The organism is Curtobacterium sp. MCBA15_016 (assembly GCF_001865105.1).
In the GTDB taxonomy this organism is placed as follows: Bacteria; Actinomycetota; Actinomycetes; order Actinomycetales; family Microbacteriaceae; genus Curtobacterium.
Genome location: NZ_MJGR01000032.1, coordinates 22,276 through 62,925, shown reverse-complemented (window position 1 = coordinate 62,925; position 40,650 = coordinate 22,276). Strand labels below are relative to the sequence as shown.

Here is a 40,650-nt window from a genome sequence, read left to right as displayed (position 1 = left end):
GACGACCTCGAGGTCGTCCTCCGCGTCGAGCAGCGCGCGCAGGCCGGCCCGCACGACCGGGTGGTCGTCGGCGATCAGGATCCGGATCACGGCACCTCCAGGACGGCGACGAGGGTGGTGCCGCGTCCGGGCGCCGAGTCGATCTCCAGCCGTCCGCCGAACTGGCCGACGCGGTCCCGGGCCGCGCGCAGGCCGAACGAGTCGGACGCGACCGCCCGCGACAGGGCGGTGACCGGGTCGAAACCGACGCCGTCGTCCGAGACCGTCAGTCGCGCCTCCTGGCCGTCGACCGCGAGCGACAGCGCGACGTGCGTGGCGTGCGCGTGCTGCACCACGTTCGCGACCGCGCCCTGGGCGATGCGCAGCAGCGCCGTCTGGACGTCCATCGGCAGCACCACGTCGGGCACGTCGACGGTCACGGTCAGGCCGTCGCCGGACCACTGCTGCTCGGCGAGCCGCCCGAGCGCCGCCGGGAGCCCCTGGTCGAGCGACGGCGGCGTGAGCTCACGGATGAACCGCCGGGTGTCGGCGAGTCCGTCCGCCGCGGTGTCACGTGCGAGCCGGATGTGCTCCAGCCCGGGGCGCTCGCCGTCCGCGCGTTCCGCAGCGTGCAGGAGCATCTGGATGCTCGACAGGCCCTGCGCGACGGTGTCGTGGATCTCGCGGGCGAGGCGAGCCCGCTCGGCGAGGACGCCCTGTTCACGCTCGGTCGCGGCCAGGCGGTCACGGGTCGCGATGAGTTCGGCGACGAGCGCCTCGCGCTCCGAGGCCTCGCGCGCGAGGGCGCGGTACCCGAGCCCGATGAGCAACGCCACACCGGCGCCGACGAGCGGGCCGACGACCCCGCCGACCGTGAACCCGCCGTGCAGACCGAGCGCGACGACCGCGACGAGGGTGGCGACCACGACGGCAACCGGACCGACCACGCGGGGGAGGACGTGCAGGTACAGGAAGAACAGCGGGAAGACGAGGTACGCGGCCTCGGGCACGAGCACCAGCAGGGCGATCCAGACGAGGCTCAGCGCGACGAGCCAGACCGCGCCGGCGATCGCACGACGGCGCTCGGCGGTGCGGGCGGCGACGGCGCCGAGCAGGTAGACGCCGGCGAAGACGACGCTCAGCCCGAGGGGCACCCATGGCCGCGGGCCGTCGCTCACCAGCACACGGATGACGACGAGGGTCAGGAGCGCGGCGGACAGCACGTGCAGGCCGGTCCGGAGACCGACGAAGACCGGGGTGAGCGTGCTGTGCGCCATGACGGTCCCAGCGTACGGAGCCGGGTGCGGGACCGGATCAACCGAAAGTTCGATCGGGGGACCAGTCCGGTCGACGATGTCCGGTGGGACCGGCACGGCGAGGCTGGAGGCGTGGTCGCGGAGGGTCCGTGACCCGGGAAGGGACCATCGTGTTCGTCGCCTGGCGCGACCTCCGGTTCGCTCGCGGACGCTTCGTGCTCATCGGCTCCGTCGTCGCGCTCATCACCCTGCTCGTGGGGTTCCTCGCGGGCCTCACCGGCGGACTCGCCGCCCAGAACGTCTCGGCCGTGCTCGACCTGCCGGGTGACCGACTGGTCCTGCAGCAACCGTCCGACGGGCAGCCGTCCTTCGGCGAGTCGACCATCGGCCAGGAGGCGCGGGTCGGCTGGCAGACGGCGGCCGGCGTCGACGAGGTGGTCCCGGTCGGGATCGTCCAGGGGCGGGCGACGTCGGGTCACGACGACGGGTCGGCGGTCGGGGTCGCCCTGTTCGGGCTGGCGTCCGCCGGCGGCCACGGCGGCCGCGGCGGCTCGGCCGACGCGCGTGGCTCGGTCGCCTCGCTCGCGCCGACGCGGGACGACGAGGTCGGCCTTTCCGCCGGCGCGGCCGCCGACCTCGGGGTCGACGTCGGCGACCACGTGACGATCACGGGCACCACCTACCGGGTCGCCTCCGTCGGCGGCGACGCCTGGTACAGCCACACGCCGGTCCTCGCGATGACCCCGGACGCCTGGTCCGCGGCCGATCGGCGGCTCGGGGGCGACGGCGACCCCACCGTCCTCGCGGTGAGCGGGTCGCCCGACTGGGACGCCGTCGCCACCGCGACCCACACGTCGGCCTCGTCGCACCTCGGCTCGCTCACCGCCCTCGAGACGTTCCGGTCGGAGGTCGGTTCGCTCGCCCTGATGATCGCGATGCTGTTCGGCGTCTCCGCCCTCGTCGTCGGCGCCTTCTTCACGGTGTGGACCATGCAGCGCGCGGGCGACGTCGCCGTCCTGAAGGCACTCGGTGCGAGCACCCGGTCGCTCGTCCGGGACGCCCTCGGCCAGGCGCTCGTCGTGCTCGTCGTCGGCATCGGCGTCGGGACCGCCGCTGTCGTGGGACTCGGGGCGCTCGCCGGCGGTGCGCTGCCGTTCCTGCTCAGCCCGCTCACCACGCTGGTCCCAGCGATCGCGATGGCGGCCCTCGGGCTCGCCGGAGCCGCGGTCGCCCTCCGCACCGTCACCGCCGCCGACCCCCTCACCGCACTCGGGAGCAACCGATGATCACCCTCGACGACGTCACCCTCACCTTCCCCGACGGCGACCGCCACGTCACCGCGGTCGACCACGTCTCGCTGACGGCACGCACCGGCGAGGTCACCGGGATCACCGGCCCCTCCGGCTCCGGCAAGTCCTCGATCCTGGCCGTCGCGGCGACGCTCATCCGGCCGGACTCCGGCCGCGTGGTCATCACCGGTGCGCGGGGCGACGCGGTCGACGCCGCCGCGCTGTCGCGGGACGAGGCCACCGCGCTCCGACGGGAACGCATCGGCATCGTGTTCCAGCAGTCGAACCTGTTGCCGTCGCTGACCGCCCGCGAGCAGCTCCTCGTCATGGCGCACCTCGGCGGCCCGCGGGCCGGGCGGCGGAGTGCGGCGGTCCGCGATCGGGCCGACGACCTGATCGACGCGGTCGGGCTGTCCGGGCACGCCGACAAGCGACCGGCCCAGCTGTCCGGTGGGCAACGGCAGCGGATCGCGATCGCCCGCGCACTCGTGCACGAGCCGGAGGTCCTGCTCGTCGACGAACCCACGAGCGCACTCGACCAGGAGCGCGGCGCGGCGATCATGTCGCTCATCGCGCAGCTGACCCACGAGCGCGGCACCGCGACGCTGCTCGTGACGCACGACCTCGTGCACCGGGGCGCGCTCGACTCGCTCGTGACCGTCGTCGACGGACGGGTGGTGTCCGACGCGGCGACGGGCGACGGGCGCATCGCGGCCTAGGATCGGGCACATGGCGACCGTCCTCCTCGTCCGGCACGGACGCACCACCGCGAACGCGACCGGCGTCCTCGCCGGACGGACGGCAGGGGTGGCGCTCGACGCCGTCGGCCGCGAACAGGCCGCACGGACGGCCGGACGACTCGCCGCGGTCCCGCTCGCCGCGGTCGTGTCCAGCCCGCTCGAACGGTGTCGGCAGACCGCCCGCGCGCTGCTCGGACGCCAGGCGGGCGAGCCGGAGACCCGCATCGAGCGGGCGATCACGGAGTGCGACTACGGCGACTGGCAGGGCCGGAAGCTCGCAGACCTCGCGAAGGAGCCGCTCTGGCGGACGGTCCAGGCGAACCCGAGCGCCGTCGTGTTCCCCGGCGGGGAGTCCATGCAGGGGATGCAGTCGCGCGCCGTCGCCGCCGTCCGCCGGATCGACGCCGAGGTCGAGGCCGCCCACGGTCCGGGCGCCGTCTGGGTCGCGGTGAGCCACGGCGACGTGATCAAGTCCGTGCTCGCCGACGCGCTCGGCATGCACCTCGACCTGTTCCAGCGCATCGCGGTCGGACCGGCGTCGGTGTCCATCGTGCGCTACGGCGAGCACCGTCCCGAGGTCGTCGCCTCGAACACCGAGTCGGGCGACCTGACGTGGCTCGCGGCCGCACCGGCGCCGAGCGCGGACGCCGCGGTCGGGGGCGGCGCCGGCCACGACGACCCCGCCACCGGGCCGGCTCCTGCCGGAGCCTGAACGACTGTCGCCCGGCGCTCCTACAATGCGGGGTATGCCCACCATCGTGCACGGCTTCGACTGGCCGGACCGTCTCGTCGTCGGGACCGTCGGCCGTCCGGGCGAGCGGTCCTTCTACATCCAGGCGCGTGACGGCCGCCGTGTCACGAGCGTCGCGCTCGAGAAGGAGCAGTCGGCCGTCCTCGCGGACAAGATCGACGAGCTCCTGGACGAGGTCGCGACCGTCGAGGACAACCGGTTCAGCGTCCCGCCGTCCGCGCCCGCAGAACTCCGTGACGGTGAACCGCTCGACCAGCCGGTCGAGGCCGAGTTCCGTGCCGGCGCCCTGAGCCTCGGGTTCGACCCCGCCACCGCCCAGGTGGTGATCGAGGCGTACCCCATCGACGACGAGCTCGAGATCGTCGCCGAGACGACCGAGGACGGCGAGGAGATCGAGGCCGTGGTCGAGATCCCCGAGCCCGCCGAGCTGTTCCAGGTGAAGATCCCGGTCGGCACCGCTCGCGCGTTCGTCGAGCGCACGCGGGAGATCGTGGCCGCCGGCCGTCCCCCAGGGGCCGCATGAGCGACGGGTCGCTGTCCATCCGGGCACGCATCCGGGAAGCCTCGAACGCCACCTTCCTCGCCGACCTCGACGGCGAGGCGGTCGTCTACAAGCCGATCGAGGGGGAGCGACCGCTCTGGGACTTCCCGGACGGCACCCTCGCCGATCGAGAGGTCGCGGCGTACCTCGTGTCCGAGGCGTTCGGCTGGGACGTCGTCCCCCCGACGTGGATGGGCGAGGGGCCGTTCGGCCGCGGCATGGTCCAGCGGTGGCAGGACGTCGATCCCGAGCAGGACGCGGTCGACCTCGTCCCCACCGAGGACGCCGAGGCCGAGCTGTCCGGCGACGGCGCACCCCGATGGCGGCCGGTGCTCGAGGCGATCGACGAAGCGGACCGTCCGGTGACCCTCGTGCACGAGGACACGACCGCACTGCGGCGGATGGCGGTGTTCGACGTCGTGGTGAACAACGCCGACCGCAAGGGCGGGCACGTCCTCGCGATGCCGGACGGTCACCGCTTCGGTGTCGACCACGGGCTGACCTTCCACGTCGAGCACAAGCTGCGCTCGGTGCTGTGGGGGTGGATCGGCGAACCGCTCGACGCGGACGAGCTCGAGGGCATCGACCGGGTGACCGACGCGCTGCACGGCGATCTCGGTGCCGCACTCGACGAGCACCTCACGGTGGCGGAGGTCGACACCCTGCGCGCCCGGTGCGCGGCGCTGCGGGCGGTCGGGCTGTTCCCGCCGCCACCGGGACACGGGCCCGCCGTGCCCTGGCCGCTCTTCTAGCGAACCGCTCGGCCGTCGGTGCAGAGATCGGGTCGGCGGGTTCCGTCGGGTGCGGAACCCACCGACCCGTACCGCGTCCCGCCTGCCGGGGCGCGGTGACCCGTGGCGGTCGGACGGAGCGCGCCGTTGCCCTCCGGGACCCCACGGGGGTCGACCGGCCGAGGACGGATCAGGTGCCATCGGTCGGTCATCACCACCTCACCGACGCTGTCGGTGTCCCGACAGCATCGGTTCACCGACGTGGTCGGTTCACCGACGTGGTCGGTTCACCGACGAGGTCGGTCAGGTGGAGCGGTGATCGCGGCCGGGGTCTGGGGCAGCTGTGGCGTCAGCATACGACCGACATCGCCCGAGGAACAGACCCTGCCTTCAGATTGTCCAGTCGTCCCGGAAGAGCGCTCCACCGCGGCGCGATCCCAGGTACGACCCGACCACCGCGACGCCGAGGTCGTCGTTCTCGGGCGCGACGACCTTGCCGTCCACCCGCTTCGCCATCGCGTCGATGAAACGCGCCAGCCCCGGGTCGTCGCCGAGCCGGAAGAACGTCGTCTGCGCGCCGAGCCGTCCGGCGTTCTCGAGCTCCCGGACGGACAGCGCGATCGTGATCGGGTCCGGCGGGTACCCGAACCACACCTGGCCGTTCGGTTCGAGGTGCGAGGTGGGCTCGCCGTCGGTGACGATGAGCAGCACGGGCTGGGCGGTCGGGTGCTTCCGGAAGTGCCGGTTCGCGAGCAGCAGGGCGTGGTGGAGGTTGGTGCCCTTGTCCCACATCGCGTCGAGGCCGACGAGTTGCTCGATCTCCATCACCTCGGCTTCGCGGCCGAAGGCGATGAGCTGCAGGTCGTCGCCGCGGAACCGTGTGGAAACGAGGGTGTGGAGTGCCAGCGCGGTGCGCTTCATCGGCACCCACCGGTCCTCCATCGCCATCGAGAACGAGGTGTCGACGAGCAGGGCGACACAGGCCTGCGTCCGTGCCTCGGTCTCCTGCACCTCGACGTCGTCGATCTCCAGGCGGACGCCGGGGCCCATCCGTCCCGAGGCAGCCGTGCGTGTGAGCGCGTTCGTGATCGACCGGGTGACGTCCCACGGCTCGGTGTCGCCGTACTGCCACTGCCGGGTCGCACCGGAGGGTTCGCCGGACGCACCGGAGCGGCGGAGGTCTCGGGCACCCTGGCGGCCGGACATGCGCTCGGCGACGTCCCGGAGCAGGCTCTTCCCGAGCTGCCGCATCGCCTTCGGGGTGAGCCGGAGCTGCCCGTCGGCACCGCGGCGCATCGCACCGGAGTTGCGCAGGGCCTTCTCGAGCTGCTGCAGGGTCCTCGCGTCGACGACGGCGTCGTTCCCGAGCTGGCGGCCGAGGGCGTCGAGGTCGAGGTCGTCGAGGTCGGAGCCCGGTCCGGCCTGCGCGATCTGGTCGGCCAGGGCGTCGAGGTCGGCGATGTCCTGGAAGACCCCGGTCCCGTCGCCGAGCCCGAGGCCCTGCTCGCCCTCCATCCGCTCGGAGCCGCCCCAGTCCTCGCCCGGCCGGAGCGAGCGGAGGGTGTCGTCGAGCTGGGCGAGCTGTCCCATCAGGTCGGGGGAGCCGAACGCCTGCTGGGCGAGGGCATCGAGTTCGTCGCGCTGCTCCTGGGTCATCGAGTTGCGCATGCGCTGCGCCGCGGCCGCCCGGGCAGCGAGGTCGTCGAGCAGTTCCTCGACGTTCTGCGGGTCCGACGGGAAGTACTGCCCGTGCTCGGCCATGAACGCGTCGAACTGCTCCTGCGTGTCCGTCCCCGCACGGTGGTCCTCGAGCAGGGTGTTGAGGTCGCGCATCATCGCGGCGACGTCCTCGCGGTCCTGGTCGGTGGCGCCCTCGAGCGCCTGCTTCATGCCGGCGAACCGCTGGTCGAGCACCTCGCGGCCGAGCAGGTCCTTGATCTCCTCGTACTTCTGGCGCGCGGACGGGCTCGTCCAGTCGTAGCCGCTCAGTTCCTGCACCGCGGTGGCGGGCGACGGCGACAGGCTGTCGAGCTGCATCTCGGCGAGGGCTCGGTCGCCGTCGTCGATCTCGGTGTCGCGGGCGAGTTGTCCGCGTTCCGCGAGCACGGCCTCGTCGAGCAGCTGCTTGACCTGCTGCAGGGTGCCGTCGAGGTTGTTCTTCGCCGTCAGCTCGCGACGACGCTCGGCCACGCGGCGGGCCAGGTCGTCGAGGCCGCGCTGGTCCTGACCGCCGCGGCGCAGGTACTCCCGGATGGCGCGCTCGGGCGAGGTGCCGCCCATGACGTCCTCGCCGATGGCGTCGAGCGCCTCGGCCAGGTCGACCGGGGGAGCGAGCGGGTCCGGGCCGTCCTCGTACTTCCCGTAGCGCGCGTCCCGCGCCAGGCGTCGGTTCGCCCTAGCCATAGACGGCTTCGCCCCCGCCGGACTCCTTGCTGATCCGCCGGGCGAGGAAGAGCCCCTCGAGCGCGAGTTCGATGGCGCCGGCACGCTCGCCGTCGTCGGTCGCTCCGAGCCGTTCGCAGATCTGGTCGTACAGGTCGGACTCGCCGATCGACGGCAGGCCCTCGAGGAAGGCGCGGGCGCTGACCTGCTCACCCGTGGTCACCATCGTGCCCCCGTCGAGCGCCTCGACGAGGACCGCGAAGTCGAGCCCGCGGAAGCGCGCCCGGACGGTCTCGGCGGTCGCGGTCCGGAGCAGGTGCTCCAGCACCTCGTCGGCGCGGTCCTCCTCGCCGTTCTCGAACTCGATCTTCCCGCCGAGGACGTCGATCGCGGTCTCGAGGTCGATCGGCCGCGCGACCGCGTGCTCCTCACCCTGCCGCGCAGCGCGGTGCACCGCGGCGGCGGAGATCGTCTCCGCGCCGGCGATCGCGAAGCGGGCGCTGACGCCGCTGCGCTGGTCGACCGCACTCGATCCGCGCAGGGCACGCGTGAACCGGGCGAGGATCTCGACCAGCGCGTCCGGCACGTCGGCGGTGAGCCGCGCCTCCTGGCGGATCACGGCGATCTCGTCCTCGAGCTCGATCGGGTAGTGGGTGCGGATCTCGGCGCCGAAGCGGTCCTTCAACGGGGTGATGATCCGACCGCGGTTCGTGTAGTCCTCGGGGTTCGCGCTGGCGACCACGAGCACGTCGAGCGGCAGCCGCAGGACGTAGCCGCGGATCTGGACGTCGCGCTCCTCCATCACGTTGAGCATCGCGACCTGGATGCGCTCGGCGAGGTCGGGGAGCTCGTTGATGGCGACGATGCCGCGGTGGCCCCGGGGGACGAGGCCGAAGTGGATCGTCTCGGGGTCACCCAGGCTGCGGCCCTCGGCGACCTTCATCGGGTCGACGTCGCCGATGAGGTCCGCGACGCTCGTGTCCGGCGTCGCGAGCTTCTCGACGTAGCGGTCGTCGCGGTGCCGCCAGCTGATGGGCAGGGCGTCGCCGAGGTCCGCGGCCCGGCGGATGCTCGCCGTCGTGATCGGTTCGTACGGGTGCTCGCCGAGTTCGGAGCCGGTGATCACCGGCGTCCACTCGTCGAGCAGGCCCTGCAGGGTGCGGAGGAGTCGGGTCTTGCCCTGTCCGCGTTCGCCGAGCAGGACGACGTCGTGCCCGGCGATCAGGGCGCGTTCGAGCTGCGGGACGACGGTGGTGGCGAAGCCGTGGAGGCCGGGCCAGGGGTCGCGGCCCTCGCGGAGGGCGCTGAGCAGGTTGTCGCGGATCTCGGCGCGGACCGTCTTCTGGAGGTGGCCAGAGGTGCGGAGCTCGCCGACCGTTCGGATGTCGGGTCGGGTCACCTCTTCGACGTTACGCCGTTCGGGCCTGGAGGCGCGGTGCGGGCTGGCACCGCGCCTCCAGGCCACCTGCTTGTGAGTTTTCATAGCAATTGCAATGATTGGTGTTCCGGCATCGGAGCCGGATTCGATTAGGGGGATCCGGCTCCGAGCCCGGAACCCGTTCGTTTCCGGATCTGAACCATCTCGTCGATCTGGGCGTACGTTCCCCTCTCGTGAGCAGCACGACGAACGGGGCGATCAAGAGCCTGGTCCCCGCCAGGATGGACAGACTGCCGTGGACACGGTTCCACTGGAGTGTCGTGGTGGGACTCGGCGTCTCGTGGGTCCTCGACGGCCTCGAGATCCAGATCGTGTCGAACGCCGGGTTCCAGGCCGACCTGGACCTGTCGACGCAGCAGGTGACCTCGCTCGGCACCATCTACCTCGTCGGGCAGGTCGTCGGCGCGATCGTCTTCGGTCGGATGTCCGACCGGCTGGGTCGTCGGAAGCTCTTCATCCTCACGCTGGCCATCTACCTGATCGGCTCCGGCATCGCGGGGCTCGCGCAGGACTTCTGGTTCCTCGCGGCCTTCCGGTTCGTCGCCGGGCTCGGCATCGGCGGCGAGTACGCCGCGATCAACTCGGCGATCGACGAGCTCATCCCCGCGAAGTACCGCGGGCACGTCGACATCGCGATCAACGGCACCTACTGGGGCGGCGCGGCACTCGGCGCGTTCGCGAACATCTACCTGCTCGACACGGCCAACTTCGCCGAGAACATCGGCTGGCGCATCGGCTTCTTCCTCGGCCCGGTGCTCGGCATCGCGATCATCTTCCTGCGGCGGCACATCCCGGAGAGTCCGCGGTGGCTCATGACGCACGGACGTGAGGAGGAAGCCGAGGCGACGGTCACGCAGATCGAGGAGTCGGTCGAGAAGTCCACCGGGCACCGGCTGCCGGAGGTCGACGAGTCCAAGGCGATGACCGTCACGCCGACGGAGAACGTGAAGTTCCGGACGATCGTGAAGGTGCTGTTCCGGCAGTACCCGACCCGGACCCTGGTCGGCGCGACGATGATGATCACGCAGGCGTTCCTCTACAACGCGATCTTCTTCACCTACGCCCTGGTGCTCACGAACTTCTTCGGCCTGAAGACCGCCGAGACGAGCGTGTACTTCTTCCCGTTCGCGATCGGCAACCTGCTCGGACCGATCATCCTCGGTCGGTTCTTCGACACCTGGGGTCGTCGGCAGATGATCTTCTCGACGTACCTGGTGTCCGGGCTCGTGCTCGCCACCTCGGCGTTCCTGTTCCAGGCGGACGCGATCAGCGCCGGCGTGCAGGTCGTCTTCTGGTGCATCTCGTTCTTCTTCGCCTCGGCGGGTGCGTCCAGCGCCTACCTGACCGTGAGCGAGATCTTCCCGCTCGAGCTCCGGTCGCAGGCGATCTCGTACTTCTTCGCGCTGGCGCAGATCTTCGGTGCCGTCGCTCCGCTCATCTACGGCGCGCTCATCGGCGACGGGTCGTCCCGCGAGCCGCTGTTCTGGGGGTACCTGCTCGGGTCCGCGGTGATGATCGCGGGCGGCGTCGTGGCGCTGATCTTCGGCGTCGACGCGGCCCGGAAGGGGCTCGAGGACGTCACACAACCCCTGTCGGTCCTGACCAAGGAGGCGGACGCGGCGCGGAAGTAGTATTCCGTATGCGGAGTGTTTAGCGCCGCGCTCCGGGGTCTGTCATCGTCCTCGCATGGCAGTCCTCCACAGCACGACAGTGTCCTGCACGGTCCACGGGCCGACCACTCGCGAAGCCGGCGGCGTGGGCCGTGCGTGATCCTGGCGGCATGGAGCGAGCACAGCACCGACCGGGTCGCGACGACGACGACCCGCACGGCATCCGACGCAGTCTGCTGCGGGACGCGGTCTTCGCGCGGCTGCTCGACAACGTGCTGCGCGGGGTCTACCGCCGTGGCCAGCGGATCCGGCTCGACACGATCGCGGCGGACATGCGGGTGTCCCGGACGCCGGTGCGCGAAGCGCTCGTGCCGCTCGAGAACCTGCGGCTCGTCTCGGTGCAGCGGTACGTCGGGGTGGTCGTCGCGCACTGGACCGTCGACCACATGATCGAGCGGATCCGGATCGCGCGGACGATGATCACCGAGCCCTCGGCGGGCGCGGTGCGGTGTGCGGATCGCTTCGACGTCGCCTGGCTCCGCGAGTGCGTGACCGAGGGCGGGGTCTTCGTCGAGCTCGGTTCGTGGTGGCTCCGTCGAAGCGGTGCGGCCGTCAGTGCCGACTGGCTCCTGTCGCAGCGTGCCGTGCTCGACGCGTTCTTCACGGACGACGTGGCGCTGGCGAACGGGATCGACGCCGTGGTCGCTCGTCGGGAACGCCGGAAGATCGCCGAACGCGCGACCACCGCGGCCGAGCGGGACGCGCTCGACGAGTGCGCGGTGGCTCTGGTCGAGCTCGCCGATGCCCTGATCGGCCTGCCGGAACGGTTCCGGGCGGCCGCCTGAGCACTCACCGCGGATTCCGGGGCTGCTCGCACTGAATCGACAGGCGGGCGCATGGCAGGGTGGTCCGGTTGCCGTCCCCGCGGCACCGGGACCGACCGGGCCAGCGCGGGACCCCACGGTGCCCGACAGGGAGGGCACTGCCCGCGTGCTCGTCCGCTCGAGCACGCACCGTGTCCGCACACGACAGGAGTGCCCGTGAACGACGTCCGCGACCGATCCCACCGGCTGAACCGAGCGACCGGGATCGCACGGCACGGACGTCTCCGACACCGCAACCCCGTCGGCACCGCGATGAAGGTACTTTCCGGCGTGGCCGCGGTCGCCCTCGTGAGCACGGCGTCGGTCGCCGCGATCGCCGCCAAGCAGGTCACCGACGACTTCGGCGACGGCGTCGCGATCCAGGGGCAGCCAGCGCAGCCGGCGAAGGGACCGGCAGCGCTGAGTTCGTACCAGGGCGGTTTCAACATGCTCGTCGTCGGCACGGACAACGACCCCGAGCAGGGCACGGCGTACGGCGAACGCGACGCCACGTTGAACGACGTCAACATCCTGCTGCACGTCTCGGCCGACCACACCAACGCCACCGCGGTGAGCATCCCGCGCGACCTCGTCACGCCGATCCCCGCGTGCCGCAAGCAGGACGGCTCCGGGACGACACCCGCCATGGCAGCGCAGCCGATCAACAGTGCGTGGGGCGAGGGCGGGCTGAACTGCGTCGTGCAGACCGTGCAGGGGCTGACCGGCCTCGACGTGCAGTACTCGGCGGCGGTGTCGTTCCAGGGCGTCATCGAGATGTCGAACGCGATCGGCGGTGTGCCGGTGTGCGTCGCGCAGCCGATCCACGACCGCTACACGGGGCTCGACCTGCCGCAGGGCACCTCGACGCTGCAGGGTGACCAGGCGCTGGCGTTCCTCCGCTCCCGGCACGGTGTGGGAGACGGCTCGGACCTCGGGCGGATCTCCAGCCAGCAGGCCTTCCTGTCCTCGCTGCTGCGCACGGTGAAGTCGAACGACACCCTCACCTCGCCGCCCACCCTGTACAAGCTGGCCCGGGCAGCGGCCTCGAACATGCAGCTGTCGCAGAGCCTGAACGACGCCGGCACGATGGTGGAGATGGGGCGGGCGCTCCAGGACCTCCCGCTCGCGCAGGTCAACTTCGTGCAGTACCCGGGGACGACCGGTGGCACGGGGGTGTACTCGGGGAAGGTGCAGCCGTCGGCAGAGCTCGCGGCGCAGTTGTTCGCGAAGATCCGGGCGGACCAGTCGTTCTCGCTCGGCGCGGACAGCACCGGGATCGGGGCGGAGCGCGCGGCGGGCGCGGAGTCCGCCGCCGGGACGTCGGCCGCGGGATCCGCTGCGGGGTCCGCTGCGGGAGCCTCTGCGGGCACGGCCGCGGGCGCGGGGTCGGCTTCGGGTGCCGGTGGCTCGGCTGTCGGCGCGGGATCGGGCACGGGTGCGAGCGGCGCGGGCGCGGCTGCCGGTTCGGGTGCGGACCTCGGTACGGATGGTGCGAGCGCAGGTGCAGCCGGTGCCGCTGCCGGCGGAGCCACCGCGCCCGCGAGCAGCCCCGCGGCGACGGCTCCGGCCGAGACCCTCGACGGCTTGCAGGGGCAGTCCGCCGACGAGCAGACCTGCTCGAAGGCGTTCGGCTCCTGACCCCCGTCCCCGAGGTTTCGCGCTCACCGACACTCCACGCGCTCCCCGGCCCGTGAGATGTCGCCCAGCGCGAAGAACCGCCCGCTCACTCGAACCACCGAGAGCGGGGGCGCGGTGGTGGGCCGCGCCCCCTGGTCACTCCTCGGTCTGAGCCTCGCGCGATCGGGCGCGCGTCGGGCTCGCCGCCCAGGAGCGACATCGGTGCTGTGTCGCGGCGACGGGGTGAGACCCCGGAATGTGATGGCCGCGCCTCGACGATGCTATTGACCGGGGTACGGGTGGACAACCCCCGACTGTCCCCACTTCGGGGGACCCTTCCGTGCGCCCGACGCAGGGTCGGTGTCGAGACAGTGCTCGACCTCCTGTATGGTGGTGGGAGCGCTCGCGAGAGTGCTTGGAGACGTCGCATAGTCCGGCCGAGTGCACCACCCTGCTAAGGTGGAGTCCCCTTTGAGGGGACCGAGGGTTCAAATCCCTCCGTCTCCGCGGCACACGAAACCCCGGTCCTCCAGGACCGGGGTTTCGTCGTTCCCGTGGAACACCGAGGCCGGGCGCATCGCGACCGCCGCCGGACGGGAGGCGCGGTGCCAGCCCGCACCGCACCTCCCGTCCGTGCGTGCGCGCCGTGACGTCCACGCACCTCGTGAGCAGAAATGGTCGGGTGCGCGCACATGACCCGACCATTTCTGCTCACGAAACCTCGCGGAGCGCCCCGCGCGCCCCGCGCCCCGCGCCCCCGCCCCGCGCGTCAGACCGTCGCGACGCTGCCCGTCGGCACCGCGCCGCGCGAGCGCGCGCGCCGCGCCGCGCCCGCTGCGACGGACGTCAGCACCACGGCCGCCGCCGTGATCCCGGCCCCCGCCCAGATCGGCGACGTGTACCCGAGCCCCGCCGCGATCGTGAGCCCACCGATCCAGGCGCCGAGCGCGTTCCCGAGGTTGAACGCCGCGATGTTCGCCCCGCTCGCCAGGGTCGGCGCGTGGTCCGCGTACTGCATCACCCGCGTCTGCAGCGCCGGCACGGTGGCGAACCCGAACGCCCCCATGAGCACGAGCGCGATCACGGTGAGCACGGGCGAGGCCGCCACTGCCGCGAACACGGCGAGCACCACCGTGAGGACGACGAGCACCACGAGCAGCGTGCCGTCGATCGACCGGGACGCGAGCTTGCCGCCCGCGAAGTTGCCGACGAACAGCCCGATGCCGAACACGATGAGCAGCCACGGCACGGCGCCCGACGAGAACCCGGACACCGAGGTCAGCGTGTACGCGATGTAGGTGAAGGCGCCGAACATCCCGCCGTAGCCGAGCACGGTGATGCCGAGCGAGAGCCACACCTGGCCGGAGCGGAAGGCGCCGAGCTCCCGGCGGAGGGAGGGGACCGTGGCGTCGGCCGAGCGGACGGTGGGGACGAGCAGGGCGACCCCGACGAGGGCGACGACACCGATCGCCGCGATGGTCCAGAACGTGGCGCGCCAGCCGAGAGCCTGACCGAGGAAGGTGCCGAACGGGACGCCGAGCACGTTCGAGGCGGTGAGCCCGGTGAACATCAGGGCGACCGCGGACGCCCGCTTCTCCTTCGCGACCATGTTCGACGCGACCACCGAGCCGATGCCGAAGAACGCCCCGTGGCAGAGGGCCGCGATGACCCGGCCGAGCATCATCACGCCGTACACCGGCGCGAGGGCGGACAGGGTGTTGCCGATCACGAACAGCACGAGCAACCCGATGAGCACCGGCTTGCGGGGGAGCCGGGTGGTCGCGGCGGTGAGTCCGAGCGCGCCGACGATGACCGCGAGGGCGTACCCGGTGACGAGCCACCCGGCGGTGGTCTCGGTCACGCCGTAGTCGGCGGCGACCTCGGGCAGGAGCCCGGTGATGACGAACTCGGTCAGGCCGATGCCGAATCCGCCGAGTGCGAGGGCGATGAGTCCCGCGGGCATGGATGTCCTTCCGTTGTGCGGTGCAGCTGGGCCGCGTACGCTGGTTGTTGCAGACGCGGGATATCGATAGTTGCACACGCGGGGTATCCGCGCAAGCAACCAATCCTGCCCGGAAGCACACCAGGAGGCCCCTCATGTCCGTCGACGACTCCTCCGTCGCCGTCCGCGCCCACGGCTGGCGCACGCTCGCGGCCCTGCACGGCCTCATCGAGACGCGGCTCGAGCGGGCGCTGCGCGCGGTCGACCTGTCGGTCGTCGAGTTCACGGTGCTCGACGCCCTCCGCCGCCAGGACGGCTTCCACATGCGCATGCAGCAGCTCGCTCGGGCGGCAGCGCTCAGCCCGAGTGCGACGACCCGGCTCGTGAACCGCCTGGAGGAGCGCGCCCTCCTCACCCGCGTGCTCTGCGCCGACGACCGCCGCGGGCTCTACACGGAGCTCACGCACGCGGGCCAACGGCTCCTCGACGAGGCCACGCCCGTGCACGCAGCCGCGCTCGAGGAAGCGCTCGCCGAGGCGCGCGAGGTCCCCGAGCTCGAGGAGCTCGCCGTCGCGGTCGACCGGCTCGAGGGTGCCACCGTCTGAGGTCCAGGAGGCGCGGCTCGGTCCCGCCCCGCACGCTACGGTGAGCGGGTGGTGCGGCGGACAGGACTCGTGGTCGGCGGCGCGGTCGTGGTCGCGCTGGCCCTCGGTGGCTGCGTCGGCACGCAGGGTCCCGACGCCGACCTCGCTGTCGAGGCGTACGTCGAACCAGGTGACGGATCGGCGGTGACGGTCTCGGACGCGTCCCGTCGTGCGACGACGATCGGGATCGACGGCGTCACGGTGGCGGACGACGGTGCCGGGCTGAACGACCTGCCGGCTGGCGTCGGTGCACTCGCCCGTACGGCAAATGACGGTGGAGCCGCACCCGAACTGCTCGTCAGCAACTTCTCCGAGTCGATCGGGGACTTCTCACCCGAGGTCGGCACCGCGCTGCTGTCGGACGCCGGGAACCGCTCGCGGGTCGCCGAGCGCCTGGCGGAACTCGCGTCCGATGCGCACATGCGCGGCGTGCAGATCGACCTCGAGTCGCTCCGGAGTCGCGACCGTGCCGGGCTCGTGGCGTTCGCCGCGACGCTCGAGGACGCCGTGCACGAGCGGCTCGGGTCGGACGCCGAGGTGTCGATCGCGGTCATGGCCTCGACGGACGAGCGGGGCTACCGCGACACCGGGTACGACCTCGGTGCGCTCGCGGACCACGTCGACCGGTTCGTCCTGATGACGTACGACCAGCACGGGCCCTGGAGCGGTGCCGGCACCATCGGGTCCCTGCCGTGGGCGGAGCGGGTGGTCGATGCGGCCGAACGCTCGGGCGTCCCGGCCGACCGGATCGACCTCGGCATCGCGGGGTACGGGTACGTGTGGAGTGGCTCGGGTGACGCGCAGGTGAGCCCGGCGCGGGCGCGGGAGCTCGCGGGCGACGATGCCCGGTGGTCGGCCCGGACCGGCGAGTGGTCGGCGACGCTGGACGACGGCCGCGAGCTGCACTGGTCCGACGCACGTTCCTACCGGGCGCGGGTCGCGCTCGCCGAGGACCTCGGGCTGCACGGCGTGGCACTGTGGTCCCTGAACACGCTGGAACTGCCTGGATCGGAGGCGACGTGAAGCTCTTGCTGACCTCGGGAGGCGTCACCAACCCGACGATCCACGCCGCGCTCGTGTCGATGCTCGGCAAACCGGTCGAGGAGGCCAACGCCCTCGTCGTCCCCACGGCGCAGTGGGGGCATCCGATGTGTGGACCGGCCTCGGTCCGGGACCTGGTGGCCGGCGGTCCCGACTCCCGCGCCTTCACCGGCCTCGGCTGGGCGTCGATCGGCGTGCTGGAGCTCACGGCGCTGCCGACGATCGACCCCGAGCGGTGGCGGCGGTGGGTCACGGGAGCCGACGTCCTGCTGGTCGACGGCGGGGACGCCACCTACCTCGCCCACTGGATGCGGACATCCGGGCTCGCGGACCTGCTGCCCTCGTTGCCCGACACGGTGTGGGTGGGCGTGAGCGCCGGCAGCATGGTCATGACGCCGCGCATCGGCGCGTCCTTCGTCGCGTGGCCGTCAGCGGTCGACGACGTGACGTTGGGAGTCGTCGACTTCTCGATCTTCCCGCACCTCGACGCGTTCCCGGAGAACACCCTCGAGAACGCCGAGCGGTGGGCGGCCGAGATCGGCGTTCCGACCGCCTACGCCATCGACGAGCAGACCGCCGTGGCGGTCGACGGTGGCTCGGTCCGGGTCGTCTCCGAGGGGCGCTGGGTGCAGCTCGCGCCGTGACGGGATCGGCACCGACCGGCGGACGCCCGTCAGGCGGCGACCGGCGGACGCCCGTCAGCCGGCGACCGGGGGATGCCCGCCGTCCGGACGGTCAGCGGGCGCGTGGGGGAGCGGTCGTCGACCGGACGACGAGCGACGGCGGCACGAGGACCCGGGTCGGCTCCGGCCGCTCGGCTGCACCGATCAGCTCGACGAGCCGGTCCGCCGCGAGTCGCCCGACCTCGTCGTTGTGCGGGTCCACCGTCGTCAGGCGCAGCAGGGGTGACGCGGCGAGCGGGGTCTCGTCGTTGCCCATGACCGACACGTCCTGCGGTACCCGGAGCCCGGCCTCGTGCACGGCGGCGATCGCGCCCATCGCCATGACGTCGTTCGCCGCGAACACCGCGGTCAGGTCCGGGTGGTCCTCCAGTGCGCGGACGGTGCCGCGGTAGCCGGTCTGCTCCGACGTCGGTCCCTCGCCGTACACCAGTGGCTCGATGCCGGAGGCGACCATCCGGGCGACGGTGGCCTCGCGGCGGACGGCAGCCGGGCCTCCCGAGCCGGTGACGTGGGCGATGCGGCGGTGACCGAGTCCGACCAGGTGGTCCGCGGCCAGGCGTCCGCCGGCGGCTTCGTCGGAGGCGACGACGTCGAGTCCTCCCGGGACGTCGGCGCGTGCGCCGGCGATGACGACCGGGGTGTCCGCGGGGACGACGAGGTCGGGGAAGCCCTCGGCGGCGAGCACGACACCGTCGACGCGGAGCGAGACGAGGTCGTCGAACGGGGAGGAGTCGAGGTGGGCGTTCGCGCGGGTGTCCGCGAGCGTGAGGCGCAGGCCGTGCGGGGCGAGCGCGTCGCGGATGCCGTCGAGCATCGGGACGTACCAGGGGTTCCGGAAGTCGTCGACGACGACGCCGATCGTGCGCGTCCGCGTGCCGGCGAGGATCGCGGCGGCACGGTTGGGGCGGTAGCCGAGCTCGGCGGCCGCGGCGAGGACGGCTGCCCGGCGGGTGTCGGAGACGCCGGGGTCGTCGCGCATCACCATCGAGACGAGCGACTTCGAGACACCGGCACGGGTCGCGACGTCGATGATCGTCGGTGGTCGGGACACGCGGCTCCTTGACAGGACATGGGTGGGTGCGTCTACAGTCTACCGACGCTCTCTGGAACGTTCCAGAGCCATCACCGACTTCTCGAGGGAGAGAACATGAGCGACAGCATCGGCGTCGCCGTCATCGGCGCCGGCATGGCCGGCAAGGCCCACATGGCCGCGTGGCGGAACGCACCGTCCCTGTTCGGTCACACGCTGCCGCCCGTCCGGCTCGTGTCGGTCGGCGACGTCTACGAACCGCTCGCGGCCGGGGCTGCGACGCGCTTCGGGTACGACCGGCACGACACCGACTGGCGAGCGATCGCCGAGGCCGACGACATCGACGTGGTGAGCGTCGTCGTCGCGAACACGCTGCACCGCGAGATCGTCGAGGGGCTCCTCGCGGCCGGCAAGCACGTGCTGTGCGAGAAGCCGCTCTCGGACTCGCTCGACGACGCCCGCGCGATGGCGTCCGCGGCCTCGCTCGCGGCCGGTCGTGGTCTCACCGCCCGCGTCGGTTTCACCTACCGACGCGCTCCCGGGCTCGCGGCGATCAAGCAGCTCGTCGAGGACGGCACCCTCGGTCGCGTCCTGCACGTCTCCGCGCGCTACTGGACCGACTACGGCTCCTCGCCCGACGTCCCGTTCTCGTGGCGCTTCGCGGGGGCCCTGGGGACCGGTGCCCTCGCCGACGTCGGGTCGCACCTCGCGTACGTCGCCGAGTTCCTGGCCGGCGAGGTGCAGAGCGTCAACGGCGGCATGTTCACCACGGCCATCACCAAGCGGCCGATCGCCGCCGGATTCGCCCTCCGTGGCCAGGCCGTCCCGTTGACCGGGGAGTTCGCCGACGTCGAGAACGACGACTACGCCACGTTCAACGCGCGCTTCGGCGACGGCTCGGTGGTCGGTTCGCTCGAGGTCTCCCGGGTCGCGACCTCGCACCCGAACGGCCTCGTCGTCGAGGTGTTCTGCGAGCGCGGCGCCGCACGCTGGGACCAGGAGCGCGCATCCGAGATCGGACTCGCGCTGCAGTCCGACGGCTCCCGTCTCGGCGGCTACCGTCAGGTCGTCCTCGGCCCGGACCACCCCTACGTCGCCGGCGGCATGGCGATGGACGCTCCCGGTGTCGGCTGGGGGCAGAACCAGATGTTCGAGTACCAGGCGCGTGCCTTCCTCGACGAGGTCGTGGGCAACACGGCCGACCCGCTGCCGGCGAACGCCACGTTCGACGACGGCGTCCACAACATGGAGATCCTCGACGCGGTGGCCCGGTCCGCTGCCGACGGAGGAGCAACCGTCGACCTCACCGCAGCGTCCGTCACCGGAGGAGCACACGCATGAAGCTCGGTCTCTACAACGCGATCTTCCACGACCGCCCGCTCGCCGCGGCGCTCGAGGCCATCGCGGGCAACGGCCTCACCGGCATCGAGCTGAACACCGGCGGGTTCCTGCCGCCGGTGCACGTGCCGAACGTCGACGAGATCCTCGACGACGACGCGGCGCGCGACGCCTTCCTCGCGCAGTTCGACGGGACCGGCGTCTCGATCGCCGGCCTGAACTGCAACGGCAACCCGCTGCACCCGGACCCGGAGATCGGGCCGAAGCACGCGGAGGACGTCCGCCGCAGCATCCGGCTCGCGGCCCGTCTCGGCCAGGACCGGGTCGTGACGATGTCGGGTCTCCCCGCGGGGGAACCCGGCGGCACCCGGCCGAACTGGATCGTGAACGCCTGGAACTCCGCCGCGCTCGACGTGATCGAGTACCAGTGGAGCGTCGCGGTGCCGTTCTGGCAGGAGATCGACGCCCTCGCCCGCGAGCACGGGGTCAAGGTCGCGCTCGAGCTGCACCCGCAGAACGTCGTCTTCAACCCGGCCACGATCCGCGAGCTCGTCGAGCGCGGCGGGCTGACCAACGTGGGCGTCGAGCTCGACGCGTCGCATCTGTTCTGGCAGCAGATGGACCCGGTGGCGGTCGTCCGCGATCTCGGGCCGCTCGTGTTCCACGCCGCCGCGAAGGACGTCCGGATCAACCCGCAGGCCGCGATCAACGGCGTGCTCGACAACTCGTTCCGTCGGCTCTCGCCGGACGAGCCGCGCACGAACCTCGGCGGGGACGAGTGGGCGAACGAGTGGCCGAAGCCGTCCGCGTGGGACTTCGTCGCGCTCGGCAAGGGGCACGACGAGGCGTACTGGTCGGCGTTCCTCGAGGCCCTGCGCGAGGTGGACCCGGACATGTGGGTGAACATCGAGCACGAGGACACCGAGCTCGGGCGCGAGGAGGGCGTCGCCGTGGCGGCGCAGGTCCTGCTGGCCGCCGACGCGTCGCTGGCGGCTCGCGTCTGACGCGCAGCGGGGTCCGGACTGGAGGCGCGGATCACGTGCGCTGATCGGCGCACGTGACCCGCGCCTCCAGTCCGTCGCCGTGTGTCCGGCGACCCGGTCGGTGACGCATCCCCCGGTCCCTGTCACCGGGCCGTTGTAGCATGCACGACACCTGTCCTGAGCCGAGGAGGCCTGCGTGCCGGAACCGACCGACCCCGCCTTCCCGATCGAGCGCATCCGGGACGTCGGTGACGACATCACCGCCGCCGTATCCACCGTCGTCGACGGCAAGACCGAGGCCATCCGCACCGCCCTGACGGTGATGCTGGCCGAGGGGCACCTGCTCGTCGAGGACGTCCCCGGTGTCGGCAAGACGGTGCTGGCCAAGGCGCTCGGCGCATCGGTCGGCGGGTCCGTGAACCGCATCCAGTTCACCTCGGACATGCTGCCGTCGGACGTCACCGGCGTGAACATCTTCGACCAGTCGTCCGGCACCTTCCGGTTCTCGCCGGGGCCGGTGTTCGCGAACGTCGTGATCGGCGACGAGATCAACCGCACGAGCCCGAAGACCCAGTCGGCGCTGCTCGAGGCCATGGCCGAGGCGCAGGTGACCGTCGACGGCGTGACGCGCAAGCTGGACAGCCCGTTCATGATCGTCGCGACGCAGAACCCGATCGACATGGAGGGCACGTACCCGCTGCCCGAGGCTCAGCGCGACCGCTTCATGGCCCGCCTGACGATGGGGTACCCGAGCGCCGACGCCGAACGGCAGATGCTGACCAACCGCGGTGGGGGCGACCCGCTGGCGCACCTCCGTCCGATCGTCGACGTGGACACCCTCCGCGACCTCATCCAGTCGGTGCGCACGGTCCACGTCGCCCCCGACGTCGAGGCGTACATCGTCGCGATCGTCCGGGCCACCCGCAGCCACCCCGACATCGTGCTCGGTGCCAGCCCGCGTGCCACGCTGCACCTCGCCTCGGCCGCCCGTGCCCACGCCGCGCTGCTCGGTCGTCCCTTCGTCACGCCGGACGACGTCGCCACGCTGGCGCCGGTCATCCTCGCGCACCGGCTCGTGCCGGTCGCGCGCGCCCTCGGCGGGACGGGCGACGACACCGTCCGCGACATCGTCGTGCGCGTCGTGTCCGACACGGCCGTGCCGTTCACGGCGACCCCCGTCCGCTCCTGATGTCCGGGTCCCCGGCGCCGACGTCGTTCGCGCTGCGTGCCGGCGCCCTGCGCTCCGGGGCGCTCCGGTACGGGCGGCGGGGCCTCGCGCTGCTGCGCCGCACGCCGTTCCCCCGACCGACCGTGCGCGGCTGGACCGTGATCGCGGTCGGCATCGGGCTGATCGGCGGCGGGCTCGTGGGGACGACGAGCGTCGCGGTGTCCGCGGGGCTGCTGCTCCTCGTGCTCGTGGTGCTCGGCATCGTCATGGCGTTCGTCGTCGCCGCACCGCTGCGCGGCAGCCGGAGCACGGCGCGCGCGATCGTCCAGGTCGGCGAGGTGTACCGCGAGCGGATCACCCTCGGCGGGACGAGCCTGCCGATCGGCCCGCGGTCGATGCTCCTCGTGCGCGAACAGCTCGACGACGCCCTCGTCAGCATGTCCACCGCCGAGACCTACGCCGCGGTCGGGCCGAACCTCCCGCCGGCGGTGCTCGACGTCGAGGCCCTGGCGATGCACCGCGGGCGCAGCGTGGTCGGCCCGGTGACGATCCGCGTCGAGGACCCGTTCGGCCTGCTCCGCATCGACCGACCGGTGGTCGCCGCGGAAGAGGTCGTCGTCGTCCCGGCATCGACCCCGCTCGCGTCGCTCGACGCGGGTGCGCTCGCCGGAGCCGTCTCCGCCGACGAAGGCCGGGTGGGGCAGGGCGGGTCGGCCGACGACAGCGAGCTCCGTCCCTACCGCCCGGGTGACCCGATCCGCCGTGTGCACTGGGCCCAGAGCGCCCGCCGCGGCGAACTCCACGTCCGCCAGACCACGCAGGCGCAGCCGCCGGAGGCCGTCATCGCGCTCGACGTCCGACGCGAGTCGTACCAGCGCCTCGGCCGCGACGACCTGGCGGAGCTCTCGGACCTCGGCGGCGACGCCGCGTTCGAGCACGCGGTCGTCGTCGCCGCGAGCGTCGCACGGGCACTGGCCGCACGGACCTCGCGCGTCGTGCTCGTCAGCGACGGACCGTCCGGCAGCACCCGGCACGCGGGGGACGCCGGCGGACTGACCGACGTGCTCGTGGGGCTGGCCGACGTCCGAGTCCGCTCCGACGCCCGCGAGGTCACCGAGGTCCTCCCGGACGTCCGCGGCCGCGACGTGCACGGCATGACCGCCGTCGTCACCGGCAACTGCACCGCCGAGCAGGCCGCCGAGCTCGTCTCCGCGACGACCGGGTCGAGCCGGGGGATCCTCGCGACCATCGTCCCGCCGGACCCGGTGGTGCGCGGCATCCTCGACCGCGGCGGGTGGCGGACCCTGGTGGTCCCGGTCGCCGGTGCCCACGCGCCCGGGAGCATCCGGTGAGCGGCGTCGCCACCCGTCCGGCCCCGCCCCGGGGCGAGGCGCGGCGCGAACCCGACCGACGGGTCGACCGACCGGACTCGCCGAGCCCGTGGGTCGTCGCACTCGCACCGGTGCCCGTCCTCATCGCCGCCCTCGCCATGCGTCCCCTCGTGCAGGGCGTCGCGTGGTGGGTGTCCGGCGTCCTCGTCGCCGCCGTCCTCGTCGGCACGATGCTCGCAGTCCGTCGTCGGGCGCCCGGGGTGCGGTTCGTGGCACTCGTCGCGGCGCTCGTGGTCTGCTCGTGCGCCGCAGCGGTCGTGAACGACGTCCAGCCACTCGGGTGGCTCGACCGGAACGGTGCGCTCGGCGAGACGCTCGCGGCGATCCGGCTGAACCCCGCACCGCTGCCGCAGTCCGACGCGATCCGGCTCATCGTCACGGTCGCGATCGGCTGGGTCGCCGGCGTCTCGCTGTTCCTCGCGGCCGTCGCCCCGACCGCCGCACTCGCCGCCGTCCCCGCGCTCGTGATCCTCATCGTGCCGGGCGTCGTCACCGGAGCCCCCGCGGCACCCGGGCTCGTGATCGCCACCGGCATCGCCTTCCTCGTCCTGCTCTGGCTCTCGGTGCGGCCGGTCCAACGGGCGTTCCCCGCCGCCGTCGTCGGGGCGATCGGACTCGTCGTCGCGGTGGGACTGCCCGCGATCGTGCCGCTCAACGCCAGCTGGTTGTCCGGCGTCACCGGGGCGATCCAGTCGCCCGTGCAGCCCGGGCGCCCCGGCACGCTGCTCAACCTCGGGCAGGACCTCCGGCAGCCGAACGAGCTCGAGGTGTTCCGCTACCGCTCGTCCGACGGCCGGCCGGAGTACCTGAAGCTCGCGAACCTCGACGAGTTCGGCACCGGCGACTGGGTGCCGACCACCACCGACGCCGCGAAGTCCGAGACCGCCGACCAGCAGCAGTGGGCGGTCGGCATCAACCCGCGGCTCTCCAGCCGCGGCGACGTCACGATCCGGGTCACCGGGCTGTCGAGCAACTACCTGCCCGTCCCCGCCGGCGCGGTCTCGATCGAGTCCCGCTCGACGAACCTCGACCTGTCGCAGTGGCGCTGGATGGGGGAGTCGAGCACGGTGCGTTCCACTGGCCCGGCCACCCCGCGCGGTGCCACCTACGAGGTGTACGGCGCCTCGACGTGGTCCGGCGAGTACCTCGACGCGATCGCCGGCTCCGGCTTGCTCGGGCGTGCCGACGGCCGGGGGTTCGCGACCCCCTCGGCGAACCAGCTCCGCACGGACCGCGAGCTCCCCGACAAGCTGCCGGTCAGCATCGCGCGGACGGCGCAGCGCGTCGCGGGCAGCGCGGCCACCGACTACGAGAAGGGCCGCGCGCTGGAGCAGTGGTTCCGCAGCGACCTGTTCACGTACTCCGAGACCGCGCCGGTCGAACAGGGCTACGACGGCGACAGCATGGACGTCGTCGCGAAGTTCCTGCAGGTCCGCGAGGGCTACTGCGTCCACTTCTCCTCGGCGATGGCGGTGATGGCCCGCACCCTCGGCATCCCCTCGCGCATCGCGGTCGGCTACCGGGCGGGCTCCACGCAGGCCGACGGCGAGTACACGGTGTCGAACCGGCAGCTGCACTCGTGGCCGGAGCTCTACATCAAGGGCGCCGGCTGGGTCGCGTTCGAGCCGACCCCCGACTCCGACGCCGCCGCGACGCCCTCGACCGAGGCCACGTCCACCCCTTCGGCCGCCGCCCCGGAGACACCGCTGCCGGCCCCGGGCGAATCCGCTCCCGCCACGTCCGAGACGCCGACGCCGAGCGCGTCCGCAGCGCCGGGAGCCGCCGGGTCGACCGGTGGTGGGGGCAACGGACCGCTCGGGCTCGCGGTGGGGCTGGTGATCGCCGTCGCGCTGCTGGTGTCCCCGGCGCTCGTCCGGGCACTCCGCCGTCGGACGCGACTCGGCGCGGTGCGATCGGGCAGGTCGCCAGCGGTGAACGCCTGGCGTGAGGCGCTCGACGACGTCGCCGACCACGGCTACGCGCCGGGTCTCGCGCCACCGGGTGACGCCGCTGCAGCAGCGCGGACGGCACGTGCGGTGCTCGGGCGGCTCCGGCCGTCGGTGCCGGCGACGGTGCTGCCGCACCTCGAGACGATCGTCGACGCGGTCGACCGGGAGCGGTTCGCCGCGGGCGGTGCAGCGTCGGTGGACGCTGCGGCGTTGCTCGCGGCGGTCCAGGAGGCGCGGGTCGCCCTGGACGCCTCGGCCTCCGGTGCGCGGGTGCTCCGGTCGCGCCTGGTGCCGCCGAGCCTGCTGCCGTCGTCCGCGTGGTCGCACGAGGGGCGGCGCGCGCGCCGCAGCGCGGCGTAGCGGCGCGCGTAGCGTGCCGCGCGCCGCGCGCTCGTAGCGTGCGAGGTTCCGCGCGTGGTGCGGGGCCCGCAGGGTCCCACCGCGCGCGGAACCTCGCACACTGCGTCACCCGCCGCCGCGCGTCAGCGCCGGCGGATGACCGCCTCGACGAGGGCCGCGACGACCTCGCCCGGGTTCACCCCGGGCAGCGCCGCCGCGTCGAACACGATCCCCACGTTCGCCCCGATGAGCACCCGGGAGAAGTCCTCGAGCGACATCCCCGCATCGATCTCCGGGTGCGCCCCGAACCACAGCTCCACGAGCTCGAACACGCCGTCCTGCAGCTCCCGCCGCTGCCGCACGAACTCGGGCAGGAACTCGGGGTGGCGCGTGGCGTACCCGCGGAACTCCGACAGCAGGGCGAACTGGCCGCTCTGGTCGTGCCGCCCGAACGCTGCCCGGACGACGTCGCCGATGTCCACCGCGGCGATGTCGGCGCGGACGAGTTCCCGCAGCGACCCGAGCACCAGGTTCGTCGCGCGCTGCATGACCTGCGCGACGAGGTCTTCCTTCGACGAGAAGTTCGAGTAGACGGCGCCCTTGCTGAACCCGGCGCGGGCGGCGACCTCGTCGAGCCGAGCTTCGTGCACGCCCTGCTCGGCGAAGACCTGGGCCCCGGCGGTGAGGAGTCGTTCCCGCACCTCGGCCCGCGGGGTCCGGGGCGTGGGCGAGCCGGTGACGGAGGGGCTGGGGTCGGAGGCGTCGTCGCTCATGGTTCCTGATTCGACGGGCCCGCCGTGATCCGTCGGGTCCGGCTTCGTCGGGCTGGCGTGGTGGTGGGTCACGACCATTGTGCTGGAGGCAGGGTGCGTCGGGAGACCTGCCGCGCCGCGCGTCTGATCCCGCGCGGCATCAGCGAAGCCCCCAACCACAGGTCCGTACGGAACCGGCGCGTTCGGGTCGCGTCGGTGCGCCAGCGGACCATGGATGCCGGGTCGATACCCGGCGGTACTGATTGTACGACCGAGCACCGACAGATGACAGCCCCTTCGCGGATTCAGCCGTCCGACGCGTCCGCGGGCCCCGACTCGTTCTCGTGGTGCACGCTCCCCGCGCCCGACCGTCGCCCCGGCCGTCGCAGCAACCGGATCGCGTCCGGTCGGAGCTTCCGGCCTCGCTGGAGCAGGGATCCGAGCGTGGACTTCGGCTGCCACTCACGACCGTTCGGCAGTCCCCAGCCGCGCCGGACCGCGCCCCACCGCAGCCCGAGGGAGAGCACGATCGCGGCGACGATGCCGATCGAGGGCGACCCGAGGTCCGACGCGACGACCATCACGGCGGACGCGGCGACGGCGACCGTGGCGTAGAGCGCGTTGCCGCCGAACACCGCCGGGACCCGGCGGAGCAGCAGGTCCCGCATCGCACCACCGCCGACCGCCGTGATCGTGCCCATGATGATCGCGGCCGGCCAGTCGAGCCCGGCGTCGAACGTCCGCTGCACCCCGACCACCGACCAGAAGCCGATGACCGCGGCGTCGAGCACGGTGAACAGCCGGTCCCAGGTCAGCTCGGAGAACGACACGAAGAAGGCGATGAGCGCCCCGGCGATCGCGACCGGCGCGTACAGCGGGTCGACGAGCGCGACGGGCGGCCCGTTCTGCAACAGGGTGTCGCGGAGCATGCCGCCGCCGAGGCCGGACACGAACCCGACGACGAGGAACCCGAAGAGGTCGAAGTCCATCGTCCGCGCGAGCGATCCGCCGAGCAGCGCCGACGCGAACACCCCGGCCAGGTCGAGCACGTTCGTGACCGACGCCAGGCCATCGACGGACAGCAGGTTCATGAGAACCATCAAACATCACCGGCGGGAGGTGGCGGGTCGCGCGCTGGTTAGGTTAGCCTCACCTTTGCCATGCTCGCCACCCTCGTCATCGGCCTCCGTGAAGGCCTCGAAGCGACGCTCATCGTCGGCATCATCGCCGCGTTCCTCCGTCGCAACCGCGTTCCCCTCGCCCCCATGTGGTTCGGCGTCGGGGTCGCCGTGGTGCTCAGCATCGCCGTGGGCTTCGGCCTGCAGGTCGTCGAACAGGCGCTCCCGCAGGCCCAGCAGGAGGGCATGGAGGCGATCATCGGCATCGTCGCCGTCGTCTTCGTGACGGGCATGATCGTCTGGATGCGCACCCACGCGCGGACGCTCACGACCGAGCTCGAGGCGAGCGCGACCGAAGCCCTCGGCCGCGGCACCGCCTGGGCACTCGCCGGCATGGCCTTCCTCGCCGTCCTCAAGGAGGGCTTCGAGACCGCGGTCTTCCTGCTCGCCACGTTCCAGGCGTCGTCGGACACCGGGCTCGCGGCGCTCGGTGCGGTCATCGGCATCGCGGGCGCCGTGGTCGTCGGGTACGGCATCTACACCGGCGGCGTCCGGCTGAACCTGTCGAAGTTCTTCACCGGCACGGGGATCTTCCTCGTGTTCGTCGCCGGCGGCCTCGTTTTGACCGTGCTCCGCCGCGCGCACGAGGCCGGCTGGATCGTGATCGGGCAGCAGCGCACGGTCGACCTCAGCTGGCTCGCGCCGAACGGCTCCGTGCAGGGCGCCCTCGTCACCGGCGTCCTCGGCATCCCGCCGGACCCCCGGGTCATCGAGGTGCTCGGCTGGGTGCTCTACGTGGTCCCCGTCCTCGCGATCTCCCTCTGGCCGCGTGCCTGGCGCCCGTCGCGCGAACGGGTCCCCGCCCTGCGACTCGGCATCGCCGGTGCCCTCGCCGTCGCCGCTGCGACCCTGGCGATCGCGGTCCCGACCGGGGGCGTCGACCTCCCGTCCACGACCGCCGTGACCGGCGGCGGCTCCGTCGCCGCGTCCGTCGACGGGACGACCGCGAGCATGCGCACCAGCGGCACGGGCCAGGAGGCGCGGTTCGCCTTCCCGGCGTCGACCCACCGGAGCGTCACCCGCGCGGGCGTGACCGCCGACCGCTGGCGGCGGACCGAGGACGGGTCGGCCGCGCAGCGGCCGTCGAGCCTGACGCTCGACGACCTCGTCGACCTGTTCGGCCGCGTCCCCGTCGGCATCTCACCGAGCACGAACCCCGGGCCGTTCTCGGCGCGCTGGGCCGTCCGCGACACCGTGAGCCTCTGGACCGTCCGGGGTGGGGTCCTGGACGCGAGCCGCGCGGAACGCACGGTGCTCACGCTGAGCGGTGGGGGCCTCCCGTCCGCTCGGACCACGACCCTGGACCGCACCGTCTGGTCCGTGCCGGACGCCCGCGTCCAGCAGGCCGCCACCGCGGTGGCGGCCGCGGACACCCGCTCCGCCGAGCTGCTGCTCTGGAAGGCCTGGCTGCCGATCGCCCTGGGCGTCGCCGCCGCTGCCCAGGCGTTGCTCGCCCTCCGCGACCGCCGTCGGCGGCCGGAGCCCACGACCACCACCCCCGAAACCGACCCGTCACGCGGCCCACCCGCGGACGACCCCACGAGGAGCCCTGAGTATGCCGTTCGGTAGGACTGCCCGCCCCCTGACCACCCTCGGCGCCCTCGGCGTCGTCACCGCCCTCGCCCTGACCGGCTGCGCGAACTCGTCCACGTCGGCGGGTGACACCGCGAGCAGCTCCGGCAAGGTCTCCCGCGTTTCGGTCACACTGACGAACGACGGCTCCGACAAGTGCGCCGTGTCGACCACGAAGGTCCCCGCTGGTCCGGTCACGTTCACGGTGAAGAACGAGTCGTCGACCGCGATCACCGAGGTCGAACTGCTGCAGGACCAGCGCATCCTCGGCGAGAAGGAGAACCTCGCGCCCGGGCTCGCCGCCGTCACGTTCACCGCCACGCTCACCGGCGGCAAGTACCAGGTGTACTGCCCCGGGGCCGACCAGGAACTCACCGACTTCACCGTCACCGGCAAGGTGACCTCGACGGCGAACAGCAGCGCCGCGACCCTCCTCGACGAGGGCACGAAGGGCTACGCCGAGTACGTCGACGGCCAGGTCACCGACATGGTCGCCGCGGTCGAGCAGCTGCAGAAGGACGTCGACGCGGGTGACCTCGCCGCCGCGAAGACCGACTACGCGAACGCCCGCCCGTTCTACGAGCACGTCGAGAGCGACGTCGACGGCTTCGTGAAGAAGGGCTTCAAGGCCACCGACAACGCCGGCAACCTCGACTACCTCATCGACATGCGCGCCTCGAACCTCGACCCGGCCGTCGGCTGGAGCGGGTTCCACGCGGTCGAGAAGGACCTGTTCGAGGCGGGGGCGATCACCGCGTCGACCAAGCAGACCGCCGCGGACCTGACCGAGAACGTGCAGCTGCTCGCGAAGCTCGTGCCGACCCTCGACTACAAGCCCGAGGACCTCGCCAACGGTGCCGCCGGCCTGCTCGAGGAGGTCCAGTCGAACAAGATCACCGGCGAGGAGGAGGCGTACAGCCACATCGACCTCGTCGACCTCGCCGCGAACGTGGAGGGCGCCCGCCAGGCCTTCGCGTACCTCAAGCCGGGCCTGACGAAGCTCGACCCGACGCTGACGAAGCAGATCGCGACGCAGTTCGACCGCACGAACACGCTCATGGACGGCTACCGCAACGCCGACGACCTCGGCGGCTTCGACACGTGGGACGCCGCGACCAAGGCCTCGGACGCGAACACGATCTCGCAGCAGGTCCAGGCGCTGCAGGACCCGCTGTCCCGCCTCGCCGAGAAGGTCGCCACCGCGTGACGACCCCGCACGACGAGCCGGCCCGCGACGGGACGGGCCCCGCGCCCCTCTCCCGCCGCGGGCTCCTCGGCGCCGGCGTGACCGCCGGTGTCGCTGCGGCCGGAGCCGGCCTCGGCGCCACCGCCGGGGTCGCCGGTGCCACGGCCGCGACCGGGGTGAACCCGTTCACCGCGGCGACGAACGGCGACGAGTCGATCGACCTCTCGCGGAGCCACCCGTTCTACGCGACCGCCGCCCGGCAGCCGCAGGGCGGGGTGCAGACCGCTCCGCAGCGCTACTGCGTGTTCATGACGTTCGACATGTCCTCGACGGTCCGGACCGACCTGCAGGTGCTCCTCGCCCGCTGGTCGGCGTCGATCGCGCAGCTGCAGGCCGGGAAGACCGTCGGCAGCGTCGAACCCGCCCACGGCGACGGCGTCGGTGCGGACACGGGGGAGGCGCTCGACCTCGGTCCCGCGTCCCTGACGGTCACCGTCGGCCTCGGCCCGGGGCTCTTCGACGAGCGCTTCGGTCTCGCGTCGAAGAAGCCGGCGCACCTCGCCGCGATCCCGACGCTGCCGAGCGACAACCTCGACCGTGCCCTCACCGGGGGAGACCTGTCGCTGCAAGCGTGCGCGGACGACCCGCAGGTGGCGTACCACGCGGTCCGCGACCTCGCCCGGATGGCCCGCGGCACCGCGACCGTGCGGTGGACGGTGCTCGGCTTCGGTCGCGCCTCGGCCGGGCCCGACCAGTCCACGCCCCGGAACCTCATGGGGTTCAAGGACGGCACCCGGAACATCACCACCGACGAGGACTACGACCGTTTCGTCTGGGTCGACGAACCGGGCTCCGGGGCCGGCTGGATGCGCGGCGGCACGTACCAGGTCGTGCGGAAGATCCGGATGAACATCGAGATCTGGGACGCGGACGTCGTCAGCGACCAGCAGCGGGTGTTCGGCCGCACGAAGATCGAGGGCGCACCGCTCTCCGGCGGCTCGGAGCACACCACACCGGACTTCCACGCGAAGGGCTCGGACGGCACGACGAAGATCGACCCGACGTCGCACATCGCGCTCGCGGCCCACGAGGCGAACGGCGGCGTGAAGATCCTGCGGCGGCCGTACAACTACACCGACGGGCTCAACCAGTACGGTCAGCTCGACGCGGGGCTGCTCTTCGCGGCGTACATGAACGACCCGGAGCACTTCACGACGCTGCAGCGGAAGCTCGGTGCCTCCGACCGGCTCAACGAGTACGTCTCGCACATCGGGAGCGGCGTGTTCGCCGTCCCGCCGGCGCCGCGCAAGGGCTCGTACATCGGCGAGCAGCTCTTCCGCTGAGGAAGTGAGATGGGTGCCCTCCGTCGTTTCCCTGGAGACGGAGAGCACCCGCGTCGCGGAGTCCCCCGGGCGGAACCACCGTCCGGGATGAGAGGCGACCCAGCGCGACGCGTCGCGATGCGACAGGGCTGAGCGTACCCCGCCGATCGCCGGTACAGCAGGGAAGTACCGTGATGGGACAAGCGTCGCGGGCCACCCGCGGACGGGCGCCGACGCTGCGGACCGGCACCGCGCCTCCTGGACCCACGAGAACGGGCCGTCCCACCTGGGTGGGACGGCCCGTTTCTCCTGCCTGGAGGCGCGGCGTCAGTCCGTCAGGTCCGTCGCCTCGCGCTCGGCGCGCTTCCGACGCGCGAGCACCAGCGCCACGAGGCCCGCGAGGAGCAGGAGGCCGGCTGCGACGGCCGGGGCCGCGATGTCGGCACCGGTGTACGCGAGCGCTCCGCCGGCGTTCGCCGGGACCGTGCCGTCGACGACCCCGTCACCGTCGGTGTCGACACCGACCGCACCGTCGTCATCGCCGCCGGCGCCCGGGGTACCCGGCGTGCCGGGGTCGGTCGGGTCCGTGGGGTCAGCGGGGTCGGTCGGGTCCACGGCCGCGGCGACGGGGATCGTCACCGCGAGCGTGATCGTCTGCCCGTTCGGCAGCGTGACCACGAGGGGCTCGTCGGTCGTGGCGGCCGGGGCCACGGCTGCCGCGAGGGTCGTCGTGCCGGCTGCCCGGCCGAGTGCGGTCGCGGGGTCAGTGGTCCCGCCGGGAACGAGGAACGACAGCGTCGCCTGACCCTGCTCGTCCGTCGTGTCGACGATCGTCGTGTCGATCGTCGCGCGGTCGAGTTCCTTCCCACCGGCGCTGACCGTGACCGTGCCGCCCTGGTCGGGTTCGTTGCTGAACGTCAGCGAGGAGAGCTCGATGGTGACCCGGTCACCGGGCTGGAAGCCGCCGTCCGGGGTCGCCGTCGTGCGGATGCCGGTGGAGCGCTGGTCGTGGGCGACCGTCACCGTGGGGTCCGCGCGGAAGTACTCGACCTGCGCCTCGAGGTCGACCTTCCCGCTGTCCTGCTTCGCCGCCGCCTGCTTGAACGCCGCGAAGTTGTCGCCGCCGCCCGCGAGGAACGAGTTGACGGTGACCTTGTAGGTCGTGTCCGCGTCGATCGCCGTTCCGTCGAGGGTCATCGTGGTGATGCGCGAGCCGGCCGGAGCACCCGGGTCGTAGGTGTACCCGAAGCCGTCCGAGGCGCCGAGCTTGAGGAACGGCCGGCTCGACCCGGAGGGCTGCCACTGCTGTTCGAGCGCCTGCCGGATCTGCGCGCCGGTCAGGTCGAGGACGACGAGCGTGTTGGCGAAGGGCTGGACGACCGCGGCCTCCTTGTAGGTGACCGTGCCCGACGCGATGTCGGCCCGGAGCCCGCCGGGGTTCATGAACGCGATCTGCGAGCCCTGGCGGGTCGTCGCGGCGCGCTGCACCTCGGCGACGAAGTTCCCCAGCGTGGACTCGCCGCCGCGGTTCTCGGAACCGTTGCGCTGCTTCGCACGGCCCAGGTCACGGTCGACCGTGCCGAGCTCGACCGCGCCGAGGACCTCGGCCTCGGCCACCGCGTCGTCGACGGTGGCCTGCACGTCGGCGTCGGGCGTGAAGGTCCCGTCGACGAGCCGGATGTTCTCCGCGACGGTCGACGTGACGGTGCCGTCCGCCGCGACGGTGAGCTGCACGTGTCCGAGGTTGAAGCCGTACGAGCCGGTCTGGATCACCGGGCGGGTGGCCGGACCGTCGCCGATCTTCGCCTGGTGCACGTACGTATGGTGGGTGTGCGCGGAGAGGATCGCCGAGACACGGGGGTCCACGTCGCGGACGGCACGGGCGAAGTCGGAGTCGCCGTCGAGGTCCGTCGCAGCAGCGGACTCGGCACCGTCGTGCACGAGCAGGACGAGGACGTCGGCCTCGCCGTTGCCCTCGACGCCGTCGGTGAGGTCCGCTGCGACCTTGTTCACCTCGGTCGTGATGTCGCCCATCTCGAGGCCCTCGATGCCGGCCGGGCTCACGAGGCCCTGTCCGACGAGGTCGACCGTGGCGCCGATGAACCCGACGCGCTTGCCGCTGATCTCCTCGATCGCGTACGGGTCGAACGCGGGCTTGCCCGTCGCGGTGTCGAGGATGTTCGCCGAGACGTAGTCCCACCGCGCGTTCCGGTCGCCCTGGGGTCCGATGACGCGGTCGCGCAGGTCGTCCTGGCCCTTGTCGAGCTCGTGGTTCCCGATGGCACTGACGGAGAGGTCCATCTGGTTCAGGACGTCGATCGTCGGCTGGTCGTCCTGGATGAAGGACTCGAACGTCGATCCGCCGATGTTGTCGCCGGAGCTGACGAACGCGGACGTCGTCGGGTCCGGCCCGCGGAGCTGCTCGAGCGCACCCGCCAGGGTCGCGGCACCGGCGGCGTCGCCGTCGCGCGGGGTCGGCTTGCCGTCGGTCTGCGAGATCGACTGTGCGATGCGGCCGTGGAAGTCGTTGACGTCGTAGAGGTCGATCGTGGTGTCCCCGTCGGCGGCGATGGCAGCGGACGGGACGGACAGGGCGACGAGCACGCCGGCGGTGGCGAGTGCTGCGCCGCCGACGAGGCGCCGTCGTCGGCGCGGGGAGGTGTGAGCGTTCATCGCCCAAGAACCTATGAAGTCGTACAGCCGACGCGCCAGGGTGTGCCGCAACACGTCACGTGTTGTTCACACACGCAACACGGGCATGCACGCCTCACTCGACGGCGATGAGGGGCCGCAGCGTGCGGTGGGCGATCCGGAGCCCTTCGAGGACCTTCTCGTCGGTCCCGCCCCACAGCGGGTCCTCGTGCTCGACGCTCAGGGTGCCGTCGAAGCCGGCCTCGTACAGCCGGTCGACCACGTGCGGCCAGTCCACGACCCCGCGGCCGGGGACCCGGAAGCGCCACCAGCCCATGTCCCACGGGTCGTCGCCCTTGTCGACCTTGCCGAAGAACCCGTACTCGTCGCGCTTGCGCGGGAAGAGCTCGACGTCCTTCGCCTGCGCGTGGACGATGTGCTCGGCGAACGGCAGGATCGTCTCGAGCGGGTCGATGCCGATCCAGGTGAGGTGCGAGGGGTCCCAGTTCAGGCCGAAGCCGAGCCCGGTGACCCAGTCCCAGAGCTCGGGGGAGTACGCGAGGTTGCCCGGGTACCCGTCCGGGTGCCAGCCCTCCATCACGCAGTTCTCGATGATCAACCGCACACCGCGTTCGCCGGCGTGGTCGACGAGCTCCGGCAGCACCTGGTCACCCAGGCGCATGTTATCGCGCACCGACTTGCTGTTGTCGCGGCCGATGAACGTGCCGACGTACGGCACCCCGAGCACCTGGGCGGCGTCGATCGCGTGGAACAGGTGCTCCTTGATCTCGGCCCGGCGGTCGAGGTCCTGGTGCAGGTTGTTCTCGTAGTAGGCGAAGGCCGAGATCTCGAGCCCGGTGCGGTCCAGCAGCTCCCGCGTGGCCTGGGCGTCGTCGTCCGTGAAGGTGGCCACGGGCAGGTGCGCCGCCTCGAAGTCACGCCCGCCGGTGCCGGGCCAGACGCCGACCTCGAGGCGCTCGTACCCCTGCTGCTGGGCGAACGCGACGATGCGGTCGAGCGACCACCCGGGCAGGCAGGCCGTCAGCATCCCGAGCTTCACCGGATCTCCCCCCACGTGCCGTCGGCTGCGCTCCCGACGACGGCGTCGATGATGTGCGCCGACCGGGCGCCGTCCGCGAACGTCGGCAGACCCTCGGGCCACCCGTCCGGGTCGGGTCCGCTCCGGACCGCTTCGTAGGTGTCGGCGACGAACGCGGCGAACGCGTCGAGGTAGCCCTGCGGGTGCCCCGACGGCACCACGGCCAGACGCCGCTGGTCCGGCACGCCGAGCGACGGGTCGCGGACGACGATCTGCGCGCCGCGTTCGTTCCCGAACCACGCCGACTCGGGCTGCTCCTGGTCGAACGCGGCGGACCCACGGGTGCCGTCGACCTCGAACCAGAGCCGGTTCTTCCGCCCGGATGCCACCTGCGAGATGACCACGTTGCCGATGCGACCGGTGCCGGTCCGGAAGGTCGCGACCGCGGTGTCCTCGGTGGTGACCTCGGCGCGCTGCGAGGCGTCGGCCACCGGGTCCGGGTCGGGGGAGCCGGAGAACGACGGGCCGGACGCCGCCGGACGCGTCGGGTAGACGATGTCGGTCGCGGCCGAGACCGAGGCGAAGCGCTCGCCCGTGACGAACTCGACCAGGTCGCACCAGTGCGAGCCGATGTCGGCGAACGCCCGCGAGAGGCCCCCAGAGCCCGCGTCGACCCGCCACGACGAGGCGTCCTCGTCGAGCATCCAGTCCTGCAGGTAGTGGCCGTGGACGGCGAGCACGCGCCCCAGGTCGCCGTCGGCGATGCGTCCGCGGATCTCCCGGACGATCGGGTGGTACCGGTACACGAACGGCACGGTGGCCACGACGCCGGCCAGCCGTGCGGCCTCGACCAGCTCGTCGGCCTCGGTGGCGTCGATGGCGAGCGGCTTCTCGCACACGACGTTGATCCCGGCACGGATGACCGCGAGGGCCTGCGGGTGGTGCTGGTCGTTCGGCGTGCAGACGTGCACGACGTCGGGAGCGTCCGCGATCACCTCGTCGAGCGAGGCGTACCCGCGGGAGAGGTCGAGCTGGGCGGCGACCTGCTCGGAACGGGACGGACTCCGGCCGAGCACCCCGAGGACCTCGGCCCCGGCCGCACGGGCGGCCCGCGCGTGCACGCCGGCGATCATGCCGGTCCCGACCACGGCGACGCGCAGGCGTCGCCCTCCGTACCCACTGCTCATGGTGCTCCCTCGCGCCGGACTGGCCCCCACCGTACCGACGTCTCCCGGCCACACGCCGGAACGCATGAGTACGTTCTGGGGCATGTCGAGCCTCCAGACCTCCCTGCTCATCCTCGGTGCCAGCGGCGACCTGTCCAAGCGGCTCCTGCTGCCGGGCCTGGCCACCCTCCTCGAGGTGAAGGACGACTGGGACGTCCAGCTCGTCGGAGCCGGCGTGGAGGACATCTCGGACGCCGACTGGAAGGCGCAGGTCCGCGAGTCCTTCGAGAACGCGCAGGCGTCGAAGAACGAGGAGGACGAGGGGGCTGCCGACGGCGGTGAGCGCCTCAGCGAGCGGCTCCTCGGTGTCATCGACGCCTCGACCTACCGCAAGGCCGACGTCACCGACGCCGACGACCTCCGGACCCTGCTCGGCGACTGCCGGTACGACCCCGCGATCTACTTCGCCCTGCCGCCCGCCGTCACCGAGAAGAGCTGCGAGGTGCTCAAGGACCTGGACCTGCCGTCCGGGACGCGCCTGGCGCTCGAGAAGCCGTTCGGCACCGACGCCGAGAGTGCCGAGCACCTCAACGACGTGCTGCACTCGTTCCTCCCCGAGGAGCGCATCCACCGGGTCGACCACTTCCTCGGCCGGTCCACCGTGCTGAACCTGCTCGGCCTCCGCTTCGCGAACCGCATCATCGAGCCGCTGCTGTCGTCCGCGCACGTCGCCCGCGTCGACATCGTCTACGACGAGACGCTCGGACTCGAGGGGCGCGCGCGCTACTACGACAAGGCGGGCGCGCTCGTCGACATGATCCAGAGCCACCTGCTCCAGGTGATGGCCGTGGTCGCGATGGAGGCACCGGCGTCGATCGACGCGGACGACCTGCGCACCCAGAAGGAGCTCGTGCTCCGCGCCGTCCGGCCGTGGGGTGGCGACGTCGTCGCGGCGGGCAAGCGCGCCCGGTACACCGCGGGCACGATCGGCGACCGGTCGCTGCCGTCGTACGCCGACGAGGAGGGCGTGGACCCGTCCCTCGGGACCGAGACGCTCGCGCAGCTCACCCTCGAGATCGCGAACTGGCGCTGGGCCGGGGTGCCCTTCACGCTGCGGTCCGGCAAGGCCCTCGCCGAGCAGCGCCGCGAGATCGTGATCACCTTCAAGGACTCGCCGCACGTGCCGGTCGGCCTGCACGGCGCGGAACTGCCCGACCGGCTCCGGATCTGGATCGCACCGGACGAGATGCAGCTCGAGCTCAACGTCAACGGCGCCGGCGACCCGTACACGATCGACCACACGAGCCTCGACGTGACGTTCAACCCCGGACGCCTCAGTGCCTACGGCGAGGTGCTCGCCGGGGTGCTCGAGGGCGACGCCACCCTGTCCGTCCGCGGGGACAGCGCCGTGCAGGGCTGGAAGGTCGTCGAGCCGTTCCTGCAGGCCTGGCGCAGCGGGAAGGCCCCGCTCGACGAGTACCCGGCAGGCTCCGAGGGACCCGGTTCCTGGGACAACATCGACTGCTGACGGACCGCGCGGCGTAGGTTCCGACGCGTGACCACGATCGACGACGTCCTGCAGACCGTTCCCGAACCCGCCGGAGCCGACGTGCGCGTCGATCCCGTCCGCTACGACCACGAGGGCACCCCGCTGCTCGGCGTGCTGGCGAAGGACGCGGCGATCGCCGGTCGTCGCCCGGCCGTGCTCGTCGTCCACGACTGGCACGGCGTCAACGAGCACGTCGAGGCGCGCGTCACGATGCTCGCCCGCCTCGGGTACGTGGCCTTCGGCGCCGATGTCTACGGCGAGGGCGTCCGGCCGGGCGACGACACCGCCGCCCAGGTCGCCGGGTCGTTCTACCAGGACCTCCCGCTCATGCGGGCCCGCGTCCGCGCCGGCCTCGACCGCCTGCTCGAGGACCCCGACGTCGACCCCGCCCGGGTCGTCGTGATGGGCTACTGCTTCGGTGGATCCGCCGCGCTCGAACTCGCGCGCACCGGGGCCGACCTCGTCGGCGCGGTCTCGTTCCACGGCGGGCTGCTCACGCACGACCCCTCCGACGCGGCCGATGTCCGGGCGAGGCTCCTCGTCCTGACCGGTGCCGCGGACCCGGTCGTGCCGGACGAGAAGGTCCACGCGTGGCAGGACGAGATGCGGGCGGCGCCGACCGTCGACTGGCAGGTCGTGACCTACGCGGGCGCGATGCACGCCTTCGCGGTCCCCGGCACCGACGCACCGGACCACGGCGCCCAGTACCAGGCACGTGCCGACCGTCGGTCGTGGCGGGCGCTCGAGGTGTTCCTCGCCGAGGTCTTCGACGAGGAGCTCGCCGCGCTCTGAGGGCCGACACGCCGAGGGCGGGCTCGGGGCGGCCTCGATTGGCGTTCGGGGCCGGAGCTGTTGTAGAGTCTTCCACGGCCGCAAGGCCACGCGCTCGTAGCTCAATGGATAGAGCATCTGACTACGGATCAGAAGGTTGGGGGTTCGAGTCCCTTCGAGCGCACTGCACCACCGAACCGATCGAAGGCCCCGTCGCACCGCGACGGGGCCTTCGTCGTTTCTGGACCGACCGACCGACCGACCGAGCGGCCCGGGGCGGAGCCGCGTCAGCGCAGGCGCGCCGCCTGCTGCCGGTCCTTCTCGTGCTCCCGCACCACCGCGCTCACCGCGAGCCACAGGAGCAGCGACACGAACCACCAGAAGCTCACCACGGCAGCAGCGCCGGCGAGCGACGCCGCGAGCGGCACGAGCTCGACCGAGTCCGGTCCCTTGCCGACGATGACGATCGCCGAGACCCAGAGCCCGATCGCCGCCAGCAGGGAGATGATCCACACGACCAAGAGACCGTCGCGCCACCCGTTGTTCACGGGACCACCGTACCGGAGCGTCTGCACAGGAACGCCGCGGCCACCGAGCAGCCCGGTCAGGACAGGTTGATCGCCACGATCAGGGCGACGAACCCGAGCGTCACCGTCCCGACGATGAGCACCGTCCCGGCACCCCAGGTCGTCCGGAGCCGGCGTCCGGGCTTCGCGACCTCCCGCACCCGCACGACCGGGCCGTCATCGGCGGAGACAGCTGCCTCGGAGCGCTCGTCCCGCCACCGCGCCCAGCGCTCGACCCGGTCGTCGAGGGCGTCGACCGCCGCCGCGAGGGCCTCCCACCGCTCGGGCCGGTCCGTGATCAGGTCGCGGGCGCTGATCAGGTACATCCAGTCGTCCACGATCTCGACGTCGAGCCCCCGCACGTGGTCGACGAGCCGCGCCATCACGTCCGGCGTGAACAGGTACAGCGCGTCGCGTTCGTACCCGGCGGGGCAGTACAGACGGAAGTACCGGTCGAAGTCGCCCTCCAACGACAGCACCTGCGAGCCACGAACGACCGACGAGGTGTGCAGCGGGCGTCGAGGGCCCTCCTCGGAGCGCAGCAGGATGTTCGGCAACGCCACGGGCAGACGCATCGCGCAGTACCCGCCGAACGCCGGCGAGGTGTTCGTCATGGTCGACCGGACGAGCTCGTGGTTCGCGAACTCCAGGCCTCGGGGCCCGGGGGTCCGGAGCACCCGGTAGCAGTTCAGCGCGCCGCGTCGACGGAGCGGGGCGTCACGACGGGTCCCGGTCGGGCCCGGGCTGTACGTCATGCCGTTGGCTGCCGCGAACCGGGCGAGGCGGTGGTGGACCCGCTTCCGCGGGCGCCGGCGCCGCACCCGGATCCACGCCCAGGTGCAGAGGACCCCGGCCAGGCCGAGGAAGGCGCCGATCACGCTCTGCACGAGCACGGCGGTCGCCACGTCCTCGCCGCCCTCGGCGACGGTGGCGGTGATGACGAGGGTGAACGCGAGCAGGCCGATCGGCAGGCAGAGTGCTCCGGCGCCGAGGACGATCCGTCGGACGAGTCCGACCAGGTCGCGCGCCTCGGGGTGTTCGGCGACGAGGGCCTTCCAGGTCCGTCGCGCGTCGCGGCGTCGGACCGGCTCGGTGAGGGCGGTGGTGTCGATCGGTGTGCGCAGTGCCTGCACGGTTCCCCCCGGTTCGTGACCTCACGACCCTACCGGGTGGGCAGACGGACGGGAGGCGCGGTGCCAGCTGGCACCGCGCC

General features: G+C 72.4%; 33 protein-coding genes, 2 tRNA genes and 1 pseudogene. 23 read left to right on the top strand and 13 right to left on the bottom strand.

Translation table 11 applies throughout. From position 1 onward, the window contains the following. Together BIV03_RS20135 and BIV03_RS13250 are read right to left on the bottom strand one after the other, a co-directional pair. Nucleotides 1–90: pseudogene (locus tag BIV03_RS20135) on the bottom strand (response regulator transcription factor); the annotation flags it as partial. Continuing rightward, nucleotides 87–1,256 carry a sensor histidine kinase gene (locus tag BIV03_RS13250; protein ID WP_071296035.1) on the bottom strand — a complete coding sequence of 390 codons (1,170 nt, stop codon included), beginning with the start codon at nt 1,254–1,256 and terminating at the stop codon, nt 87–89. The gene BIV03_RS13250 and the pseudogene BIV03_RS20135, both read right to left, overlap by 4 nt. A 149-nt stretch (nt 1,257–1,405) precedes the next feature. Here BIV03_RS13250 and BIV03_RS13245 point away from each other — a divergent pair, with 149 nt between their 5' ends. From BIV03_RS13245 to BIV03_RS13225, 5 genes are read left to right on the top strand one after another with little or no spacing between them, the layout of a single operon-like run. Further along, nucleotides 1,406–2,521, top strand: coding sequence for an FtsX-like permease family protein (locus tag BIV03_RS13245; RefSeq protein WP_071296044.1), 1,116 nt, complete (start codon nt 1,406–1,408; stop codon nt 2,519–2,521). Then, entirely contained in the window at nt 2,518–3,243 is a 726-nt protein-coding gene (locus BIV03_RS13240) for an ABC transporter ATP-binding protein (protein WP_071296034.1), read from the top strand. Before BIV03_RS13245 ends, BIV03_RS13240 begins: the two co-directional genes overlap by 4 nt. A 10-nt stretch (nt 3,244–3,253) precedes the next feature. Next, nucleotides 3,254–3,976 (top strand): histidine phosphatase family protein, encoded by a 723-nt coding sequence (locus BIV03_RS13235; RefSeq protein ID WP_071296033.1) that lies wholly within the window; start codon nt 3,254–3,256, stop codon nt 3,974–3,976. 34 nt (nt 3,977–4,010) lie between these two features. After that, nucleotides 4,011–4,538: a DUF3090 domain-containing protein gene (locus BIV03_RS13230; RefSeq protein ID WP_070418140.1), complete on the top strand. Its 528-nt coding sequence runs from the start codon at nt 4,011–4,013 to the stop codon at nt 4,536–4,538. After that, nucleotides 4,535–5,308, top strand: a complete 774-nt coding sequence (locus tag BIV03_RS13225; protein WP_070418141.1) for an SCO1664 family protein — start codon at nt 4,535–4,537, stop codon at nt 5,306–5,308. The genes BIV03_RS13230 and BIV03_RS13225 overlap by 4 nt, the downstream gene beginning before the upstream one ends. A gap of 369 nt (nt 5,309–5,677) precedes the next feature. Here BIV03_RS13225 and BIV03_RS13220 read toward each other — a convergent pair whose 3' ends face one another. Both BIV03_RS13220 and BIV03_RS13215 read right to left on the bottom strand, forming a co-directional pair. Further along, on the bottom strand, nt 5,678–7,690 hold the full coding sequence (locus tag BIV03_RS13220) for a VWA domain-containing protein (protein WP_092386028.1): 2,013 nt from the start codon (nt 7,688–7,690) through the stop codon (nt 5,678–5,680). Then, nucleotides 7,683–9,068 (bottom strand): AAA family ATPase, encoded by a 1,386-nt coding sequence (locus BIV03_RS13215; RefSeq protein ID WP_070418142.1) that lies wholly within the window; start codon nt 9,066–9,068, stop codon nt 7,683–7,685. The genes BIV03_RS13220 and BIV03_RS13215 overlap by 8 nt, the downstream gene beginning before the upstream one ends. 212 nt (nt 9,069–9,280) lie before the next feature. On the opposite strand from BIV03_RS13215, the gene BIV03_RS13210 reads away from it, so the two are divergent. The 4 genes from BIV03_RS13210 (at nt 9,281) to BIV03_RS13195 (ending at nt 13,704) form a co-directional block, all read left to right on the top strand. After that, entirely contained in the window at nt 9,281–10,738 is a 1,458-nt protein-coding gene (locus BIV03_RS13210) for an MFS transporter (protein ID WP_368073351.1), read from the top strand. 149 nt (nt 10,739–10,887) lie between these two features. After that, nucleotides 10,888–11,562: a GntR family transcriptional regulator gene (locus BIV03_RS13205; protein ID WP_071296032.1), complete on the top strand. Its 675-nt coding sequence runs from the start codon at nt 10,888–10,890 to the stop codon at nt 11,560–11,562. Nucleotides 11,563–11,757: 195 nt separating this feature from the next. Continuing rightward, nucleotides 11,758–13,218, top strand: coding sequence for an LCP family protein (locus BIV03_RS13200; protein ID WP_254790891.1), 1,461 nt, complete (start codon nt 11,758–11,760; stop codon nt 13,216–13,218). Between the two features lie 396 nt (nt 13,219–13,614). Further along, nucleotides 13,615–13,704, top strand: a tRNA-Ser gene (locus BIV03_RS13195). A 262-nt stretch (nt 13,705–13,966) separates the two neighbouring features. On the opposite strand, the gene BIV03_RS13190 is transcribed toward BIV03_RS13195, so the two are convergent. Continuing rightward, a complete protein-coding gene (locus tag BIV03_RS13190) occupies nt 13,967–15,160 on the bottom strand; it encodes an MFS transporter (RefSeq protein ID WP_071296031.1) in 1,194 nt (397 codons plus the stop codon). 134 nt (nt 15,161–15,294) lie between these two features. Here BIV03_RS13190 and BIV03_RS13185 point away from each other — a divergent pair, with 134 nt between their 5' ends. Genes BIV03_RS13185 through BIV03_RS13175 form a run of 3 tightly spaced genes read left to right on the top strand, consistent with a single transcriptional unit; the run spans nt 15,295 to nt 17,468 of the window. Beyond that, the gene (locus tag BIV03_RS13185; RefSeq protein WP_070418145.1) at nt 15,295–15,744 is read left to right on the top strand and encodes a MarR family winged helix-turn-helix transcriptional regulator; all 450 of its coding nucleotides are present in this window, start codon (nt 15,295–15,297) and stop codon (nt 15,742–15,744) included. A gap of 48 nt (nt 15,745–15,792) precedes the next feature. Next, nucleotides 15,793–16,806, top strand: coding sequence for a glycosyl hydrolase family 18 protein (locus BIV03_RS13180; protein ID WP_083403426.1), 1,014 nt, complete (start codon nt 15,793–15,795; stop codon nt 16,804–16,806). Continuing rightward, nucleotides 16,803–17,468, top strand: a complete 666-nt coding sequence (locus BIV03_RS13175) for a Type 1 glutamine amidotransferase-like domain-containing protein (protein ID WP_071296030.1) — start codon at nt 16,803–16,805, stop codon at nt 17,466–17,468. The genes BIV03_RS13180 and BIV03_RS13175 overlap by 4 nt, the downstream gene beginning before the upstream one ends. 91 nt (nt 17,469–17,559) lie before the next feature. Here BIV03_RS13175 and BIV03_RS13170 read toward each other — a convergent pair whose 3' ends face one another. Further along, on the bottom strand, nt 17,560–18,558 hold the full coding sequence (locus BIV03_RS13170) for a LacI family DNA-binding transcriptional regulator (protein WP_083403425.1): 999 nt from the start codon (nt 18,556–18,558) through the stop codon (nt 17,560–17,562). Nucleotides 18,559–18,654: 96 nt separating this feature from the next. Here BIV03_RS13170 and BIV03_RS13165 point away from each other — a divergent pair, with 96 nt between their 5' ends. From BIV03_RS13165 to BIV03_RS13145, 5 genes are all read left to right on the top strand, one after another. Then, nucleotides 18,655–19,878, top strand: coding sequence for a Gfo/Idh/MocA family protein (locus tag BIV03_RS13165; protein WP_071296028.1), 1,224 nt, complete (start codon nt 18,655–18,657; stop codon nt 19,876–19,878). Then, nucleotides 19,875–20,879 (top strand): sugar phosphate isomerase/epimerase, encoded by a 1,005-nt coding sequence (locus BIV03_RS13160; protein ID WP_071296027.1) that lies wholly within the window; start codon nt 19,875–19,877, stop codon nt 20,877–20,879. Before BIV03_RS13165 ends, BIV03_RS13160 begins: the two co-directional genes overlap by 4 nt. Before the next feature lie 175 nt (nt 20,880–21,054). Beyond that, entirely contained in the window at nt 21,055–22,047 is a 993-nt protein-coding gene (locus BIV03_RS13155) for a MoxR family ATPase (RefSeq protein ID WP_083403424.1), read from the top strand. Continuing rightward, entirely contained in the window at nt 22,047–23,378 is a 1,332-nt protein-coding gene (locus BIV03_RS13150) for a DUF58 domain-containing protein (RefSeq protein ID WP_071296026.1), read from the top strand. Before BIV03_RS13155 ends, BIV03_RS13150 begins: the two co-directional genes overlap by 1 nt. Continuing rightward, the gene (locus BIV03_RS13145) at nt 23,375–25,726 is read left to right on the top strand and encodes a DUF3488 and transglutaminase-like domain-containing protein (protein WP_071296025.1); all 2,352 of its coding nucleotides are present in this window, start codon (nt 23,375–23,377) and stop codon (nt 25,724–25,726) included. The genes BIV03_RS13150 and BIV03_RS13145 overlap by 4 nt, the downstream gene beginning before the upstream one ends. 122 nt (nt 25,727–25,848) lie before the next feature. Here BIV03_RS13145 and BIV03_RS19725 read toward each other — a convergent pair whose 3' ends face one another. Next, the gene (locus BIV03_RS19725) at nt 25,849–26,478 is read right to left on the bottom strand and encodes a TetR/AcrR family transcriptional regulator (protein ID WP_070418152.1); all 630 of its coding nucleotides are present in this window, start codon (nt 26,476–26,478) and stop codon (nt 25,849–25,851) included. A gap of 284 nt (nt 26,479–26,762) precedes the next feature. Next, complete coding sequence (locus tag BIV03_RS13135) at nt 26,763–27,548, bottom strand: trimeric intracellular cation channel family protein (protein ID WP_071296024.1); 786 nt, start codon at nt 27,546–27,548, stop codon at nt 26,763–26,765. Between the two features lie 69 nt (nt 27,549–27,617). On the opposite strand from BIV03_RS13135, the gene efeU reads away from it, so the two are divergent. Genes efeU through efeB form a run of 3 tightly spaced genes read left to right on the top strand, consistent with a single transcriptional unit; the run spans nt 27,618 to nt 31,736 of the window. After that, nucleotides 27,618–29,204, top strand: a complete 1,587-nt coding sequence (efeU, locus tag BIV03_RS13130; protein ID WP_071296023.1) for an iron uptake transporter permease EfeU — start codon at nt 27,618–27,620, stop codon at nt 29,202–29,204. Continuing rightward, the gene (efeO, locus tag BIV03_RS13125) at nt 29,191–30,414 is read left to right on the top strand and encodes an iron uptake system protein EfeO (protein WP_071296022.1); all 1,224 of its coding nucleotides are present in this window, start codon (nt 29,191–29,193) and stop codon (nt 30,412–30,414) included. The genes efeU and efeO overlap by 14 nt, the downstream gene beginning before the upstream one ends. Beyond that, entirely contained in the window at nt 30,411–31,736 is a 1,326-nt protein-coding gene (gene efeB, locus BIV03_RS13120; RefSeq protein ID WP_071296021.1) for an iron uptake transporter deferrochelatase/peroxidase subunit, read from the top strand. Before efeO ends, efeB begins: the two co-directional genes overlap by 4 nt. A 306-nt stretch (nt 31,737–32,042) precedes the next feature. On the opposite strand, the gene BIV03_RS13115 is transcribed toward efeB, so the two are convergent. The 3 genes from BIV03_RS13115 to BIV03_RS13105 all read right to left on the bottom strand — a co-directional run bounded on the left by BIV03_RS13115 (nt 32,043) and on the right by BIV03_RS13105 (nt 36,572). Further along, complete coding sequence (locus BIV03_RS13115) at nt 32,043–34,388, bottom strand: bifunctional UDP-sugar hydrolase/5'-nucleotidase (protein ID WP_071296020.1); 2,346 nt, start codon at nt 34,386–34,388, stop codon at nt 32,043–32,045. Nucleotides 34,389–34,482: 94 nt separating this feature from the next. Beyond that, nucleotides 34,483–35,406, bottom strand: a complete 924-nt coding sequence (locus BIV03_RS13110; protein WP_071296019.1) for a sugar phosphate isomerase/epimerase — start codon at nt 35,404–35,406, stop codon at nt 34,483–34,485. Beyond that, nucleotides 35,403–36,572, bottom strand: coding sequence for a Gfo/Idh/MocA family protein (locus BIV03_RS13105; RefSeq protein ID WP_071296018.1), 1,170 nt, complete (start codon nt 36,570–36,572; stop codon nt 35,403–35,405). Before BIV03_RS13105 ends, BIV03_RS13110 begins: the two co-directional genes overlap by 4 nt. Nucleotides 36,573–36,636: 64 nt before the next feature. Here BIV03_RS13105 and BIV03_RS13100 point away from each other — a divergent pair, with 64 nt between their 5' ends. The 3 genes from BIV03_RS13100 (at nt 36,637) to BIV03_RS13090 (ending at nt 39,055) form a co-directional block, all read left to right on the top strand. Next, nucleotides 36,637–38,079 (top strand): glucose-6-phosphate dehydrogenase, encoded by a 1,443-nt coding sequence (locus BIV03_RS13100; RefSeq protein WP_071296017.1) that lies wholly within the window; start codon nt 36,637–36,639, stop codon nt 38,077–38,079. A gap of 27 nt (nt 38,080–38,106) precedes the next feature. After that, nucleotides 38,107–38,892, top strand: coding sequence for a dienelactone hydrolase family protein (locus BIV03_RS13095; protein WP_071296016.1), 786 nt, complete (start codon nt 38,107–38,109; stop codon nt 38,890–38,892). 90 nt (nt 38,893–38,982) lie between these two features. Then, nucleotides 38,983–39,055: transfer RNA gene (locus tag BIV03_RS13090), tRNA-Arg, on the top strand. Nucleotides 39,056–39,158: 103 nt separating this feature from the next. On the opposite strand, the gene BIV03_RS13085 is transcribed toward BIV03_RS13090, so the two are convergent. Then, nucleotides 39,159–39,419 carry a hypothetical protein gene (locus BIV03_RS13085; protein WP_139201975.1) on the bottom strand — a complete coding sequence of 87 codons (261 nt, stop codon included), beginning with the start codon at nt 39,417–39,419 and terminating at the stop codon, nt 39,159–39,161. Between the two features lie 56 nt (nt 39,420–39,475). Next, a complete protein-coding gene (locus BIV03_RS13080) occupies nt 39,476–40,570 on the bottom strand; it encodes a hypothetical protein (RefSeq protein WP_071296014.1) in 1,095 nt (364 codons plus the stop codon). Nucleotides 40,571–40,650: the final 80 nt, after the last annotated feature.

What these genes read in the sequence shown, in the direction of transcription:
- BIV03_RS13205 (WP_071296032.1), top strand. Translation starts at nt 10,888, where the DNA reads ATGGAGCGAGCACAGCACCGACCGGGTCGCGACGACGACGACCCGCAC.
- BIV03_RS13235 (WP_071296033.1), top strand. Translation starts at nt 3,254, where the DNA reads ATGGCGACCGTCCTCCTCGTCCGGCACGGACGCACCACCGCGAACGCG.
- BIV03_RS13250 (WP_071296035.1), bottom strand. Translation starts at nt 1,256, where the DNA reads ATGGCGCACAGCACGCTCACCCCGGTCTTCGTCGGTCTCCGGACCGGC.
- BIV03_RS13190 (WP_071296031.1), bottom strand. Translation starts at nt 15,160, where the DNA reads ATGCCCGCGGGACTCATCGCCCTCGCACTCGGCGGATTCGGCATCGGC.
- BIV03_RS13240 (WP_071296034.1), top strand. Translation starts at nt 2,518, where the DNA reads ATGATCACCCTCGACGACGTCACCCTCACCTTCCCCGACGGCGACCGC.
- BIV03_RS13160 (WP_071296027.1), top strand. Translation starts at nt 19,875, where the DNA reads ATGAAGCTCGGTCTCTACAACGCGATCTTCCACGACCGCCCGCTCGCC.
- BIV03_RS13150 (WP_071296026.1), top strand. Translation starts at nt 22,047, where the DNA reads ATGTCCGGGTCCCCGGCGCCGACGTCGTTCGCGCTGCGTGCCGGCGCC.
- BIV03_RS13105 (WP_071296018.1), bottom strand. Translation starts at nt 36,572, where the DNA reads ATGAGCAGTGGGTACGGAGGGCGACGCCTGCGCGTCGCCGTGGTCGGG.
- efeU (WP_071296023.1), top strand. Translation starts at nt 27,618, where the DNA reads ATGCTCGCCACCCTCGTCATCGGCCTCCGTGAAGGCCTCGAAGCGACG.
- BIV03_RS13185 (WP_070418145.1), top strand. Translation starts at nt 15,295, where the DNA reads ATGTCCGTCGACGACTCCTCCGTCGCCGTCCGCGCCCACGGCTGGCGC.
- BIV03_RS13220 (WP_092386028.1), bottom strand. Translation starts at nt 7,690, where the DNA reads ATGGCTAGGGCGAACCGACGCCTGGCGCGGGACGCGCGCTACGGGAAG.
- efeO (WP_071296022.1), top strand. Translation starts at nt 29,191, where the DNA reads ATGCCGTTCGGTAGGACTGCCCGCCCCCTGACCACCCTCGGCGCCCTC.
- BIV03_RS19725 (WP_070418152.1), bottom strand. Translation starts at nt 26,478, where the DNA reads ATGAGCGACGACGCCTCCGACCCCAGCCCCTCCGTCACCGGCTCGCCC.
- BIV03_RS13115 (WP_071296020.1), bottom strand. Translation starts at nt 34,388, where the DNA reads ATGAACGCTCACACCTCCCCGCGCCGACGACGGCGCCTCGTCGGCGGC.
- BIV03_RS13100 (WP_071296017.1), top strand. Translation starts at nt 36,637, where the DNA reads ATGAGTACGTTCTGGGGCATGTCGAGCCTCCAGACCTCCCTGCTCATC.
- BIV03_RS13230 (WP_070418140.1), top strand. Translation starts at nt 4,011, where the DNA reads ATGCCCACCATCGTGCACGGCTTCGACTGGCCGGACCGTCTCGTCGTC.
- BIV03_RS13165 (WP_071296028.1), top strand. Translation starts at nt 18,655, where the DNA reads ATGAGCGACAGCATCGGCGTCGCCGTCATCGGCGCCGGCATGGCCGGC.
- BIV03_RS13135 (WP_071296024.1), bottom strand. Translation starts at nt 27,548, where the DNA reads ATGAACCTGCTGTCCGTCGATGGCCTGGCGTCGGTCACGAACGTGCTC.
- BIV03_RS13225 (WP_070418141.1), top strand. Translation starts at nt 4,535, where the DNA reads ATGAGCGACGGGTCGCTGTCCATCCGGGCACGCATCCGGGAAGCCTCG.